Below are 57,671 nucleotides of genomic sequence, written 5' to 3'. Positions count from 1 at the left end.
AGGTCTTCGCTTCATCGAAAGCACCTCGTTTTGATGTCGCCTGAACGTCGCTTCGATGTCGCCTGCTGCGACTTCGAAGTCCCTTCGAAGAGACCGCACGTCGATCCTGAACTGAACATCGAACTGACGATCGTGAAGATCGTCGAGGTGCTTCTAATCTGTGTTGCCTGGCTTCGCGTTACCGCGCCGCGTCGTCTGTCTGGCTACGCGCTGCGTACAAAGTTCAGGGTTTTCTCGCAGACGTCGATCAGCGTCGACGATGTTGCGATGCGCAGAGCGCAATGCGCGTGACGCGAAGTGCGCCTGCTGCTATCTGATTACTGCTGTCTGACTACTACGCTTCATCGAATCGTTCTGTGAGCGGCAGTGGCATCACCACCACCGCTCACCCTGCTTCACAACCGGCTCACGCCGACCGCTGCTGCCTGATTACTGGCAGGCTTCGCACTCTTCGAAGCCCGGATCGCCCGGACGCATCATGCACACGGGGCCATCGGCTTCCGGTGCTGCTTCGACTGCAATCGCCGGCGCTGCCGCCGCTGCCTGCAGACCACCCGATGAAGCGCCGCCGCTCACGCCGAAGCCACCTGCTGCGCCGCCACCGACACCGCCCGCGCCGCCCGAGCTCTCACCGCCGCCCGAGCTCACCGCGTTCAGCGCGCCGTGCGCCACCGTCGACTTCTCGACGTGCGTCGCCGCCATCGTGCGGAGGTAGTACGTGGTCTTCAGACCGCGCAGCCATGCGAGCTTGTAGACCTCGTCGAGCTTCTTGCCCGACGCGCCCCCCATATAGATGTTCAGCGACTGCGCCTGGTCGATCCACTTCTGGCGACGCGACGCTGCTTCGACCAGCCACTTCGGATCGACTTCGAAGGCCGTCGCGTAGATCGCGCGCAGGTCGGCCGGGATACGGTCGATGCGCGAGAGCGTGCCGTCGAAGTACTTCAGGTCGGCGACCATCACTTCGTCCCACAGGCCGCGCGCCTTCAGGTCGCGAACCAGGTAGTCGTTGACCACCGTGAATTCGCCCGACAGGTTCGACTTCACATACAGGTTCTGGAACGTCGGTTCGATACAGGCCGACACGCCGATGATGTTCGAGATCGTCGCCGTCGGCGCGATCGCGACGCAGTTCGAGTTGCGCATGCCGTACGTTGCAATGCGGGAACGCAGCTCCGTCCAGTCCATCGATTCGCTCGAATCGACTTCGACATACCCGCCGCGTGCTTCGGCGAGCAGCTTCAGCGTGTCCTGCGGGAGGATGCCGCGATCCCACAGCGAGCCGCGGTAGCTCGAGTAACGGCCACGCTCTTCCGCCAGTTCCGTCGACGCGTAGTAAGCGTAGTAGCAGACCGCTTCCATCGACGTGTCGGCGAACTTCACCGCTTCTTCCGACGCGTACGGCGTGCGCAGCAGGTGCAGGCAGTCCTGGAAGCCCATGATGCCCATGCCGACCGGGCGGTGCTTCAGGTTCGAGTTACGCGCCTTGGCAACCGCGTAGTAGTTGATGTCGATCACGTTGTCGAGCATGCGCATCGCGACGCTGACCGTGCGTTTCAGCTTGTCGTGGTCGAGCACGAGCGTGCCGTCCGCCTGTTCCTTCAGGTGAGCGACGAGGTTCACCGAGCCCAGGTTGCAGACGGCGATTTCGGTGTCGCTGGTGTTCAGCGTGATTTCCGTGCACAGGTTCGACGAGTGCACGACGCCGACGTGCTGCTGCGGCGAACGGATGTTGCACGGATCCTTGAACGTGATCCACGGATGGCCGGTTTCGAACAGCATGCCGAGCATCTTGCGCCACAGTTGCGCCGCCGGGATCTTCTTGAACAGCTTGATCTCGCCGCGCGCGACCTTGTCTTCGTAAGCTGTGTAAGCCGTTTCGAACTCGGCACCGAACTTGTCGTGCAGATCCGGGCAGGTGGACGGCGAGAACAGCGTCCAGTCGCCGCCTTCGTGCACGCGCTTCATGAACAGGTCGGGAATCCAGTTCGCCGTGTTCATGTCGTGCGTACGGCGACGGTCGTCACCGGTGTTCTTGCGCAGCTCCAGGAATTCTTCGATGTCCAGATGCCACGATTCGAGGTACGCGCACACCGCGCCCTTGCGCTTGCCGCCCTGGTTCACAGCGACGGCCGTGTCGTTCACCACCTTCAGGAACGGCACCACGCCCTGCGACTTGCCGTTGGTGCCCTTGATGTGCGAGCCGAGCGCACGCACGCGCGTCCAGTCGTTACCCAGACCGCCTGCGAACTTCGACAGCAGCGCGTTTTCCTTCAGCGCCTCGTAGATGCCGTCCAGGTCGTCGTCGACCGTCGTCAGATAGCACGACGACAGTTGCGAGCGACGCGTGCCCGAGTTGAACAGCGTAGGCGTCGACGACATGAAGTCGAAGCTCGACAGCACGTTGTAGAACTCGATCGCGCGTGCTTCGCGGTCTACTTCGTTCAGCGCGAGACCCATCGAGACACGCATAAAGAATGCCTGCGGCATTTCGATACGCACGCCGTCGTGATGCAGGAAGTAGCGGTCGTACAGCGTTTGCAGACCGAGGTAGCCGAACTGCAGGTCGCGGCTGTTGTCGAGCGCAGCGCCCAGACGCTTCAGGTCGTACTGCATCAGCTTGTCGTCGAGCAGTTCAGCCTGCACGCCGCGCTTGATGAACTGCGGGAAGTATTCGGCGTAGCGGTCGGCCATTTCCGACTGCGTGACTTCTTCGTTGAGAATTTCGCGGCGAATCGTGTGCAGCAGGATGCGTGCGGTGACCTGGCTGTATGCCGGGTCCTTTTCGATCATCGTGCGTGCGGCGAGAATGGCCGAGTCGTAGACCTGGCTCATCGGCACGCCGTCGTACAGGTTCTTCACCGTCTCCGCGACGATCGGCTCGGCGCTCACGGCGTCGCCCAGGTTCGCGCAGGCGGATTCGATGATGCCGCGCAGTGCAGCCATGTCGAGCGGACGCGTCACGCCGCCGTCGACGACATTCAGGCCCGGCGAACCGGCTTCTGCTTCCGGCTGGTGGCTGCGTTCCTGCGTGCGCTTCTCGCGATACAGCACGTAGGCACGCGCGACGTTGTGCTCGCCGCCGCGCATCAGCGCGAGTTCGACCTGATCCTGGATGTCTTCGATATGGAACGTGCCGCCGTTCGGACGGCTGCGCAGCAGCGCGCGCACGACGCTCTGCGTCAGCTGTTCGACCAGCTCGCGCACACGTGCCGACGCCGCGCCCTGACCACCGTTGACAGCGAGGAACGCCTTCGTGACCGCGATCGCGATCTTCGAAGGCTCGAACGACACGACGCTGCCGTTACGACGGATCACCTTGTAGTCGGCGAAGGTTGCCTGCGGCGCGAGCGCCTGGCCTGCCTGTGCCTGTCCACCGAACGGTTGGCCAGTGGGTGAGCCCTCATACCGGGTCGTCACGTTGTCGGTCGTTTGCATGTGCAAAGCTCCTGGTCTGGAATGGTGCGGAGATAACCGCGGATTAGTACGATCGCTGCGACGTGGATACAACCGGCGCGAGCGTAAGGATGCGGAGAGTGGGCCAGCGAGGTCTGCTGACCGGATGCGACACGGCGGACTGGACGATAGTCTTCATCATGCGAGTCGCGATCACTGGCTGCGCCCTTTCCCCGAAGTTGCCGGTGCAGCCGCTCTCGTCGGCACACACCAGTCGAATGTTTTTTTCAACGCCTGGAATGCATGCGGCGCCTTGCTCGTAAAGCGGGGCGCCGCCAGATCACCACAACATCTAGTTCGGAAATCGATTCCTTACACAAAGTATAGTGGAACTTCCCGGCATCTCAAATTATTTTATTTGCCGCCGAGCGCTTGACTTTTCATATGCCCAAGCCGGGCGGGACCGCGCGGAAAGCAAGGCGCTGCAACGATTTGCGATGCATCGAAGGAAGCAGTGCGCGATGCTTTACGACGCGGCGGCGAGGGGGAGATAGGGGAAATACCGAGCAGGCAACGCGCTGTCGTGTTGAAGGCGTTGCCACTCGAAGTGAGGACCGGGATCGGTCTTGCGGCCCGGTGCGATGTCGGCATGACCCGCGAGCGCTTCGACCGGATAGTGTGCGGCGAGCGTCTTCACGAGCGCGCCCAGCGTTTCGTATTGTGCTGGTTCGAACGCGGCGGCGTCGCTGCCTTCGAGTTCGATGCCAATCGAGAAGTCATTGCAGCGTTCACGGCCGAAGAAGTTCGACGCGCCCGCGTGCCATGCGCGGGCGTCGCACGATACATATTGTTCGAGCGCGCCGTCGCGGCGGATCACGAAATGCGCGGACACCTTCACGCCGCGCAGATGCGAGTCGTAATAGGGATGCGCGTCGCAGTCGAGGCGGTTCTGGAACAGCTCGGTGATTGCCGTGCCACCGAATTCGCCAGGTGGCAGGCTGATGTTGTGGACGACGACGAGCGTCGGCCGCGCGCCGTCAGGGCGCGCCTCGAAATTGGGCGAAGGAAGTTTGAGCGCAGCGGGAACCCAGCCGTCGGCGTCGACGGTGAAGTCGACGCTCATCGCGCGTCGCGCCCGCTCGGGCGCGCGGCGTGGCGATGCGCGTGATCGGCGCTGCAGAACGGCTGGCCGGCAACGACCACCGAGTCGCTCTTCGGCGCATGCACGCCGCACTCGGCGCAGCGGATCATCGGCTCGGCGAGTTGCGCCGCTTTGGACGCGCGCTGCGCGTCGCCTGCGGCAGGTCCCGACGACGCCGAACCCGTGCGCGCGGACGCCTTCGACTCAGCGCGACGCACCGCCTTGACGAGCCAGTTACCGACGATGAAGAGAAGAATCAGCAGAAAAATTTGTCGCATGATGACGCTCAGACCACAGGGCGGTGCAGCAGCACCTCGAATACGAAACGGCTGCCGACGTACGCGAGCAGTAACGCCGCGAACGAAGCCAGCACCCAGCGCAATGCCGCACGGCCGCGCCAGCCGGACACCCGGCGGGCGGTAAGCAGCGCGCCGAACATCACCCACGAAAGAATTGCGAACACTGTTTTGTGATCCAGCCTGAGCGGCCGATCCACCAGCTGCTCGCTAAACAGGATGCCGGAGATCAGCGTCAGCGTCAGCAGCACGAAGCCCGCGCCGATCAGACGGAACAGCAGCGTCTCCAGCGTGAGGAGCGGCGGCAGCGTGTCGAGCCAGCTCGACAGCCAGCCGTTGCCGGCAGCCGGATTCTGGCGCGCAAGCGCGCCGCCGCCGCGCATCGCATGCAGGCGGCGCTCCACCAGCAGCATCAGGACAGCGTGCAGCGCGGCGATCGCAAAGAGCCCATAGGCGACGTTCGCGATCAGAAAGTGCAGCTTGAAAAGCGGCGCCGCCGAGTACGGCAGCACGCGCACGCCGTTGAACGCGAGCGGCAGCAAGGAAGCGACGCACGCGAGCGGCAGCACCAGCAGACGCAGGCCGTCGAGCGGAAAGAAGAAGCTTTCGATCCAGTAAATGCCGGCGCCGAGCCAGAACATCGCCGAAAGCGCGAACGCGAAACCGAACACCATCGCGTTCTGCGGAAAGATGGTGGTGTGCAGCAGCACGCCGTGCGCGAGCAGCGCGACGAAAAGCAGCGCGCGGCCCGACGGGCTCATGCCCGACGCCGCCGACACATTCGACGCAACCGGGATCGACGGCACGCTCTCCAGCACCGGGCGCAGCGCGGTGTGCCGGTGCGAACGCCAGCCCGCGACGGCGAGACCGCCGTACAGGAGTGCAGTGAGGGCATACAGTACAATATCCATATTCGAAGTTTACACTAGGCCCTTGCCTCGCGACGTCTCTGGCTTCGCAATGCACCGGCCGCACTGCCCATCGCTCCCCATGCTCGACAATCTGACCCAACGGATGGCGCGCGTCGTCAAGACGCTGCGCGGCGAAGCCCGCCTTACCGAGGCGAACACCCAGGAAATGCTGCGCGAAGTCCGTCTCGCGCTGCTGGAGGCCGACGTGGCACTGCCCGTCGTGCGCGACTTCATCTCGAAGGTGAAGGAAAAGGCGCTCGGCGAAGAGGTGATCAGCAGCCTGTCGCCGGGCCAGGCGCTCGTGGGCGTGGTGCAGCGCGAGCTGACCGCGATCATCGGCGGCGACTACGAAGGCAAGGCGGTCGAACTGAATCTCGCCGTCACGCCGCCCGCCGTCATCCTGATGGCCGGCCTGCAGGGCGCCGGTAAAACGACGACCGTCGGCAAGCTCGCCAAACTGCTGCGTGAAAAGTACAAGAAGAAGGTCCTTACCGTTTCCTGCGACGTCTACCGCCCCGCCGCTATTGCGCAGCTGAAGACGGTGACAGAACAGGTCGGCGCGGATTTCTATCCGTCGGAACCTGACCAGAAGCCGGTCGACATCGCGCGCGGCGCCGTCGACTGGGCAAAGCGCCACTATCACGACGTGCTGATCGTCGATACGGCCGGCCGTCTCGGTATCGACGAAGCGATGATGCAGGAAATCGCCGCGCTTCACGCCACGCTGAAGCCGGCTGAAACGCTCTTCGTCGTCGATGCGATGCTCGGTCAGGATGCCGTGAACACCGCGAAGGCGTTCAACGACGCGCTGCCGCTCACCGGCGTCGTGCTCACGAAGCTCGACGGCGACTCGCGCGGCGGCGCGGCGCTGTCGGTGCGTCATGTGACGGGCAAGCCGATCAAGTTCGTCGGCGTCGCCGAAAAACTCGACGGCCTCGAAATCTTCTATCCGGATCGCATGGCGAACCGGATTCTCGGCATGGGCGACATTCTCGCGCTCGTCGAGGAAGCCCAACGCGGCGTCGACGTTCAGGCAGCGCAGAAGCTCGCCGACAAGGTCAAGAAAGGCGGCGACTTCGATCTGAACGATTTCCGCGCGCAACTTACGCAGATGAAGGGCATGGGCGGCCTGTCCTCCCTGATGGACAAGCTGCCGGCGCAGTTCCAGCAGGCCGCCGCCGGCGCCGACATGGGCCAGGCCGAAAAGCAGATGCGTCGCATGGAAGGGATCATCAATTCGATGACGCCGAAAGAGCGCGCGAAGCCCGAGCTGATCAAAGCGACGCGCAAACGCCGCATTGCAGCGGGCGCGGGTGTGCAGGTGCAGGAAGTCAACCGCATGCTGAACCAGTATGAACAGATGCGCACGATGATGAAGAAGCTGAAGGGCGGCAACCTGCAGAAAATGATGCGGGGCATGAAAGGCATGATGCCCGGCATGCGCTGATCACACCGGTTGCTGTACTGATTGCAGCCGCCGTCGTTCTCTCTCACACTATGTATACAGTCACCGCTCGCCAGACGTCATGAACCGCGAAGAAGCGCTCCACATTTTCAGCCACTCCGAAGAAATCGTTTCGGCCGCCGACGTCAACGCCTCGATCGGCGGCATGGCGGACGCCATCCGCGCCGAGATGGGCGAGGAATTCCCGCTTGTCCTTTCGGTGATGGGCGGCGCTGCGGTATTCACCGGCATGCTGCTGCCGCACCTCGACTTCCCGCTTGAGTTCGACTACATCCACCTCACGCGCTACCGCAACACCACCAAAGGTGGCAGCGAAATGCAGTGGCGCGTGGCGCCGGCGGAGTCGGTCAAGGACCGCGTCGTGCTCGTGCTCGACGACATCCTCGACGAAGGTGAGACGATGGCCGCGATCCGCGACCGCATTCTCGCGATGGGCGCAAAGCGCTTCATGAGCGCGGTGCTGTGCGAGAAGATCATTCCGAAGGCGAAGCCGCTGCACCCGGACTTCTGCGGCTTCGAAGTGCCGGACCGCTATGTGTTCGGCTGCGGAATGGACGCGAAGGGTTACTGGCGCAATCTGCCCACAATCCGGGCGTTGACCGAAGGCGCGTGACGTTCTGTTTGCATTTGCATTGACATTGGCAACAAAAAAGCGACCCTCGGGTCGCTTTTTTGTTGCCTGTCGTGCCTGCCTGCTAGCACGTTCCCACGTCAAAGCTGATGCACGAACGCGCGGATGCCACCGAGGATCATCTCCACCGAAATCGCGACCAGCACGAGACCCATCAGCCGTTCGAATGCCATCACGGTGCGCTCGCCGAGCCACGCCTGTATGCGCTCGGCCAGCACCAGCACGATCGCGCAGACGATCATCGTGACCGTGAGCGCGCCGATCCATTCGACCGTTTTGCCGGGCGCCTGCGACGTCAGCAGCATCACGGTCGCGAGCGCGGACGGACCGGCCAGCGCGGGAATCGCGAGCGGCACGATCAATGGTTCGCCGCCGCGCGCGTCGCCGCCGAACGGGCCGTCCGGATGCGGAAAAATCATCCGCAGCGCAATCAGGAACAGCACGATGCCGCCGCCGATCCGCAATGACAGATCGGTGAGACTCATCATGCGCAGAAATCGGTCGCCGACGACCATGAACACCAGCAGGATCACGAACGCGATCGCGACTTCGCGCAGGATGACCCTGATCCGCCGATGCGGCGCGACGCCCCGCAGGCAACCGATGAAAAGCGGAATGTTGCCGAGCGGGTCTGTGATCAGGATCAGCAGAACCGTGGCGGACAGGAAGTTGTACTCCACCGTCCGCTCCGGCTAGCCGGCCAGCGCTGCGCGAATCTTCTCCGTCACCGAGGCTGCAGCGCTTTCGGCCGGCAGCAGTGTCGCTTCCGTATCGCGACGGCCCTGATATTCGACCTTGCCTTCCTTCAGGCCGCGATCGCCAATCACGAGCCGGTGCGGCACGCCAATCAGTTCCCAGTCGGCGAACATCACGCCCGGGCGCTCGCCGCGATCGTCGAGAATCACATCGACGCCCGCTTCGACCAGTTCCGCATACAGGCGGTCGGCGTGCTCACGCACGGCGTCGCTGCGGTCGTAACCCATCGGGCACAGCACGACTTCGAACGGTGCAATCGATTCCGGCCAGATGATGCCCTTGTCGTCGAAATTCTGTTCGATGGCGGCGCCGAGAATACGCGTGATGCCGATGCCGTAGCAGCCCATTTCCATGTTCTGCGGCTTGCCGTTTTCGTCGAGGAACGTCGCGTTCATCGCTTCCGAATACTTCTTGCCCAGCTGGAACACGTGGCCGACTTCAATGCCACGGCAGATGTCGAGCACGCCCTTGCCGTCCGGCGAAGGATCGCCCTTCTGCACGTTGCGGATATCGGCGACGACCGGCTCCGGCAGATCACGGCCCCAGTTGACGCCCGTCGTGTGGAAATCGACTTCATTCGAACCGACGACGAAGTCGCTCATGTTCGCGACCGTCGAATCGGCGATCACCTTGACCGGCTTCTTCGTGCCGATCGGACCGAGGTAGCCCGGTGGCGTACCGAACCATTCGACGATTTCCGCTTCCGTCGCAAAACGGAAGTCGCCGAGACCCGGGATCTTGTTGACCTTGATCTCGTTCATTTCGTGGTCGCCCCGCAGCATCAGCAACCAGATGGTCGGCTCGGCGCCTTCGTTTTCGGTCGCGACGATGATCGACTTGATCGTGCGTTGCAGCGGAATGCTGAGGAACTCGGCGACCGACTCGCACTTCGCCTTGCCGGGCGTCGACGTCTTCGTCATTGCTTCGGTGGGCGCGGCGCGCTGCGCGATCAGCGGCAGCGCATCGGCCGCTTCGACGTTCGCGGCAAAATCCGACGTCGGGCAATAGGCGATTGCGTCTTCACCGGTATCGGCGATCACGTGGAATTCGTGCGAACCGCTGCCGCCGATCGAGCCGTTATCCGCCGCGACCGCGCGGAATTCGAGACCGAGGCGCGTAAAGATGCGCACGTATGCGTCGTACATCTTGCGATACGACTCGCGCAGGCCGTCCATGTCCTTATCGAACGAGTACGCGTCCTTCATGATGAATTCGCGGCCACGCATCACACCGAAGCGCGGACGGATTTCGTCGCGGAACTTCGTCTGCACCTGATAGAAGTTGACCGGCAACTGACGATAGCTCTTGATCTGGTTGCGCGCGATGTCGGTGACGACTTCCTCGTGCGTCGGACCCATCACGAAATCGTTCTGCTTGCGATCCTTGAAACGCAGCAGTTCCGGACCGTACTTTACCCAGCGCCCCGATTCCTGCCACAGCTCGGCCGGCTGCACGGCCGGCATCAGGAGCTCGATCGCGCCCGCGCGGTTCATTTCCTCGCGCACGATCGATTCCACCTTGCGGATCGAACGCAGGCCGATCGGCAGATAGTTGTAAATGCCGCCAGCAACGCGACGGATCATGCCGGCGCGCACCATCAGCTTGTGGCTGACGATTTCTGCGTCAGAAGGAGCTTCCTTCAGGGTGCCGATAAAGAAACGGGAGGCTTTCATTCAGAATTTTTCCAAAAACGGCGGCACAATCTGAGCCGTCCAAAAAGATAAAACGGGGATTCGCGGACCCTTTGCGACGTTCAGCCGGCGCGGCGGCGGCTTGCGCAGCGGTCCGGCCAATCATGGCCCGACTGACCCACAGGGCCTGATCCGGAAGACTACCTCGACGACGCCCTTTTGCGGCGAATCGTTCCATTCTGGTGCGATCCGGTGCGTCAGGTCCGTTATCTGTTTATAATCAAAGCAATTTTAAAGGATTCGAAGGTGGTTGTATGCTGGATCGTGAAGGCTTTCGCCCGAACGTCGGCATCATCCTCTTGAACGCGCACAACGAGGTGTTTTGGGGCAAACGGCTCCGTGAACATTCCTGGCAGTTTCCGCAAGGGGGCATCAAGTATGGTGAAACCCCCGTGCAAGCGATGTATCGGGAGTTACACGAAGAAACCGGCCTGCTTCCGGAACACGTCAAGATCATCGGTCGCACGCGCGACTGGTTGCGTTACGAGGTGCCGGACAAGTTCATCAAGCGTGAAGTCCGTGGTCATTACCGCGGCCAGAAACAGATCTGGTTTCTGCTTCGAATGGTGGGGCGCGATTGCGATATTTGCCTGCGCGCCTGCGACCATCCGGAGTTCGATGCCTGGCGCTGGAACGAGTACTGGGTGCCTCTTGACTGTGTGATCGAGTTCAAGCGGGATGTGTATCAGTTGGCGTTGACGGAGCTGTCGCGTTTTCTGCGTCGTACGGCGCCGCGCGGGGAGAAACCGGCCGGGCATCATGGGCCGCGTTATCCCCGGGTGGTCAGCACGATGGCGGCGGAAAGCGCGTCACTCGAATCGTCAGGGTCGCTGATGACGGTCGAGACGTCGATTCGCACGACGATCGAAACGGATTGCGGGGATGTCGAAACCTCCGAAATCCGTTCGTCGACGCTCGTGCGCGATTGAACCCTGTGCGGCTGTTCATGCTGCATCTGCCGGTGCGGCATGGGACATGCTGCGCCGGCGTTTCGAGGAAATCATATTGAAAGCTTCAATTTTCGCCGTGGCGTGTCTCGCCACGGGTGCCTTGCTGGCTGGCTGCTCCAGCACGCCTTCCAACAAGGACGACAGCGCGTTCCAGTATCTGCTCGACAAGCCTTCCAACTGGGTTGAAAACAAGGTCGACGCATTGCCGCCGCTGCCACAGCAAGCCAACCTGCTGCCGTTCGACGTGTCACAGAATACGCCGCTGCATTTTTCGCTGGATTCGAAGTCGGTGACCGTAGGTACCGACGGCGTCGTGCGATACACCGTCGTGATTACAAGCCCGAGCGGCGCGCGTAACGTGAACTACGAAGGTATCCGCTGCGACACGTACGAATGGCGTCTGTATGCGGGCCTCGACGCTGATCACAGTGACTGGGACCGCACCGTCGAAAACGCATTCTCCCGCATCGAAAACGGCGAACTGAATGCCTATCACGCGGCGCTTTACCAGGATTATTTCTGCGCGAACAAGATTCCGGTCGCCAACGCGCAACGGATCGTCGAAAACGTCAAGTTTCACCGGACGCAGAGCGTGTTGATCCGCTAGATATCGTTGGGCGCCGCTGCCGGGTTTTCGTGCCGGCGCAACGACCCGAGGCAGGACGTTACGAAAAAAGCCGCTCCCAGGAGCGGCTTTTTTTCGTACTGCCTGAGGTCACCCTGCGGACAGGCCGTTAAACCAGCACGAGGTTGTCCCGGTGGATCAACTCTGGTTCAAGCATGTACCCGAGTACCGACTCGATATCGCTGCTGGGGCGCCGCTGAATCAGCTTTGCTTCTGCGCTGCTGTAGTTGGTCAGGCCGCGCGCGACCTCGCGACCCGCAGCATTCAGACACGCGATGACCTCGCCGCGCGCAAATACACCCTGCACGCCAACAACACCGATGGGCAAAAGGCTTTTGCCACCTGCGGTCAGCTTCTCGACGGCGCCATCATCGATGACGACGTGACCGCGCACCTGCAAGTGGTCCGCCATCCATTGCTTGCGCGCGGCGATTCGCGCGGTACGCGCGATCAGTTGCGTGCCGATTGCCTCGCCTGAAGCGAGCCGCACCAGAACGTCCGGTTCGCGTCCGCTCGCGATGACCGTGTTCGCACCGCTGTGTGCCGCGCGTTTCGCGGCGAGAATCTTGGTCAGCATGCCGCCACGGCCGATACTCGACCCCGCGCCGCCCGCCATCGCCTCGAGTTCTGGCGCGCCGGCATCCGCCTGCTCGACGAGCTTTGCCGCCGGATCCTTACGCGGATCCGCGGTGTAAAGGCCCTGTTGGTCAGTCAGAATCACCAGCGCATCGCCTTCTATGAGATTCGCGACCAGCGCGCCGAGCGTGTCGTTGTCGCCGAACTTGATTTCGTCGGTGATGACCGTGTCGTTCTCATTGATGATCGGCACGACGCCAAGGCGCAGGAGTGTGAGCAGCGTCGAGCGTGCGTTCAGATAGCGTTCACGATCGGCCAGATCGGCATGCGTGAGCAGAATCTGCGCGGTACGGATCGCATGTTCGGCAAAGCGGCTTTCATACACCTGCGCGAGCCCCATTTGACCAACAGCCGCTGCCGCCTGCAATTCGTCGATCTCGCGCGGACGCTTCGTCCAGCCGAGCCGCTGCATACCCTCAGCGATCGCGCCCGAGCTGACAAGGACGACTTCCTTGCCCTGTTCACGCAACGCCGCGATCTGGGCCGCCCAGCGACCGATCGCCGCATGATCGAGCCCACGCCCGTCGTTTGTGACGAGGCTCGAACCGACTTTCACAACCAGACGCCTGGAATCGGCGATGACGGAACGCATTGTGCGCGGTCTCCCAAGAGAATGCGTGAGGCCTGCCCGCACGCCCGCTTTCACGGAGCGTGCAGACCTTCAAACGACGGGTGGCTATTCTTGCGGCTGGACTGCTTCGGCGCCAGCATCACCTGCCGGTTTTTCGCGGAAGCGGACGTCAGCGGCCAGATCTTCGGCCTCAGCAGCGCGCTGGGCGTCAGAATGGGCCGCGATGTGGTCGTAGATGGCGTAAATCAGACTCTCGCAACCCTGACCCGTCAACGCGGAAATTTCGTAGACCGGGCCATTCCATTCATAGCGCTTAAGGAAATCGGCGACCCGCTCCGCGCGCTCCTCGTCCGGCACCATGTCGAGCTTGTTCAGCACGAGCCAGCGCGGCTTGTCGTAGAGTGACTCATCGTATTTGCGCAGTTCGTTGACGATCGCGCGCGCCTCAGCGACGGGATCGACCGCATCGTCAAATGGTGCGAGGTCGACGATATGCAGCAACAACCCTGTGCGTTGCAGATGTCGCAGGAACTGATGGCCGAGGCCCGCGCCTTCGGCTGCGCCCTCAATCAGGCCGGGAATATCGGCAATGACAAAACTGCGGCTCGGCCCGACACGTACAACGCCCAGATTCGGTGCCAGCGTCGTGAACGGATAGTCTGCGATCTTCGGTTTTGCATTCGACACCGAGGAGATAAACGTCGACTTGCCGGCGTTCGGCATGCCAAGCAGACCAACATCCGCCAGCACCTTCAGTTCAAGGCGCACCATGCGACGCTCGCCCGGCTTGCCGTCAGTCTTCTGACGCGGCGCGCGGTTCGTGCTCGACTTGAAGTGAAGATTGCCGAGGCCGCCCGAACCGCCTGCGGCGATTTGAACCGACTGGTTATGTTCGGTCAGGTCGGCGATCAGCTCGCCGGTTTCCATATCGAGAATAGTCGTGCCGACCGGCATGCGCAGCGTGATATCGTCGCCGCCCTTGCCGTAGCAGTCCGAGCCGCGACCATTTTCGCCGTTGCGCGCCTGATGCTTCTTCGCGTATCGGTAGTCGATCAGCGTGTTGATGTTGCGGTCCGCTACTGCGTACACGCTACCGCCGCGGCCACCGTCGCCACCGTCGGGGCCACCGAATGGGACAAACTTCTCGCGGCGCATCGACGCGCTGCCATCCCCTCCGTCGCCGGCGATGACTTCAATCCTCGCTTCGTCAATGAACTTCATGAGTAACTCCGTCCCGTGTTTAATGCCATTTTGCCGCGACTGTCGCGCGTTGACCAATCATCCGGATGGCCAAATACCCGCGCACGCGGCAATAAAAAAAGCCCCGCTAACTTCGCGGGGCCTTTGTTCCGGTCCTGAAGCCCGTGCCTGAATAAACTCAGGCTGCTGCCGGGACTACGTTGACCAGATGCTTCCTGTCGGCGCCTTTCGTCGTGAACTTGACGTGGCCGTCCGTCAGCGCGAACAAGGTGTGATCCTTGCCGATACCGACGTTTTCACCCGGGTGCATACGCGTGCCGCGTTGACGCACGATGATGCCGCCAGCGTTGATGGCCTGACCGCCGTACACTTTCACGCCAAGTCGTTTCGACTCGGAGTCGCGGCCGTTCCGGGACGATCCGCCTGCCTTTTTGTGTGCCATTTGTTAGCTCCTTGACCGGTGCGCTTACGCGTTGATAGCGTCGATGCGCAGTTCGGTGTAGTTCTGGCGGTGGCCGCCATGCTTCTGGTAGTGCTTCCGGCGACGCATCTTGAAGATGGTCACTTTTGCGTGACGACCCTGGGACACGACGGTAGCCTTGACGGAAGCCCCACTGACCAGCGGCGTACCGAACTTAATCGATTCGCCTTCGCCCACTGCGAGAACCTGGTCGAGCGTGATTTCAGCGTCAATGTCTGCCGGTATCTGTTCTACTTTAAGTTTTTCGCCGACAGCAACCTTATACTGCTTGCCGCCGGTTTTTATGACCGCGTACATTGAGAACCTCACTCTGTATTCATTTTCCCCACGCACCACGCGCGGAAACCCGTGATTATACATAGAGTTAGCGGCACAGTCAAAAGCAGTTGACTTCCCCGGGAAGGCCGCTCGGGACTGGCCGGATGGCCATTCCTGCAGCGATCTCGCAGGCTGCGGCGCGGAATGGCCGCGATTCGCCTTATAATTCGCGGCACTACCCCTTTTCGCCATCATGTCGTCGACTGCCACCCCCTCCCCCAACGCCGCCAGCCTCCTCGCTCCGATCGCCGAAGACATGCAGCAGGTGAACCGCGTTATCCGGCACCGTCTGGCGTCGGAGGTGATGCTGATCAACCAGATCTCCGAGTACATCATCAGTGCCGGCGGGAAACGGCTGCGTCCAGCGCTGCTGCTGCTCGTCGCCGGCGCGCTGGGCGAAACGACGGGGCACCGGCACGAACTGGCGGCAGTCGTGGAATTCATCCATACGGCCACGCTGCTCCATGACGACGTGGTCGACGAATCGGATCTGCGCCGCGGCCGCCAGACGGCGAACGCCCTGTTTGGCAACGCGGCGAGCGTGCTGGTGGGCGACTTCCTGTATTCGCGCTCGTTCCAGATGATGGTTGGCGTCGGCAAGATGCGCGTAATGGAAATCCTGTCCGAGGCGACGAACATCATCTCGGAAGGCGAGGTGCTGCAACTTCTGAACATGCACGACGCCGACGTGGACGAAGCCCGCTACATGCAGGTGATCCGCTACAAGACAGCGAAACTGTTCGAGGCCGCGGCACAACTCGGCGCAGTGCTTGCTGGCGCGGATGCGACGATCGAAGCGGCATCGGCGGAATTCGGCCGGCGTATCGGCACAGCCTTCCAGATCATGGACGACTGGCTCGACTACACGGGCACCGCTGAATCGATGGGCAAGAACGCCGGCGACGATCTGCGCGAAGGCAAACCAACGCTGCCGCTCATCTATCTGATCGAGTGCGGTACGCCCGAACAGTCGGCGCTCGCACGCGAGGCCATCGAACAGGGGGGCACCGACCGCTTCGAAACCATTTTCGAGGCGATCACGCGCTCAGGAGCTCTGGATCACACGCTTGAGTGCGCCAAGCAGGAGGCACAGGCGGCCGCCGCAGCAATTTCTTCGTTTCCGGATTCCATTTACAAAGAAAGCCTGCTAGAATTATGTTCTTACTCGACGGCAAGACAGTCTTGAACAAGACTGAAATGCAGCAGTAGTCCAAGTAATACCAATTCGGGGTGTAGCTTAGCCTGGTAGAGCGCTACGTTCGGGACGTAGAGGCCGGAGGTTCGAATCCTCTCACCCCGACCAGAATCTGAAAAAACCGCGCAAACGCGCGGTTTTTTTTCGCCTTCAGGTTTCGAGCCGCGGTGCACGCGTCCTATGCCATCCGGCCAGACGGGCATCAGCTGCACCCTCTGCTATATTTCTCTCCATCCCCCTTTTCCTCTACTTCGCGACGCGTGGACCAAATTCCCTTATGGGCGCAAATCAGCGCCGTCTTTGTGCTGCTCATCTGCTCAAGTTTCTTTTCCATATCCGAAACGGCGATGATGGCGCTGAACCGTCACCGCCTGAAGCACCTCGCCACACAGGGCACGCTCGGCGCCAAAACCACGCAGATGCTGCTCACGCACACGGACCAGTTGCTGAGCGTGATCCTGATCGGCAATAACCTGCTGAACACGATCATCCCTGTACTGACGACGTCCATCGCGCTGCATACGTTCGGGCATGACAACGTCGTGCTGTCGATCGCGACCGGCATCGTCGCGTTTCTGATCATCGTGTTCGCGGAGATCACACCGAAGATCGTCGGCGCGACGTTCCCGGAAAAAATCGCGCTGCCCGCCAGCCTGCTGATCGCGCCCATGATGCGCATCGCGCGGCCGCTGGTGTGGTTTGTCAATCTCTTCGCGACCGGCATCCTGCGCCTGTTGCACATTAATACCAAGGGCGGCCGTGACCAGCGTCTGTCAACGGAAGAACTGCGCACCATCGTGCTCGAGTCCGGCAGTTTCATGCCGACCAAGCACCGTAGCATCCTGCTCAACCTGTTCGACCTCGAAAACATTTCCGTCGACGACGTAATGATTCCGCGCCGCCGGATCGAGGCGCTCGACTTCGATGCGCCGTTCGAACAGATCCTGCATCAGCTCGAAACCTGCTATCACAACAAGCTGATCGTGTACCAGGGCGATATCGACCGGGTGCTTGGCGTGCTGCACGTCAGAAAAACGCTCGCCGCCCTTCACAACCAGGAGCTGGAGCGCGAGACGTTGCGCGAGCTGCTCACAGAACCCTACTTCGTGCCGACGGGCACGCCCGTGTTCCAGCAGCTTCAGTATTTCCAGGAAAGCCGGCAGCGCACGGCGCTCGTCGTCAACGAATATGGCGAGCTCGAAGGCCTCGTCACGCCGGAAGACATCATCGAAGAGCTGATCGGCGAATTCACGACATCCATTCCGCGAAGCGCCAGTTCGCGCGGCGGCTGGGATGACAACGGCGAATGCATCGTGACGGGTGGCATGCCCCTGCGTGAGCTGAACCGCTGGCTACAACTCACACTCCCTACCGACGGCCCGAAAACGCTTAACGGCCTGATCCTCGAAATGCTCGAAGAAATTCCGGAAGGCGACGTATGCGTTCGCATCGGCGAGGTGAAACTCGAAGTGCTGCGAAGCGACGATCAGGCAATTCGCACGGTCAAGATCTTCCGCCCGGCTACGCGCACGGGCACGAAACTCAAGAAGGCTGCGCGAGACTAGCCATCCGGCCGGCTGGTGCGCAAAGCGAGCTGCGACGATGATGAGGTCATCGCATTTTGCAGGCGGCCTCAAGCCGGATTCCGATGCACTCTCTTACTTCTCGCACCGCCCCTTCCACGGCGTCACGCACTGCCGCTCACGATGGTGACGCTGCGCCTCTTCATGGTCAGTCAGCGGCTCGTACGGTTACGCACCCTGTGTCGCGCGCGTTCAACGGCGTCGGGACCGCACAGGCCCCCAGCAGATTGCGACACGATGCGGATGTACCCGTCGATCCGGATTCCGACACCACGCCTGCTGTGCGATTACTGACCGACACGCTGATAGAAGCAGCGAACAGGAATGCCTCCGATCTGCATATCGAACCCGGTGAACATGACTGGCGGATCCGTCTGCGTATCGATGGCGTGCTGCATGAGATCGCGCGCCCGCCCGCGCATCTGCGCGATGCGTTCATCACCCGCGTGAAGGTGCTTGCCAGAATGGACATTGCCGAGCGACGCATCCCGCAAGACGGGCGTTTGCGGCTCGCAGCCGTGGCGGGGCGCACCGGGGACTATCGCGTCAACTCGCTGCCCACGCTGCATGGCGAAAAACTCGTGCTGCGTCGCCTCGAAACGCTGCCCGCACAACTCTCGCTCGACGCGCTCGGGCTCGACTCCATCCAGCGCGATGCGGTCAAAGCTGCGATTCGTGCCCCGCACGGGCTGATGCTCGTCACCGGGCCGACGGGCAGCGGCAAGACGCTCTCGTTGTACTGCTTCCTGCAAATGCTGAACGCCGAATCTCGCAATCTGTGCTCGGTCGAAGACCCGTCAGAAATCCAGATGGCGGGCATCAACCAGGTCAGCGTCCGCGAAAAAGCCGGGCTCACGTTCGCCGTCGCGCTGCGTGCGTTCCTGCGTCAGGATCCGGACGTCATCATGGTGGGCGAAATCCGCGACGAAGAAACGGCGGACGTCGCCGTCAAGGCCGCGCAGACCGGCCACCTTGTGCTCTCGACGCTGCACACGAACGACGCACCGGCCGCTGTCGCCCGGCTGATGGACATCGGCGTCGCGCCTTATAACCTGGCAGCGGCGCTACGCGTGGTGACCGCACAGCGTCTCGTGCGGCGACTATGCGTGGCATGCCGTGTACCGGCGAACGAATCAGGCGCCGCGCTTCGCGCAGCAGGCGTTCCGGAAGCGCATCTCGACGGCTGGCATCCGTACACACCAAAAGGCTGCATCGCATGTCACGGCGTGGGTTATCGCGGACGGATCGGTGTGCATCAGGTGATGCCGGTTTCGGACGCCATGCGCGAGTTGATCGTTGCGCGCGCGGGCACGCTTGCAATTGCGAAACAGGCGCAGGCCGAACATGTCGGCACGCTTCGCGAAGCAGCACTTGCCCGTGTAAGAGACGGCACAACAAGCCTCGCCGAAGCCATGGCAGCAACGGAGGTTGCATGAACATGCCCCCACCTCCGTTACACGTTTCGTCGCCCGACGTGCGCTTTGCGTGGCACGCCGTGGACTCGAACGGCGTCAGACGTCGCGGCACACTGATCGCGCCGGATCCAGCCGTCGCCCGCGCACAACTCAAACGCGACAACCTCTTCGTCTACGAACTCGACGCGCGTGGGCAGGCACCGCGACCGAAGGCACGCGCCGCCGAAGTCACGTTGTTTACCCGACAACTTTCAAGCCTTCTACGCGCGGGGCTGCCGCTCGCACCCGCACTCGACGTGCTGGCGCAGTCGCCGGCGCGCCGTGGCCGGGAGGGCATGCCGCGCATCGTCGGCGCGCTGGCGCGCGACATCACCGCAGGCCTGCGCTTCTCCGCCGCGCTTGAAAGGCATCCCGCGCAATTCGGCGCGCTGTACTGTCAGCTGGTCGGAGTCGGCGAAGCAACCGGCGCGCTCGCTTCGGTTCTCGCGCGCATCGCAGATGACCGTGAGCGTGCCGCCGCACAACGGGCAAAGGTCAGGGCCGCGCTCACCTACCCAGTCGCGATCCTGCTGCTCGCGCTTGCCATCACCGCGGCACTCCTCGTATGGGTCGTGCCGACGTTTCAGCAGATCTTCGACGGCTTCGGCGCAAAACTGCCCGTACCCACGCAGTTCGTAATTGCGCTTTCGTCGGCCGCCGCACGCTGGAGCGTGCCCGCACTCGTATGCGTCGTCGGGGCGAGCTTCGCCATCGCGCACGTGTTACGCCGCTCGGACAAGGCGCGCATTTCATTCGCACGCCTGACGCTGAAACTGCCAATCGCCGGACCGCTACTGACAACGCTGTGCTCGGCGCGCTGGAGTCGCGCGCTCGGCACACTGCTCTCCGCCGGTACGCCGTTATCGGACGCCTTCGATTCCCTGACGCACGCTACTGGCAACGCTTACGTCGATCGCGAGACCGGCAATATAGCGCTCCGGCTGCGTCGCGGGGAGCGTCTCGCCGCCGCCATGCAGACCGCAGGCTGCTTTCCGCCGGAAATCGTTCAACCCGTCGCCGTCGCCGAGGAATCGGGCGCGCTGGATGCGATGCTGATCGACGTCGCGTCACTCTGCGACCGGCAGGTCGATGAAAAGATCGGCACACTCGCGAGTCTCTGTGAGCCACTTGTCATCATGGTGCTGGGCATACTCGTCGGTGGTCTCGTCATCGCGATGTATCTTCCCATCATTCAACTCGGCAACGTGGTGTAGCATCGCAGCCGAATCCAGTCATTCAACCATGCGCGCGATAACAAACCTGACCGACTCCCCTTTTGGCGGCCCGCTGGGCTATTACACAGCCAGCGTCACCGCAGCGTTCAGCGCTCTGCCCGTCAGCGCGCAGATTGCATTCGCCATCGTATTTGGCCTCGTCATCGGCAGCTTCGTGAACGTGGTGGCATACCGGTTGCCGATCATGCTCGAGCGCGCCTGGCGCAATGAAGTCAGCGAGACGACCGGCCAGACGTTCGAAGGCGACACCCTTCCCGCGCGCTTTGACCTGTGGCTCCCTCGCAGCGCGTGCCCGCATTGCGGACATACGCTGAAGGCATGGGAAAACATTCCCGTCCTGAGCTATCTGCTGCTGCGCGGCCGTTGCTCGCATTGCCACACGCGTGTGAGCCTGCGCTATCCCGTGATCGAAATTGCGAGTGCTGCGCTTGCGGCCGGATCGCTCGTGACGTTCGGCGCGACAGGTACCGCGCTCGTTGCGTTCGGACTCTGTGCCACGCTTCTCGCGATGAGCGCCATCGACATCGATACGCACCTCTTGCCCGACTCAATGACGTTGCCACTTCTGTGGGCCGGCCTCATCATCAACTTCGAAAGCACGTTTTCCACGCTGCACGACGCGGTGCTCGGCGCGATCGCGGGCTACCTCACGCTGTGGTGCGTCCACTGGCTTTTCAAGCTGATACGTGGCATCGAGGGCATGGGCTATGGCGATTTCAAGCTGCTCGCAGCGCTCGGCGCGTGGCTCGGCTGGGCGTCGCTGCCGCAGATTGTCGTGATCGCCGCGGTAGCAGGCGCGGTCGTCGGATTGCTTGCAACGTGGCGTGGCCGGATGCGCTTCGAGGAGCCGTTGCCGTTCGGTCCGTTCCTCGCGGCCGGCGGCGCAATCACCTTGTTTCTCGGTACGCCGCTGTACCAGGTGTTGGGGAGCTGAAACATGTTTGCTGTCGGGATAACGGGCGGAATCGGTAGTGGCAAGTCCACCGTCGCGGATCTCTTCGCCATGCGCGGCGTACCGCTTGTCGACACCGACGTGATTGCCCATCGCATTACCGCGCCCGGTGGCCTCGCGATGCCATCGATTGCAACGGAGTTCGGTCCATCGTTCGTTGCGCACGACGGCTCACTCGATCGTGCGCAGATGCGCGCGCTGGTCTTCAGCGACGATACAGCGCGCTCGCGACTCGAAGCGATCACGCATCCGCTGATCCGCGCCGAAACGGAGCGCGAACGAAGCGAGGCGCGCGGGCCGTATGTCATGGTGGTCGTACCGTTGCTCGTCGAATCGGGTAGCTGGAAGAACCGCGTCGACCGCGTGCTCGCCGTCGACTGCACCGTCGAAACGCAGATCGAACGGGTCATGCGCCGCAACGCATTCACGCGCGAACAGGTACTCGCGATCATCGAGCGTCAGGCAACCCGCGAAGCGCGACTGGCTGCGGCGGATGATGTCATCGTCAACGATGCCGTTTCCATCGAGACGCTTTCCAGAGAAGTCGACGCGTTGCACCGGCAGTACGTCTCGCTAGCCGGGACGTAATACGCCGCTCGCGCGATAGCCATGGCAAGCAGTACGCGTTGCGCTACACGAGCGCCGCAGGCCGCTCGCAGCACCGCAAACCCGGTGCTTTGCCAACGCCACATCCCGCCACGAAACCGGCCGCCGGCGCGGTCACAGGGCGATCGCGATTCCGACGCAGAAAATGCGCCTGAACGGGCGAAAAAAGTGCGTGATTGCTAGGGTAGTCACACGGCATTAGAATGTCCTGCAATCCCGTCACCGACCACGCCAGAGGCGAGCGCGCTTGATCCTTTACGAGTATCCCTTCAACGAGCGAATCCGTACGCTGTTGCGCCTCGAAGATCTGTTCGAGCGCTTCACGTTCTTTCTGACCCAGGAAGACGCCAGGGAGCACCATGTTGCGCTGACGACCCTCTTCGAAATCGCCGAAGTCGCGGGCCGCGCGGATCTGAAGTCGGATCTGATGAAAGAGCTTGAACGGCAACGCCAGACACTGGCGCCGTTTCGCGGAAATCCTGGCATCGAGCAGAACGCACTCGAAGCCGTCCTGGGAGAAATCGAACAGACACTCGCTGGCCTCACACAGATGCAGGGCAAAACAGGCCAGCATCTTGCAGACAACGAGTGGCTCGCAAGCATCCGCAGCCGCGCAATCATTCCTGGTGGAACCTGCAAGTTCGATCTGCCGTCGTACTTCGCGTGGCAACAGACGCATCCGGATCAGCGTCGCCAGGACATCGCCAAGTGGGTGACGCCGCTGCTGCCGCTGCGTGATGCCGCTACGATCGTGCTGCGCCTCGCGCGCGAATCGGGCCAGGCGTCAAAAGTGATGGCGATGCAGGGGAGCTACCAGCAGATGCTCTCGGGCCGTTCGTATCAGTTGATGCAGGTGAGAGTGGCACCGGAATTGCGGGTGATTCCGGAGGCGAGCGCCAACAAGTACATGCTGTGGGTGCGTTTCACGGTGCAGGACGGCGACCTGAGGCCGCGCGCAGTCGATGTCGACGTACCGTTCCAGCTTACGTTGTGCAGCCTGTAACGGCGGGCCTCGTGCAGTCAGGGCAATCGCGATGGCCGTGCGATGCCGCCTTTTATAATGTCCCGGTTGGCCCCATGTTTGAAGCTTCCCGTTCCTGAATGCGATGATCGCCTGACCGTATGCCCACTGTCGTCAAATGCCCAACTTGCGGAAAGGACGTCCGCTGGACACCTGAAAACCGCTTCCGCCCGTTCTGTTCGGATCGCTGCAAGCAGACCGACCTCGGAGCGTGGGCCGCCGAAAAGTACAAGATCGGCGGCACCGACGAAGAACCGCCTTCGGACGAAACGCCCTCCGGCGACTACAACCCGCACTGAAACCGCAGCCGCGCGCTACTGCTCCGCAGCCAGCCATTCCAGCACGGGAATGGTGGCCGGCAGCAGCGGCGAGACTTCGGCAGGCAACGCCTGCCAGACGAAGGCCTGACCTTCGCGTCCGTGCGGCTCGCCGTCCCACTCGGTCACCTTGCAGAAATAGAGCCGTACGTACGCGTGCGGATAGTCGTGTTCGAGCGTATGCCAGCGATGGCTCGCCTTCACGTCGATCCCGAGCTCCTCGTGCAGTTCGCGGGCGAGCGCGGCTTCCACCGATTCGCCCGGCTCCAGCTTTCCGCCTGGAAACTCCCAGTAGCCTTCGTACGGCTTGCCAGCGGGCCGCTGCGCAAGGAGGTAGCGGCCGTCCGGCTGCACCAGCACGCCGACCGCGACTTCAGTGACTGGCCGCGTAGTGCCTGCAGCGCCCCCGTCGGCAGCGAGGTCAGCGGCGGCCGTCATGCGCCCTCTGCAGACGCCTGCGGCGCCTGGGATTTGCGCCCCGACCGGTCGCGCGCGAACTGCCATGCCACCCGGCCCGAACGTGAGCCGCGCTCCAGCGCCCAGACGAGCGCATCGCCGCGTGCCGCTTCGACCTCGGCGTCGGTGCAACCGAAATGGCGCAGCCAGTGGCCGACAATCGCCAGGTAATCGTCCTGCTTGAACGGGTAGAAACTCACCCACAGGCCAAAGCGCTCGGACAGCGAAATCTTTTCCTCGACCACTTCGCCCGGATGGATCTCGCCATCGGACGTGTGCTTGTACGTCTCGTTGTCGCTCATGTACTCGGGCAGCAGATGGCGCCGGTTCGAGGTCGCGTAGATCAGCACGTTGTCCGACTGCGCGGCCACCGAGCCGTCGAGCGCCACCTTCAGCGCCTTGTAGCCGGATTCGCCTTCTTCGAACGAGAGATCGTCGCAGAACACGATGAACCGCTCCGGACGCGTAGCAATCAGATCGACGATGTCGCCGAGATCGTGCAGGTCGTCCTTGTCCACTTCGATCAGGCGCAGACCGTCTTTGGCGTGCGCGTTCAGGCACGCCTTGATCAGCGACGATTTACCCGTGCCGCGCGCGCCCGTCAGCAGCACGTTGTTGGCCGGCTGGCAGTGCACGAACTGACGCGTGTTCTGCTCGATGAGCGACTTCTGGCGGTCGATGTTCTGCAGATCGTCGAGCGAGATCGTCGAAATCGATGGTACCGGCTGCAGGTAACCGCGCCCCTGACGCTTGCGCCAGCGGAATGCAACGGCCGCCGACCAGTCGACATTGGCTGCAGCGGGCGGAAGCATCGCTTCCAGGCGGCCGAGTACCGCTTCGGCGCGCGTCAAAAACTGTTCGAGTTTGTCCATCGTGTATGCAGCCCGGTATCAGGAACGGTAATCGGCGTTGATGCTGACGTAGTCGTGCGAGAGGTCGCAGGTCCAGATCGTGCCCTGCGCGTCGCCGCGACCGAGCACCACGCGAATCGCGATCTCGCTTTTCTTCATGACGCGCTGGCCGTCTTCCTCGCGATAGTCCGGATTGCGTCCGCCGGCTTTCGCGACGAGCACGTCGTCGAGGTACAGGTCGATCCGGCCGACATCGAGGTCGTTCACGCCTGCATAGCCGATCGCGGCGAGAATGCGACCAAGGTTCGGATCAGACGCGTAGAAGGCGGTCTTCACGAGCGGCGAATGGCCGATCGCGTAGGCGATCTGGCGGCATTCGGCGATGTCCCTGCCGCCTTCGACGTTCACGGTCATGAACTTCGTTGCGCCCTCGCCATCGCGGACGATCAGTTGCGCGAGCGTCTGCGCGACTTCGGTCACGGCGTCACGTAGCGCGCTGTAGGCGGCGGATTCGGTAGAGGCGATCGCCGGCAGGCTCGACTTGCCCGATGCAATCAGGATGAACGAGTCGTTCGTCGACGTATCGCCGTCGATCGTGATGCAGTTGAACGAGCGGTCCGCAACGTGCTTCACCAGCGCGTCGAGCACCGGCTGGGCGACGTTGGCGTCGAACGCGAGGAAGCCGAGCATCGTTGCCATGTTCGGCTTGATCATGCCGGCGCCCTTGCTGATGCCGGTCAGCGTGACCGTGTGGCCGTCGATCGTCACCTGGCGCGATGTGGCTTTGGCGAGCGTGTCGGTCGTCATGATCGCCTGAGCGGCGTCGTACCAGTGCGCGGCCTTGCGGTTCGCCAGGGCGGCGGGCAAACCGGCCTTCAGACGGTCGACCGGCAGCGGCTCAAGAATCACGCCGGTCGAGAACGGCAACACCTGCTCCGGCGCGATGTCCGCGAGACGTGCGAGTTCGACGCAGGTTTCGCGCGCATGCGCGAGACCGGGTTCGCCGGTGCCGGCGTTCGCGTTGCCGGTGTTCACGACGAGCGCACGAATGGCCTTACCGCCAGCGCGAACCCGCTCCAGATGCTCACGGCACACCGTCACCGGCGCAGCGCAAAAACGGTTCTGCGTGAACACGCCCGCGACTGTCGCGCCTTCGTCGACGGAGATGACGAGCACGTCCTTCCGATTCGGCTTGCGGATGTTCGCTTCGGCCCAGCCCAGCGTGACGCCGGCGACAGGATGCAGTTGAGCGGGATCGATCGAGGGGAAATTGACAGCCATGTTGGCAACCTGTCGGAGATGAGCGTGCCGGCACGGAACCGACATCGGGAATCAACATGAGCGGACCGGGCGAACGCCGGACCACCAGAGAACCAGCTTGCGCCAACTGACTAAATGGCGCAGATGGAACGACGCGGCGCGTGCACCAGTTGCGATGCATGCGCCGTTTTTCAACTCAGGCAATCTTGCCGTGGCACTGCTTGTACTTCTTGCCGCTGCCGCACGGGCAGGGGTCGTTGCGGCCGACCTTCGGCACGTTATCTCCCGCCAGTTGCTGCGAGCCCGGCGCGTGGTGGCCGTGGCTCATTGCATCGCCGATCATGGCTGCGGCTGCATCGGCCGCAACCGGCACCGCCGCTGCTTCACCCGCTTCCGCGAACTCGGCATGACGGAACTCGACGTTCTCGAGATGGCTGCCCTGCTCTTCGTACTGCTCGGCCGCCTGCTCCAGCTGCTCCGGCGACTGGATCTGCACGTTCATCACAACGCGCGTCACTTCGAGCTTCACGGCGTCGAGCATCGCGGCGAACAGTTCGAATGCTTCGCGCTTGTACTCCTGCTTCGGGTTCTTCTGCGCATAGCCGCGCAGATGGATGCCCTGACGCAGGTGATCGAGTGCCGCGAGGTGTTCGCGCCAGCTGCGATCGAGCGTCTGCAGCATGATCGAGCGTTCGAACGCGCTGAACGATTCGCGACCCACGAGTTCGACCTTGCCTTCGTATGCTTCGTCGGCGGCTGCCGTAACGGCTTCGAGAATTTCGCCGGCATCGATCGACTTCGACTCGTTGATCATCTCCTGAATTGCGAGATCAAGCTGCCATTCGTTACGCAGCACTTCTTCCAGCTCAGGCACGTCCCACTGCTCTTCGATGCTGCCCGCCGGCACGAACTGATGGACGATATCGGCGATCACGCCGTGACGCATCGCGCCGATCGTTTCGGTAATGTCGTGCGCTTCGAGCAACTCGTTACGCTGCTGATAGATCACCTTGCGCTGGTCGTTCGACACGTCGTCGTATTCGAGCAGCTGCTTGCGGATATCGAAGTTGCGTGCTTCGACCTTGCGCTGCGCCGATTCGATCGAACGCGTGACGATGCCCGCTTCGATCGCCTCGCCTTCCGGCATCTTCAGGCGATCCATGATCGAGCGCACCCGGTCGCCCGCGAAAATGCGCAGAAGCGGATCGTCCAGCGACAGATAGAAGCGCGACGAACCCGGATCGCCCTGACGGCCGGCACGGCCGCGCAGCTGGTTATCGATCCGGCGCGATTCGTGACGCTCGGTGCCGATGATGTGCAGACCGCCCGCGGCCTTCACTTCATCGTGCAGCGCCTGCCATTCGTCGTGCAGTTGCTGGATGCGGCGCGCCTTTTCGTCGGCGGGAATCGACTCGTCGAGCTCGAGGAACGTGGCCTGCTTTTCCGCATTACCGCCCAGCACGATGTCCGTGCCGCGACCGGCCATATTGGTCGCAATCGTCACGCGCTTCGGACGTCCCGCTTCCGCAACGATTGCCGCTTCACGTGCGTGCTGCTTCGCGTTCAGCACTTCGTGCGGCAGGCCCGCCTTGGTCAGGAGGTTCGACAGCAGCTCGGAGTTCTCGATCGATGTCGTACCGACCAGCACCGGCTGGCTGCGCTCATAGCACTCGCGAATGTCGCGGATGACGGCGTCGTAACGCTCCTTCGCCGTCTTGTAGATCTGATCCTGCTTGTCGATCCGCTTCGGCGGGCGGTTTGTCGGAATGACGACCGTCTCCAGTCCGTAGATCTCGTTGAATTCGTACGCTTCGGTATCGGCCGTGCCCGTCATGCCCGACAGCTTCGCGTACATACGGAAGTAGTTCTGGAACGTGATCGAAGCGAGCGTCTGGTTTTCGCTCTGGATCTTGACGTGTTCCTTCGCCTCGACGGCCTGGTGCAGCCCGTCCGACCAGCGGCGGCCCGACATCAGACGGCCAGTGAACTCGTCGACGATCACGACTTCGTTGTTCTGCACGACGTAGTGCTGGTCCTTGAAGAACAGCGTGTGTGCGCGCAGCGCCGCGTACACGTGGTGCATCAGCGTGATGTTCTGCGGTGCGTACAGGCTTTCGCCTTCGCCGATCAGACCCCAGTCGGCGAGCAGGCGCTCCGCCTTTTCGTGGCCCGATTCGGTGAGGAACACCTGACGTGCTTTCTCGTCGAGCGTGTAGTCGCCCGGTTTTTCGACGCCCGTACCATCGGCCTTTTCTTCACCGATCTGACGCTCGAGCAGCGGCGGCAGCGCGTTCATGCGCACGTAGAGTTCGGTGTGATCTTCCGCCTGGCCGGAGATGATCAGCGGCGTACGCGCTTCGTCGATCAGGATCGAGTCCACTTCGTCGACGACCGCAAAATTGAGCGCCCGCTGTACGCGCGCGTCGGTCTCGTAGACCATGTTGTCGCGCAGGTAGTCGAAGCCGAATTCGTTGTTTGTGCCGTACGTGATATCCGACGCGTAAGCCTGCTGCTTCGCGTCGTGATCCATCTGCGACAGGTTGATACCCACCGACAGGCCGAGGAAGTTGTACAGGCGCGCCATCCATTCGGCATCGCGCTGTGCAAGATAATCGTTCACCGTCACGACGTGCACGCCGCGGCCAGACAACGCGTTCAGGTAGACCGGCAGCGTAGCGACGAGCGTTTTGCCTTCGCCGGTGCGCATTTCCGCGATCTTGCCGTAGTGCAGGACCATGCCGCCGACGAGCTGCACGTCGAAGTGGCGCATATGCAGAACGCGCCTGCTCGCTTCGCGGCAGACGGCGAAGGCCTCCGGCAGCAGCTTGTCGAGCGATTCGCCGCTCGCGACACGCTGTCGGAACTCACCGGTTTTTGCGCGCAGTTGATCATCCGTCAACTGCTCGATCTGCGGTTCGAGCGCATTGATCGACGCGACGGTCTTTTGATATTGCTTGACGAGCCGCTGGTTGCGGCTGCCAAAAATCTTTTGTAGAAAACCGGTGGTCATCGGATCGGTGTCTGCGTCGCGGCTGCGGCCCGGTCACACGGTGTGTGAGCCCGGAAACGACGGCCCCGGCGGCTTAGGTCCAAGAGTGAATTCGAATCGGGGATTTTAGCACGCAGGTTCGGCTACGCCTGTGTCCATGGCGGATTGGCCAGGGTCAGTGCGGGCCGCGCTCCCGTAGCCCCCGACGACGGCCCGGCGCGCAAGCGACGGGGTACAATCCGGGCATCACGGCGTAGGGTCGGCAACATCAGTTCTGCCGCCGGTTTCCGCCTGTCCTCACCTCGAAAGCTTCCGCGAAAATATGAGCCGTTTCTCGTCGTTTTCAAGGCCGTTTTCAAGCACGAACGCGGCACGCCGCCCGCAGGCCATCTCAGAAGTGCTCAATCGCACTGATGCGTTCGCCGCCCTGCGCGCCGGGGTCGAGCAGATTGCCGCGCTGGAGCGCGATCTGAAGCAGCTTCTGCCCGATTATCTGGCGACGAGTGTCGAACCCGGTTTCATCAAGGAAGGGGGACTGACGCTTTTTGCCGCACACAACGCGCTTGCCGCGCGCCTGCGACATCTTGAACCCCGTCTGCTGTCGGATTTGCAGCAACGCGGCTGGGCAGTCAATTCGCTGCGCATCCGCGTGCGTCCGCAGGCAGTGAAAGAGCCGCCGCAGCCCAAACAGGCACGTATGACGGCGCGCGGCGCCGAAGCACTGCATGCGCTCAGCGAAACGCTCGCGCCCTCGCCGCTGCGAGAGGCGCTCGCCAGAATGGCGGCCCGGCATCGCATTAGTCGCGAGCCCAAAAAATAGGCGGCCCCGAAGGCCGCCTGTTTCCTGCTATTCGTTCCGTCAACCACGCCAGCGGTGCTGAACCGCCCGTCGGCTATCAGGCAAATGCCGTCTGCGTATCGTAGGCAAAGCCACGCGGGGCCTGCTTCGGATCGTTGAAAGTGACGATTTCGTACGAATCCTCGTGCGCCAGCAGCTCGCGCAGCAGCTGGTTGTTCAGGCCGTGACCCGACTTGTAAGCGTTGTACGAAGCCAGCAGCGGATGCCCCACCACGTACAGGTCGCCGATCGCATCGAGCATCTTGTGCTTCACGAACTCGTCGTCGTAACGCAGACCGTCGTTGTTCAAGATGCGGTATTCGTCGAGCACGATCGCGTTGTCCATGCTGCCACCGCGCGCCAGACCCAGTTCACGCATCATTTCAACTTCGTGCGCAAAGCCGAACGTACGGGCACGCGCGATTTCACGCACATACGACGTATTCGCGAAATCGACTTCGAGCGCCTGGCCAGTCTTGTCGACGGCCGGATGACGAAAATCGATCGTAAACTTCAGTTTGAAGCCAAAAAACGGCTCCAGACGGGCAAATTTGTCACCGTCGCGGATTTCGACCGGTTTCGTGACCTTGATGAATTTCTTGGCGGCGTTCTGCTCTTCCACGCCCGCCGACTGGATCAGGAACACGAAAGAAGCCGCGCTACCGTCCATGATGGGAATTTCTTCAGCGGTGACATCGACATACAGGTTGTCGATGCCAAGACCGGCGCAGGCGGACATCAGATGCTCGATCGTCGACACGCGCGCGCCGTCTTTCTGCAACACCGAAGCGAGACGCGTATCGCCGATCGCCATCGCCTGTGCAGGAATCTCCACCGGCGTGGCCAGATCCACGCGCGTGAACACGATGCCCGTGTCCGGACCCGCCGGACGGAGCGTCAGGTCGACCTTGCGGCCCGAATGCAAGCCGATGCCGACCGTTTTGACGATCGATTTGATTGTGCGCTGCTTCAACATAATGGTCTTCTATTCGATTGAAAATCCCAATCGGGATTTTTTATTCCATAGCGCGAATTATACTCCATCAACCTCACATCGGGTTTTCACCGAACGTATCAATCTGTTTCTCATTTTTACTTCAAAGCTGTCGCGCGGAAAGCGTGACGGGCCGACACCCGGAACGGAGGCGTTTCCGGACATCGACCCGCGTAACGGCCAGTCACATTAGCGTCATCGTGTCGTTGCCTGCCTGCAACATTTCACAGGACAGAACGGCAAAACGGACGCCCGCAGCTAGCTCAACGTGGCGAGAATGCTCGCTGCATCGCTGACTTCGAATTTGCCGGGTGCCTCGATTTTCAGCGTCTTGACCACGCCGTCGTCGACCACCATGGCGTAGCGCTGGGAACGGATTCCCATGCCACGCGCCGACAGATCCTGCTCCAGACCGAGCGCCCGCGTGAAAGCCGCGCTTCCGTCCGCCATCATGCGCACCTTGCCCGAGGTGTGCTGATCGCGTGCCCACGCGCCCATGACGAACGCGTCGTTGACGGACACGCACCAGATCTCGTCGATACCGGCCGCCTGCAATGCGGCGGCGTGTTCGACATAACCCGGCACGTGCTTCGCTGAACAGGTCGGCGTGAACGCACCCGGCAATCCGAAGATCACCACGCGCTTTCCCGCGGTCTGTTCGCGCACGTCGAAGCTGTTGGGCCCGATCGTGCAGCCTTCGCGCTCGTCTTCGATCAATTCGTAGACGATTGCTTCCGGCAGCTTTTCACCTACCTGAATCATGCTCAGTCCTTTACATCGATGCGGCTTGCATTCGCACGTTTTCGTGTCGCAGTGAACTGACGTTTGCCGACAGTTGCCCGATCCGCTTCGCGAATACGAAGAGGGCATCTGTCCCCGCCGCGCCTCTGAGGAAACGCGGCCTTGTTCGCCCTTCACCCGCCACGCCCGTGCATACCGCTGGTGGCACGCATCAAACGTGCCGCAGCGCAGCCCAGCCTGCGGTTAGTCCGCCTGCTTGCGCAGGAACGCCGGGATATCGTACGTGTCGACGCCCTTTTCCTGCAGCGCCTGCACGTGCGAAGCAGCCGTATCGCGCGACGTGCGCCAGACGGCCGGCGTATCCAGCGAACCGTAATCGGCCGCGCTCGTATGATGCTGCTGGGGCGTATACGCGTGCGCATGGCCGCTGACCGGCTGGTTGTCGGTGCCGGTACGCAGCAGCGTCATCGGTGCCGATTGCTGCTTCTTCGCCGCACGGCCGAGACCCGTTGCCACAACCGTCACGCGCAGCGCGTCGCCCATTGCATCATCGTAGACTGCGCCAAAAATCACGGTTGCGTCTTCAGCAGCATAGCTCTTGATCGTGTTCATCACTTCGCGCGTTTCCGACAGACGCAGCGAACGGCTCGACGTGATGTTCACGAGCACGCCACGCGCACCCGACAGGTCCACACCTTCCAGCAGCGGGCTGGCAACAGCCTGCTCAGCCGCAAGACGCGCGCGATCGACGCCGGCAACCGTCGCCGTGCCCATCATCGCCTTGCCCTGCTCGCCCATCACCGTCTTCACGTCTTCAAAGTCGACGTTCACGAGGCCGTCCACATTGATGATTTCCGCGATACCGGCGACTGCGTTGTTCAGAACGTCATCTGCGCACTGGAAGCATTTATCCATCTCGGCGTCATCGCCCATCACCTCGAACAGCTTGTCGTTCAGAACGACGATCAGCGAGTCGACGTGATCCTCCAGTTGCTGCGAACCTGCTTCTGCCACACGCATCCGCTTGCCGCCTTCGAATTCGAACGGCTTGCTGACGACGCCGACGGTCAGAATGCCCATCTCCTTGGCGATCTGTGCCACGACCGGTGCTGCGCCCGTGCCGGTGCCGCCGCCCATGCCCGCGGTGATGAACACCATGTGCGCGCCGCGCAGTGCATCGGCGATGCGCTCACGTGCTTCTTCTGCTGCCGAACGGCCCATTTCCGGCTTGGCGCCCGCGCCGAGACCGGTGTTGCCGAGCTGGATCACAGCCGTGGCGCGCGAGCGCGACAGTGCCTGTGCATCCGTGTTCATCACGATGAAGTCGACGCCTTGCACGCCGCGGTTGATCATGTGCTGAACGGCATTGCCGCCAGCGCCACCTACCCCAACCACCTTGATGATGGTGCCGTTGGTTTCGGTTTCCAGCATCTGGAATTCCATGTTGCCTCCGTCAAGAAAAAATGTACTGCCGCTAAGCAGCTACTCGGCCGTTATCCGGCAGGAGATCGGGCAACCTCCTGTCGCGCGCCAGCCGCCGGCACCAGCGCGTATTTTTGAAACTGTGCTCTTGAAACCTGCTACTCAAGCCGTACTGCGGGTGCTGCGGTAAAACCTTAAAAATTACCGAGGAACCAGTCTTTCATACGGCCGAGCACCTGGCCCATCGATCCCGACTGCACGGCGACCTTGCGACCGCGCATACGTTGCGCGCGGCCCTCGACGAGCAGACCCATCGCCGTCGAATAACGCGGATTGCGCACCACGTCAGCAAGGCCGCCCGCGTATTCCGGCGCACCGATGCGCACCGGCTTCAGGAAAATGTCTTCACCGAGTTCGACCATGCCCGGCATCATCGCCGCGCCGCCCGTCAGCACCACGCCGGAGCTCAGCAGTTCCTCATAACCCGACTCGCGCACGACCTGCTGCACGAGCGAAAACAGTTCTTCGACGCGCGGCTCGACGACCGCCGCCAGCGCCTGGCGCGACAGCGTGCGCGGACCGCGCTCGCCAAGACCCGGCACTTCGATCATTTCGTCCGGGTCGGCGAGCGCCTGCTTCGCGATGCCGTAGCCGACCTTGATGTCTTCCGCGTCTGGCGTCGGCGTGCGCAGCGCCATCGCGATGTCACTCGTGATCTGGTCGCCGGCAATCGGAATCACTGCCGTATGACGGATCGCGCCTTCGCTGAAGATCGCAATATCGGTCGTGCCCCCGCCGATATCGACGAGCACCACGCCAAGTTCCTTTTCGTCTTCCGTCAGCACAGCCAGCGACGACGCCAGCGGCTGCAGGATCAGATCGTTCACTTCGAGACCGCAACGACGCACGCACTTGACGATGTTCTGCGCCGCGCTCACCGCGCCGGTCACGATATGCACCTTCACTTCGAGACGGATGCCGCTCATGCCGATCGGTTCGCGCACATCCTCCTGGCCGTCGATGATGAATTCCTGCGTCAGGATGTGCAGCACCTGCTGATCGGTCGGGATGTTGATCGCTTTCGCCGTCTCGATCACGCGCGCGACGTCCGTCTGCGTGACTTCCTTTTCCTTGATCGCCACCATGCCGCTCGAATTGAAGCTGCGGATATGGCTGCCGGCGATCCCCGTGAATACGTTTGTGATCTTGCAATCGGCCATCAGTTCAGCTTCTTCCAGCGCGCGCTGAATCGATTGCACCGTGGCCTCGATGTTCACCACGACGCCTTTCTTGAGCCCCTTCGATTCGCTCTGGCCGAGGCCGATCACCTCGTAGTGACCTTCGCCCTTCAACTCGGCGACGATGGCCACCACCTTCGACGTCCCGATGTCGAGGGCGACCAGCAGATCTTTATAGTCTTTACTCATAGCGTGCTCATTGCGTGTGATGTCCGTTTACTTCTTGCCCTTGTCGGGTTCGCTGATAAAACGCATGCCTGCTGCGCGAATCGCGAAGCCGTTCGGATAGCGCAAGTCCGCATACTCGATATCCTTCCCCCAACGTTGCGTCACCGCCGGCCAGGCCGCTGTCAGACGGCGCGAGCGATCGAGCAGCGTGTCCTGATTGCGCTCGCGGCCCAGCTCCACCTGCATCCCGTTCGACAGCTTCACCGTCCATGCATATCGCGGCGACAGCGTCACTTCTTCCGGCGTGGCGCCCAGCGGCGCAAGCCACGTCTTGAAGTCCCGATAACGCGCAACCACTTCCTTCGCCGTGCCTTCCGGTCCATCGAAGGCTGGCAGTTCCTCCTCCAGCTCGCCCTGGTTCGCGGTGAAGAGATCGCCGTCGACACTGACGAGCTGATCGCTGCCCCACGTCCCGAGCGGTTTGTACTCCTCCAGCGTGACAGCCAGCGCATTCGGCCAGACGCGCCGCACACTTGCGTGACGCACCCATGGCATCTGCTCGAACGCCTGACGCGCGCTGTCCAGATCGACGGTGAAGTAATTGCCCTTCAACCGCCCGACCACACCTGCGCGCACCGTCGGCGAATTGATGTGCTCGGTATCGCCGTCGATCCGGATTTCGCGCAATGCGAAGCCCGGGCGCTGGATCATCCAGTAACCGCCTGCCGCCAGCAGCACGAGCACCAGCAACGCATGCAGTGCGTTGGAGGCGAGATTGAGCTGGCGAACGTTGTTCCACATGTGTAACCGTCAGTCCTTCAGTGTCAGTGACAGCACTTTCACCACCAGCTCCTGGTAGCTGATGCCGACCGCGCGCGCCGCCTTCGGCGGCAGCGAGTGATCGGTCATGCCAGGCGCCGTGTTCACTTCCAGGAAATACGGGTTACCGTCCGCGTCGAGCATGAAATCGGCGCGGCCCCAGTCGGTGCAGCCCAGCACGTCGAACGCGCGACGCGCGACCACTTTCAGGCGCGTTTCTTCATCAGGCGTCAGACCGCACGGAATCAGATACTGCGTATCGTTCGCGACGTACTTCGCGTGATAGTCGTAAAACTCGCCAGCCGGGATGATGCGGATCACCGGCAGATCGAGGTCGCCTGCGATGCACGCGGTGTACTCGCCGCCGCCTTCGATGCTCTTTTCGACCACGACGATTTTGTCGAACTTCGCGGCTTCGGCGAGCGCGGCCGGCAGTGCATCCGCGCTCTTGACCTTGATGACCGCGACACTCGACCCTTCGCTTGCCGGCTTCACAAAGAGCGGCAGGCCGAGCTTCGCGACGATGTCAACCGAGCGCGCGTCGTAGTCGTCGCCGCGCAGCACGGCTTCGAACGGCGGCGTCGGTACGCCGAGTTGCTGCCACACGAGCTTCGTGCGGAACTTGTCGAGACCGAGCGCCGAGCCCAGCACGCCGCTGCCCGTGTAGCGGATGCCGTAGAAATCGAGCGCGCCCTGGATCTGGCCGTTCTCGCCATAGCCGCCATGCAGCGCGTTGAACGCGCGCACAAACCCTTCTTCCTTCAACGCCGCGAGGGGACGCTCAGCCGGATCGAACGGATGCGCATCGACACCGACGTCGCGCAGGCCTTGCAGCACGAGGCGACCGGAATTGAGCGACACCTCGCGCTCAGCGGAATTCCCGCCGAGAAGGACGGCCACCTTGCCGAATGATTTCGGATCGATATTGCTGCTCATCTCAAACCTTCTGTTCCTGGGCGATCCGACCCGGCACACCGCCGATCGAACCTGCACCCATCGTGATCACTACATCGCCGCCGCGCACCACTGCTGCGAGCGCATCCGGCACTTCATCCACCGTGTCGACAAATACCGGCTCGACCTTGCCCGCCACCCGCAGCGCGCGCGCGAGCGCGCGGCCGTCGGCGGCGATGATCGGCGCTTCGCCGGCTGCGTAGACTTCCGTCAGCACGAGCGCGTCGACCGTCGACAGCACCTTCACGAAATCTTCGAAGCAGTCGCGCGTGCGGGTATAGCGGTGCGGCTGGAACGCCAGCACGAGCCTGCGATCAGGAAACGCACCGCGCGCCGCCGCGACCGTCGCGGCCATTTCGACCGGGTGATGCCCGTAATCGTCAACCAGCGTGTACGTGCCGCCGTCCGCTGCCGGCACTTCGCCGTAACGCTGGAAGCGTCGGCCGACGCCGTTGAAATCCGCGAGTGCTCGCTGGATATCGGCATCTTTCACTTCAAGTTCAGTCGCAATTGCGATTGCGGCCAATGCGTTCTGCACATTGTGTGTGCCAGGCAGGTTCAAAACGATGTCGATGGGCGCCGCATCTTCACGCATCGCGGTGAAATGCATGCGGCCATCTTTCGCTTCGACGTTCACGGCGCGCACCTGCGCATCGGCCGCAAACCCGTAGCGGATGATCGGTTTCGACACGAACGGCAGGATTTCCTTCACGTTCGGATCGTCGACGCACAGCACCGCGATGCCGTAGAACGGCAAGCGATGCGTGAACTCGATGAACGCCTGCTTGAGCCGCGCGAAATCGTGGCCGTAGGTGTCCATGTGATCGGCGTCGATGTTCGTGATGACTTCGATCACCGGGAACAGGTTCAGGAACGACGCATCGGATTCGTCCGCTTCCGCGACGATGAAGTCGCCCGTGCCGAGCCGCGCGTTCGCGCCCGCGCTGATCAGACGGCCGCCGATCACGAACGTCGGATCGAGTCCGCCGGCCGCGAGCACGCTCGCCACGAGCGACGTCGTGGTCGTCTTGCCGTGCGTGCCGGCAATCGCGATGCCCTGCTTCAGGCGCATCAGTTCCGCGAGCATCACCGCGCGCGGCACGATCGGAATACGACGGTGGCGCGCAGCGAGCACTTCCGGGTTGTCGCTGCGCACGGCCGTCGAAACGACAACGGCGTTCGCGCCTTCGATGTTCGCCTCGTCGTGACCGATTGCGATGCGCGCGCCGAGCGCGGCGAGGCGATCGGTCACTGCGTTGCGCGACAGATCGGAGCCGCTCACCTGGTAGCCGAGATTGACGAGCACTTCGGCGATGCCGCTCATGCCGGCACCGCCGATGCCGACAAAGTGAATATGTTTGACGATGTGTTTCATTGTTGCCTTCCTTCCGGGCTCAAGCTCGGGATTACACCCGCCACGGCGGCGCAGATCTGCGCGACCTGTTCGGTGGCATCGGGTTTCGCGAGCGAGCGCGAACGCTCTGCCATCTCCGCGAGGGTTTCCCGCGTCTGGCTGCGCAACCAGTCAGCGAGGTTATCCGCCGAGAGATCGCGTTGCTGCACGACCAGCGCCGCGCCGTGATCGGCGAGAAACGCTGCATTGGTTGTCTGGTGATCATCTACTGCGTACGGGAACGGCACGAAAAACGCCGCCACGCCCACTGCTGCAATTTCAGCGACCGTCATCGCGCCCGAGCGGCAGATCACGAGATCCGCTTTTGCGTAGGCCGACGCCATGTCGTCGATAAACGGCACGAGCTGCAAATCGTCGCCCGGCGTCAAACCCGCTTGCGCGTAGTTCGCTTTCAGCGCGTCGATATGCTTCGCGCCCGCCTGATGCACGATGCGCGGACGTTGCGCCGGTGCGAGCAGCGCAAGCGCGCGCGGCACGACTTCGTTCAACGCCGCCGCGCCCAGGCTACCGCCGACGACCAGCACATTCAGCGGGCCACTGCGTTGTGCGTAGCGAGCTTTGGGTGCCAATGTCAGCGCAAGTTCCTCGCGAATCGGATTACCTGTCCATTCGGCATGGGGTAACGCATCCGGAAACGCAACCAGCACGCGCTTTGCGACCTTCGCGAGCACCTTGTTCGTCAGGCCCGCGATCGAATTCTGTTCGTGCAGCACGAGCGGACGGCCGCTCAACGCAGCCATCAATCCGGCCGGGAACGTGATGTATCCGCCCATGCCGAGTACGACGTCCGGCTTCACGCGGCGCAGCACGCTCAAACTTTGCGTACACGCACGCAGCAGATTCAGCGGCAACATCAGCTTCGTCTTCAGACCCTTGCCGCGCAAACCGCCGAAGCGCACGAACTCCATCGGAATGCCGTGCTTCGGCACGAGCGTCGCTTCCATGCCGGTCGGGTTGCCGAGCCATACGACGCGCCAGCCCCACGCTTCCATCCGGTGAGCGACCGCGAGCCCCGGGAACACGTGTCCCCCGGTGCCGCCGGCCATCACCATCAGGGTGCGCTGTTGCGTCGCGGTCATACTTTTCCTCCGCGCATCAACACCCGGTTCTCATAGTCGACCCGCATCAGCACCGCCAGCGCGACGCAGTTCAGCAAGATCCCCGAGCCGCCGTAGCTGACGAGCGGCAGCGTCAGACCTTTGGTCGGCAAGAGGCCGAGGTTCACGCCCATGTTGATGAACGTCTGCGCGCCAAACCAGATGCCGACGCCTTTCGCAACCAGCCCGGCGAACGTGCGATCGAGCGCGAGCGCCTGGCGGCCGATTTCGAACGAGCGGCGCACGATCCAGTAAAACATCAGGATCACAACCAGCACGCCGACGAAACCGAGCTCCTCACCGATCACCGCGAGGATGAAGTCGGTATGTGCTTCCGGCAGGTAATTGAGCTTCTCGACGCTGCCGCCAAGACCGACGCCAAACCATTCGCCACGTCCGAACGCGATCAGCGAGTGCGTCAGCTGATACGCCTTGCCCTGCGCGTAACGGTCGTCCCATGGATCGAGATACGCGAAAATCCGCTCGCGACGCCACGGCGATGCCCACACCAGCAGACTGAACGTACCCACCGCGGTCGCGACCAGCCCGCCGAACAGCTTGCCGTTCACGCCGCCGAGGAACAGCACGCCCATCGCGATCGCCGCGATCACCATGAACGCGCCCATGTCCGGCTCGAGCAGCAGCAGCGCGCCGACCACACCGACGGCGAACGCCATCGGCAGAAAGCCTTTCGCGAAACTGTGCATGTATTCCTGTTTGCGCACCGTGTAGTTCGCCGCGTAGATCGTCACGGCGAGCTTCATGATTTCCGACGGCTGCATGTTCGTGATGCCGAGCGGAATCCAGCGACGCGCGCCGTTCACGCCCTTACCGATGTGCGGAATCAGTACGACCACAAGCGTGAGCAGCGCGATCAGGAAGAATTTCGGCGCATATTTGTCCCACACCGAAATCGGAATCCGGAACGTGATCACGGCCGCGACAACCGCGACTGCGAGCGATACCAGATGTCGCACGAGGAAAGCGTAGTCGCGATACGCGGCGTATTTCGGCGAATCAGGCATCGCGATCGATGCCGAATACACCATCACCACGCCGAGACCGAGCAGCGCGATCACGACCCACAACAGCGAGTGGTCATAGTCGAGCATGCGCGAGCGCAGCGGCCGCACGCCATTGACGGCGCTTGCAAGACCGCTACCCGTCGAGCGCGTGGACATGCTTTCGCCGCCAGCGGAGCCGCGTTGTTTCGCGAGGCGAGAGCCGAAGCGTTCGGACCAGCTCATATCATCGTCCCCCGTTCCGCAGCGATTTCCTCGACCGTGCTGCGGAACACCGCGGCACGGTGCGCGTAACCCTTGAACATGTCGAAGCTCGCGCACGCCGGCGACAGCAGCACGGCGTCGCCCGGCTGCGCGAGTGCGCTTGCGGCACGCGTCGCATCTTCCAGCGTGGCGTGATCGGTGAGTGCGATGCCGGTCTCTTCGAGCGCCGCGCGGATCAGCGGCGCGTCGCGGCCGATCAGCATCACGGCACGACACCAGCGCATCACAGGCGCGGCAAGCGGCTCGAATTGCTGGCCCTTGCCGTCGCCGCCGGCGATCAGCACCGCGCGTTGCGCGAGGCCATCGAGCGCGGCAACCGTCGCACCGACGTTCGTGCCCTTGCTGTCGTCGACGAAATCGACGCCTTCAATCGATGCAATCAGTTCCACCCGATGCGGCTCGCCACGGTATTCGCGCAGGCCATGCAGCAGCGGCGCACCCGGCAGACCGACGGCGCGCGCGAGTGCGAATGCGGCCAGCGCGTTCGCTGCATTGTGCAGGCCGCGAATGCGCAATGCGTCGGCGGGCATCAGGCGCTTCAGGCCGATGTTCGGCGGCGTCGTGGTTTCGCTCTTGCGACGGCGCGTGGGTTGCGGCTCGTCGCTGGCGTCGCGGTCGTTTGCCTCGACGAGCCAGTTCATCGCGTTGTCGCGCAAGAGACCGTAGTCACCCGCGCGCGTCGGCTCGTTCAGGCCGAAGGTGACGACCGGCGCGGCTGCGCCTTCGGTGGGCGCGAGCGCCATCACGCGCGCGTCGTCGCGGTTCAGCACGCGCACGGTTTCCGGCCCGAAGATGCGTCCCTTCGCGGCAGCATAGGCGTCGAGGCCACCGTGCCAGTCGAGGTGATCCTGCGTGATGTTCAGCACCACGGCCGCGTCCGGCGCGAATGTGTGCGCGGTTTCCAGCTGGAAGCTCGAGAGTTCGAGCACCCAGATGTCGGGCAGCGCGGTGTTGTCGATTGCTTCGGTGAGTTTGTCGAGCGCGGCCGGGCTGATGTTGCCGGCGACCGCGACCTTCTTGCCGGCGCGCTCACACAGCAAACCGGTGAGGCTCGTCGTCGTGGTCTTGCCGTTGGTGCCGGTGATGGCGATGACCTTCGGCGCGTAGCCGCTTTCGCCGAGCGTCTTCAGCGCCTGCGCGAAGAATTCGAGTTCGCCCCACACGGGGATGTCTTTTTCGCGTGCTTCGGCGATGAGCGGCAACAGATCGGCGGCAAGCGGCGAGAGGCCCGGACTGATCGCGACCAGTTCCACGCCTTCGAGTAGCACGGGCGAGAACGGGCCGCCGACAAACTCGGCATCGACGCCGTGCGCTTCGAGCCCGGACAGGTTCGGCGGCACTTCGCGTGTATCGGCAACGCGCAGCCGGCACCCATGGCGCGCGCACCAGCGCGCCATCGCGAGACCCGATTCCCCGAGTCCCAGCACGAGCACCATCGGCTTTTGCCGATCCCGAAACTTCTCGCCAAACATCGCTTGCTTTCCCTTTAATTCACTTCAATGGCCACACCGCTTCGACCGATCAACGCAGCTTGAGCGTGGACAGACCGAACAGGCACAACATGAGCGTGATGATCCAGAACCGCACCACCACTTGCGTCTCTTTCCAGCCCGACAGTTCGAAGTGGTGATGCAGCGGCGCCATCTTGAAGAACCGCCGCCCTTCTCCGTAGCGACGCTTCGTGTATTTGAACCACGTGACCTGCAACATCACCGACAGCGTTTCCGCGACGAAGATGCCGCCCATGATGAAGAGCACGATTTCCTGACGCACGATGACCGCGATCGTGCCGAGCGCGCCACCGAGCGCGAGTGCGCCGACGTCGCCCATGAACATCTGCGCGGGGTGCGTGTTGTACCAGAGAAACGCGAGGCCGGCGCCCCCCATCGCGGAACAGAAGATCAGCAGTTCGCCCGCACCGGGAATATGCGGGAACAGCAGATACTTCGAATAGACCGAACTGCCCATCACGTACGCGAACACGCCGAGCGATGCGCCCACCAGCACGACCGGCATGATCACGAGACCGTCGAGACCATCGGTGAGATTCACTGCGTTGCTCGCGCCGACGATCACGAGATACGTCAGCACGATGAAACCCCACACGCCGAGCGGATAGCTGATCGACTTCACGAACGGCAGTAGCAGGTCGGCGCGCGCCGGCAGGCCCATCGACAGACCGCTGCGCACCCACGCCATGAAGAGATCGAACACGCGCACGTTGTTCGCTTCCGACACGCTGAACGCGAGATAGACGGCCGCGAAAAGTCCGATCACCGACTGCCAGAAGTACTTTTCGCGCGACGACATGCCGCGCGGATCCTTGTGGACCACCTTGCGGTAATCGTCGACCCAGCCGATCACGCCGAAGCCGAACGTCACGAGAATCACGATCCAGATGAAACGGTTCGTCAGATCGGCCCACAGCAGCGTGGCGACTGCGATGCCAAGCAGGATCAGCACGCCGCCCATCGTCGGCGTGCCCGATTTCACGAGGTGGGTTTGCGGGCCGTCTTTGCGGACGGCCTGACCGACCTTCATCTCGGTCAACTTGCGGATCACGGCCGGGCCACAAACGAGCCCGATCACGAGCGCGGTAATGGTGGCCGCGACCGCCCGGAAAGTCAGATAACTGAACACGCGCAAAAAGCTTGCGTCATTCTGCAGCCATTGCGCCAGCGCCAGAAGCATGCCTCGGTCCTTCTATTTCAGTGTGCGCCGGGCGTCGTGCCCGGTGCGGAGGGTTGTGGACTCGTCACGGCGTCCACCACGCGTTCCATCTTCATGAAGCGCGAGCCTTTTACGAGAATCGTTGTTTCCGGCCCGAAGCCAGCCTGTTGCAGATGGGCGACCAGTGCGGCCGCGTCATCGAAATGAAGCGCTTGCGCGCCAAATGCGCTGCATGCATCGCGTGTTGCGTCGCCCGTGGCGAGCAACGTCTCGATGCCGCGTTCCTTCGCGTACGCACCGACTTCGCGGTGAAACGCCGGACCGCTGTCACCGACCTCACCCATGTCGCCCATCACGAGCACGCGCGGCGAAGCGCTTGCCGCGAGCACGTCGATCGCGGCGCGCATCGAGTCGGGGTTGGCGTTGTACGTGTCGTCGATAATGGTCGCGCCCGCGAACGAGCCCGACGCCGCGCGCTTCACCTGCAGACGCCCCTTCACCGCGCCGAACGCTTCGAGGCCGCGTTTGATCGCGTCAGGCGACACGTTCGACGCCAACGCCGCCGCCGTGGCGGCGAGCGCGTTGCGGGCGTTGTGATCGCCAAGCACCTGAAGCGCAACCTCGATACGGCCATGCGACGAGTCGATCGTCAGAACGCTGCCGTCGAACGTGCCGGTGACGGCTGCGTCGGTGACGCGCTCCGCGGTATTCAGTGCGAAGTCGATGATCTGGCTGCCGGTCGCGGCGACACGCCAGATGCTCGCGTACGCGTCGTCGGCCGGAAAGACGGCCACGCCTTCCGGCTTCAGCGCATGAATCACGCTCGCGTGTTCGAGCGCGACCGCCTCGACGGTCGCCATGAATTCCTGATGCTCGCGCTGCGCGTTGTTCACCACGGCGACGGTCGGCTCGGCGATCTTCGCGAGCTGATCGGTTTCGCCGGGATGGTTCATGCCGAGTTCGACAACCGCGAGCCGGTGCGCTTCTGTCAGACGAAACAGCGTGAGCGGCAAGCCGATGTCGTTGTTGAAGTTACCGGCGGTTGCGAGTCGCGCCGGCTCACCCACCGCCGCCGCGAAAATCGACGCGATCATTTCCTTGACCGTCGTCTTGCCATTGCTACCCGTAACCGCGACGAGCGGCATCGAAAACTGGCGACGCCAGCCGCGCGCGAGCGCGCCGAGCGCGACGCGCGTATCGGCGACACGCAACGCCGGCACGCGCCAGTCGCCCGGACTGCGCGTCACAAGCGCGGCGCTCACATGACGCTCAGCGACTTCCGAAAGGAAGTCGTGCGCATCGAAGCGGTCGCCCTTCAGCGCGACAAAAAGATCGCCGGGGCCCGCCGTGCGGCTGTCGGTCGACACGCGATCGAACGTCACCGAATCGTCGCCGAGTACGATCGCGCCTGGAATCAGCAGAGCGGCTTCGCGGAGCGAATACATCTTCATTCGCCACCTCCGCGAGCCTGCGTCGCGCGTGCGGCGAGCGCGAGGCGTGCGTGATCCTGATCGGAGAAAGCGCGTTTCTTGCCCATGATTTCCTGTGTTGCTTCGTGCCCTTTACCGGCCAGCACGATCACGTCTTCGCGCGCGGCGTGGCGGATCGCATGCAGGATCGCGCTTGCGCGGTCGTCGATACGGCGCGCCTTCGTGGCGTCCTTCATGCCCGCGACGATCTGGTCGATGATCGACGCCGGATCTTCGCTACGTGGGTTGTCACTCGTCACGACAAGCGCATCCGCGAACGATTCGGCGATGGCGCCCATCAGCGGGCGCTTCGTCGCGTCGCGATCGCCGCCGCAGCCGAACATGCAGACGAGCTCGCCGCCACGCGCAACCGCGATCGGGCGGAGCGCGGCGAGCGTCTTTTCCAGCGCGTCGGGCGTGTGTGCGTAGTCGATGACGACGAGCGGTTCGTCGTTCTGCAACCGGCCACCGAGACGCTGCATGCGCCCGTTCACCGGTTCGAGCTTTTCGAGTTCCGCGATCGCGGCTTCGAACGGCACGTCGGCAGCGAGCAGCGCACCGAGCACGCCAAGCAGATTGCTCACATTGAATGCGCCGAGCGTCGCGACTTCGACTTCGGCCTCGCCCCATCCGGAAGTCGCCAGACGAAAGGCCGTGCCCGTCGTCGTCGCGCGAACGTTCGACGCAACGAGCCACGCGTCGGATGGCGTTGCCTGCTCTGCTTTACCCTGCGCGCCTTCGATGCCGTACGCGATCGTGCGGACCTTGCCGTGCGCGCTCGCGAGCAGACGCTGACCGGCTTCGTCGTCGCGATTGATCACGGCCGCGCGCAGACCGGGCCATGCGAAAAGACGCGCCTTCGCCGCTTCGTACGCGGCAAACGTGCCGTGATAGTCGAGATGATCCTGCGTGAGGTTCGTGAACACGGCGATATCGAACGACGTGCCGTTCACGCGCCCCTGATGCAGCGCGTGCGACGACACTTCCATCGCGACGGCCTGCGCACCGGCATCCTGCAACTGCGCGAGACTGCGCTGAAGCTGCGGCGCGTCGGGCGTCGTGAAACCGGTGTGAACAAGTTGACCCGGCATGCCACTGCCGAGCGTGCCGATGATCGCGCAGCGCGTGCCGAGCGCCGTCAGCGCCGATGAAATCCACTGACTGCACGACGTCTTGCCGTTCGTGCCCGTCACGCCGATGACGAGCATTGCATCGCTCGGATCGTTGTACCAGGCGCTTGCAATCGAGCCGGCCAGATCGTTGAGCGCGGTCACGGCGAGCGTGTTGACCGGATCGATTGCACCGGCGAAATTTTCGGGTTGAACGAGTACCGCCGCTGCACCGCGTTCGATGGCGTTATCGATGAACGGACGGTTATCGGCGCCGTCGACAGCGTAGGCGAGAAACACGTCGCCGGCCGCGACCGAGCGCGTATCGGCGTGCAGATGCGCCGCTGGCTGCACGCGGGCGTGCAGCCAGGCGAGCGCTTCGGCGATGTGCCGGTGCGCCGGATGCGCGGAACGCAACGCGCTCATCTGACCACTCCGGGACGGGTCTTCGCGTTATCCGCGATGGTGAGTTTCTTCGCGCCACCTGCGCCGGTGGCGAGCTTCTTCGCCGTGGCGGCCGCCGCGGCGGGCGGCGCAGCCGGCGTTACGGGCGGCGCCGTATCGTCGGATACCACCATCTGCTTGACCGGCATGTCCGGCGGCACGTTTAGCGTGCGCAGCGTATCGCCCACGATCGACGAAAACACGGGGCCCGATACCTGACCGCCAAAGTGGCTGCCGGCCGTCGGTTCATCGACTGAGACCGCGACGACGATGCGAGGATTCGGCATCGGCGCCATACCGACGAAAGAAGCGCGGTACTTCGATTTGTCGTAGCCGTGAGGGCCATGCTTGTACGCCGTGCCGCTCTTGCCGCCCACGCGGTAGCCCGGTACCGCCGCATCCGGCGACGTGCCGCCTGGCGCCGTCACGGTTTCGAGCATGGCGCGCACTTCACGCGCGGTGGTCGGCGAGAAAATCTGCGCACCGGGCGCCGGCTGGTCGCCGGGCGTACGGAAAATCGACACCGGCACGATCTGGCCGTCGTGGGCGATCGCGGTGTACGCGCGCGCCAGCTGGAAGAGCGATGCCGACAGGCCGTAGCCGTACGACATCGTCGCCTGCTCGATGCGCCGCCAGCTATGCCACGGGCGCAGACGTCCCGCCGCCGCGCCGGGGAACCCGACCTTCGGCGCCTGACCGAGACCGATGCTCGTGTACATGTTCCACATCTCTTCCGGCTTGAGCGTCATGGCGATTTTCGTGGCGCCGATGTTGCTCGACTTCTGGATCACGCCGCCGACCGTCAGCACGCCGAACGCGCTGTCATCGGTAATCTGTGCGCCGTCCAGCACGAATCGGCCCGGACCGGTATCTACCAGTGTAGTCGGCGTGACGCGATGCAGATCGAGCGCCAGCGAAACCGTGAACGGCTTCATGATCGAGCCGGGCTCGAATACGTCGGTCAGCATCCGGTTGCGCAGCTGTTCGCCCGTAAGGTGGGAGCGGTCGTTCGGGTTGTACGTCGGGTAATTGACGAGCGCGAGCACTTCGCCCGTGCGCACGTCGATCACCATGGCCGTGCCGGCCTTCGCCTTGAATTTCTCGACCGCTGCTTTCAGGTTCGTGTACGCGATGTACTGGATCTTGCTGTCGATCGACAGGTCGACATCGGTGCCGTTGTGCGGCACGACCTGCTCGTCGACGTCCTCGATCACGCGCCCCATCCGGTCCTTGATCACGCGACGACTGCCCGACGTGCCCGCGAGCAGCTTCTGGTCGCCGAGTTCGACGCCTTCCTGGCCTTCGTCTTCGACGTTCGTGAAACCGATCAGGTGAGCCGTAATCTCGCCTTCCGGGTAGAAGCGCTTGTACTCACCGCGCTGATAGATACCTGGAATGTCGAGATCGGCGACTTTCTGCGCGACGTCGACCGGTACCTGGCGCTTCACATAGACGAAGGTTTTATCTTCCGAGAGCTTCGCGCGCAGTTCTTTCTGCGTCATGTCGAGCAGCTTGCTGAGCGCCGCGAGTTTGTCGGCGCCGAGATCGTCCGGCACGGATTCGGGAATCGCCCAGATCGCGCGCACGGGCAGGCTCGTGGCCAGCACGAGTCCATTGCGATCAAGAATCTTGCCGCGCGTGGCCGGCAGTTCGAGCGTGCGCTGATAGCGGCTTTCGCCCTGCTTCTGATAGAACGCGTTGCCCGGGCCCTGAATCCAGAACGCGCGCGCCGTGAGCGCGACGAACGCCATGAACAGCAGAAACACGACGAGTTTCGAGCGCCACATCGGCAAGCGAACCGAAAGAATCGGATTCGCCGAGAACGCGACGCTTTTGGCGCTCTTGCGGTTCGTCGATTTTTTCATCGCACACCTCGCGGGCGAGCTGCGGATGCCGACGACGCCGGACCGGCGTCGGAGGTCGGCACCGGCGCGTCCTCTGCTTTCGCAGCACCTGCGGCAAGCGTCAGGTATTGCGTGCGGCCGGTCGTGGCCGACTGCATCTTCAATGCGGTCGTGGCGATCTGCTCGATGCGCGAGGTCTTCGACATCGCACTCTGCTGATATTGAAGCTGCGAGTAATCCTGCTGCAGCTGTCGCTCCTGCGACTGCGCCCGCTGCAACTGGATAAAGATCTGGCGCTGCTGATTGGTCGCGTTGACAACGGAAAGCGCGCAGCCCATTACGACGATCAGCAGGAAGATATTGAGGCGGTTCATGGCGCGATACGCTCCGCAACGCGCATCACGGCCGAACGGGCGCGCGGGTTCGCGGCGACTTCTTCGTCACCCGCAAACACACGGCCAATGATTCTGAGCGGCGGGCTGGGCAGATCGACGGCACGAATCGGCAGGCGGCGGTCGACCGCAGGCGCACTTGCGTGCGCCTGCATGAATCGTTTGACGATCCGGTCCTCGAGCGAATGAAAGCTGATGACCACCAGCCGCCCCCCTTGCTCCAGCAACGACAGCGCTGCTTCTAAAACGACTTGCAGCTCCGCAAGCTCTTGATTGACGTGAATCCGTATAGCCTGAAAGGTGCGGGTTGCCGGATCCTTGCCCTTCTCACGGGTTTTGACGACGTTAGCCACGATTTGGGCAAGCTCGCCCGTGCTGACGAGAGGCCCAAGACGGTCGGACTCTGCCCGGCGAGCAACAAGCGCCTTTGCAATCTGAAAAGCAAACCGTTCTTCCCCATAATCTCGAATCACCTCCGTCAGTTCCTGCACCGTGGCCCGCGCGAGCCAGTCAGCGGCAGACTCGCCGCGCGTCGGGTCCATCCGCATATCGAGCGGGCCGTCGGCGCGGAAACTGAAACCCCGCTCCGGATCGTCGATTTGCGGCGACGACACACCCAGATCCAGCAACACACCCGATATCCGCCCTACCCCGCGCTCCGCAATCGCGTCACGCAGCGAAGCAAAACTCTCATGCACGATCTCGAAACGCGAATCGACGATCTGCTGCGCCGTGGCGATTGCGAGCGGGTCTTTGTCGAACGCAATCAGACGTCCGCCTTCCCCCAGCCTGCTCAACACCAGACGGCTATGGCCGCCACGCCCGAACGTGCCATCCGCATAGATGCCATCCGTGCGCGTGACGAGCGCATCGACCGCCTCTTCCAGCAGCACCGTGCGATGCTGCAGTTCGTTTCCCATCGCAGGTGCCATATATGTAAACCGCGATCAGAACGTGAAATTCTTCAACGCATCGGGCATGCCCTGCGCCATAGCCGCCTGTTCCTTCGCGGCATAGGTCTGCGCATCCCATAACTCAAAGTGGCTGCCCATACCGAGCAACATCACTTCCTTTTCCAGCATCGCTGCCATTCGCAATTCGGGCGAGACCAGCACGCGACCCGCGCCATCGAGATCGACGTCCGACGCGTTGCCGAGGAAAATCCGGCGCCACCAGTGAGCGTCCATCGGCAGCGCGGCGATCTTCGCGCGGAAGACCTCCCATTCCGGGCGCGGAAAGAGCAACAGGCAGCCGTCCGGGTGCTTGGTAATCGTCACCCGGCCTTCTGCCTGTCCTTGCAGCGCTTCACGATAGCGGGACGGAACCGACATCCGTCCTTTCGCATCGAGAGTCAGCGCCGACGCCCCTTGGAACACTTCTGCTCTCCCCTTTTCGACGTCGCCCGACGCCCGCGTGATCTCGAAAATTTACCCGAAAAGAACCGGTAAATCACACAAATGTACACTTTCTCACACTGTCTCCCACTTTAGAGGAACGCTAAACAGGGGTCAAGGGAGAAACACGCTTTTTCGAGGAATTTTGTTTGCTAGAACAAGGACTTAGCGCGACATGCTCACGTCGCATCTAAAACAGAAAATCGTTATAAATGAATGAGCTACTGCGATGTGTGAAGGTGATACGTGAAAAGTGAAGGGGAAAGGCGCGGCGCGTAAGCGAACTGAGAGGAAGAAAGGCGCGGATCATCGAGGTTGACGTTGGACGGTGCATTGCGCGCCGTCCCACCGTCGGGATCAAACGTAATACGCGGTACGTGTCATGACTGTCGAAGCAGCGCGCATCAGCGCGCGCACGGGAAATGGCAGATCGATACCGCCCGCGTCTTTGGCGGCCTTACCGTGAGCCGCTTCATCAATGCGCATCTGCTCGACGATGGCGCGCGATTCCAGATCGGCTTCCGGCAGGCTCTTCAGATGGCCGTCGAGGTGATGTTCCACCTGCTGCTCGGTTTCGGCCATGAAGCCGAGGCTCACGCGATCGCCGAAACGGCCCGCCGCGAGACCGAGCGCGAGTGCGCCGGCATACCAGAGCGGATTGAGCAGGCTCGGACGCGAATCGAGCGCTTCGAGGCGACGCGACGTCCACGCGAGGTGATCCTCCTCTTCGCGGGCGGCATGCTCGAACGCTTCTTTCAGCGCCGGCGAACGGGTGGCCAGCTTCTGCGCCTGATACAACGCCTGGGCACATACCTCGCCCACGTGATTGACACGCATCAGACCCGCGGCATGCGCGCGCTCCGCAGGCGACATTTCGACGGCCGTCGATACGTCCGCCGCAACTGCCGGAAGCGGAACCGGACGAGACATCCGTGAGACGCCAGTCATGGAACGTAATCCCCGATCAAGCTCGGCAATCAACTCATCAAGCGTCATCCAGGCCTCCCTCCAATGCAGCGCTGCCTGAAGTGCATCAGGCATCGTAAAGCTTTGTCTTTGCACGACAAAACACGTTTTAGCAGAACCCCAAAAGCGGGGATAACCTGGGATTTTAGCCCATGTTGCGTAAACGAAACAGGAGGTGACCGGGCGGTCGGCTTTTCCTTTGTGCAGGTAGGTCGTTTTGTTACATTACGGGCAACTTCTCGCGAAGTTACATCAAGGCAGCAACGCACGATAAACATTCGCCTTGCTATAAAAAATTCGTAATTCCCTGGAGATTCTTCGATGAAAAAGTCGCTTCTCGCTCTGGCAGCGCTGGGCACGTTTGCGGGCGTCGCTCACGCACAGAGCAGCGTGACCCTTTACGGCATTATTGATGAAGGTTTCAACTATACGTCGAACAAGGGCGGCCACCAGTTGTACAACCTGTCCAGCGGCGTGCTGCAAGGCAGCCGTTTCGGTCTGCGTGGTACGGAAGATCTGGGTGGTGGTCTGAAGGCCATCTTCGTGCTGGAGAACGGTTTCGATGTGAACAGCGGTGCCCTGGGTCAAGGCGGTCTGATGTTCGGTCGCCAGGCGTATGTGGGTCTGTCGAGCCAGTTGGGCACGGTCACGCTGGGTCGTCAGTACGACTCCGTCGTTGATTACGTCGGCCCGCTCGAAGTGGGCGACCAATGGGGCGGCTACATCGCGGCTCACCCGGGCGACCTGGACAACTTCAACAATGCATACCGCACGAACAACACGGTCAAGTTCGCCAGCAAGAACTACGGCGGCCTGACGTTCGGCGGCACGTACAGCTTCGGCGGCGTCGCCGGCAGCATGTCGACGAACCAGATCTGGTCGTTGGGTGCGGGCTACGCGAACGGTCCCCTCGTCCTCGGCGTTGGCTACCTGAATGCACGCACACCGTCGAACGCAGGCGGCCTGTTCGGCAACAACACCGCGACGGCGACGCCGTCGGCTGTTGGTTCGCCGGTGTATAGCGGTTACGTCTCCGCAAACACGTACCAGGTGATCGGTGCAGGCGGTGCGTACACGTTCGGCGCGGCAACGATCGGCGCAACGTACTCGAACACGAAGTTCATGAACCTCGGCGCGAACGGCACGACCGCGTTCCGTCACGGCGATACGGCCACGTTCAACAACGCCGAAATCAACTTCAAGTACCAGTTGACGCCGGCACTGCTGGTCGGCGCAGCATTTGACTACACCGACGGCAGCGACGTCGAACAGGCAAATGGCACGACCAACGGCGGCGCCAAGTACTACCAGGGCGCACTGGGCGTGGACTACTTCCTGTCGAAGCGTACCGACGTGTACCTGACAGGTGTCTTCCAGAAGGCTTCGGGCACGGACTCGAAGAACGAAACGGCAGTTGCGGCGATCAACAACCTGAACTCTTCGACGAGCGATCGTCAGACAACGGTTCGTATCGGTATCCGTCACAAGTTCTAATAAGTCGTAAAAAAGCGGTATGTCTCAAAGGCGCCTTCGGGCGCCTTTTTTTGTGCCGTTTTCTCTGTTATTACACCCTCTTGCACGAGCGACGGCATGATCACCGGGGAAGACCACAGCTATTCGCGCTGCAACGAAAACGGCTCAACAGGCATGTACCCATTGAGCCGTTGTGTCCGTGCTTCGATGCATGTGTGCCTCGGGCGCGACCTGCTACATCACCATCACCGCATCAAACGCGCCCTTCGCGCAATTCACGTCGCAGGATCTTGCCGACGTTGCTCTTTGGCAGCTCCGAGCGAAATTCGATGGTCTTCGGGCACTTGTAGCCTGTAAGTTGCGTCTTGCAGAAGGCGAACAGATCGTCATCGGTGAGCGCGGGGTCTTTCTTCACGATGAAGAGCTTGACGGATTCGCCCGAACGCTCGTCGGGGATGCCGACCGCTGCGACCTCGAAGACGCCAGGGTGCTTCGCGACGACATCCTCGATCTCGTTCGGATAGACATTGAAACCCGACACCAGGATCATGTCCTTCTTGCGATCGACGATCTTCACGAAGCCCTTATCGTTCATCACACCGACATCGCCCGATTTGAAGAAGCCGTCCCCGGTCATCACTTTGGCCGTTTCGTCCGGGCGGTTCCAGTAGCCGGCCATCACCTGCGGACCGCGAATGCAGATTTCGCCGGGCTGGCCGAGGGGCACTTCGTTTCCGTCGTCGTCGCGGATCGAGACTTCCGTCGACGGCAGCGGCAAACCGATCGTGCCGCTGTATTCGGTCACCGTCACCGGATTGCAAGTGACGCACGGCGACGTTTCCGACAATCCGTAACCCTCGACGATCGGCGTATTCGTCTTCTCGAACCAGCGTTTCGCGACCGCCTCCTGAACGGCCATGCCGCCACCGTTCGCGGTGATCAGCTTCGAAAAATCGAGTTGCGAAAAGTCCGGGTGGTTCAGGAGCGCGTTGTACAGCGTGTTCACAGCGGGAATCGTCGTGATTGCATAGCCGCGCAACGACTTGATCATGCCGCCGATGTCGCGCGGATTCGGAATGAGTACGCCGAGCCCCCCGGTGCGGATCGTCAGCAGCCCGCATACCGTCAGCGCGAAGACGTGATAAAGCGGCAGCGCGACGACGGTGACGAACTGGTCGACCTCACCGCGCCCGTGGCGCCCCGGATCCATCCACTCGTGCGACTGCAGAACATTCGCGACGATATTGCGGTGCGTGAGCGTGGCCCCTTTCGCGACGCCCGTCGTGCCGCCCGTGTATTGGAGAAACGCGATGTCTTCGGGGCCCTGCGTGACCGCCTTGAACTTCTGACGACCGCCTTCGGCGACGGCATGGTTGAAGCGGACGTGGCCGGGGAGGCTCCACGCCGGCACCATTTTCTTCACGCGACGCACGACGAAATTGACGAGCATCCCTTTCGCGCCCATCAGATCGCCCATCGCTGCGACAACCACGTGTTTCACCGACGTATTGGCGGGAACCGCCTGCAGCGTGTGCGCAAAATTTTCGAGGATGATGATGGCTTCAGCACCGCTGTCGCGGAGTTGATGCTCCAGCTCGCGCGGCGTGTAAAGGGGGTTGACGTTCACGACGACATAGCCCGCGCGCAGGATCGCCGCGAGGGCGACCGGATATTGCAGCACATTCGGCATCATGATGGCGATGCGCGCGCCGCGCACGAGACCCTTCGCCTGGAACCACGCGCCAAGCCTGCACGACAGATCGTCGAGTTCGCCGTAGGTGATCGCGTGGCCCATACAAACGAAAGCAGGCTTCGCACGGTGCTTGCGGAAACTTTCTTCGAGCAGGTCCGCAATGGACGCATACTGCGTCGGATCGATCTCAACTGGAACGCCGGGCGGATATGATTTCAGCCAGATTTTGTCCATGCGGCGTCTCCTCCTTATATTTTCGAATGGTCGTGCTAAAACACGCATCGTAGCATGCGTACCTTGTCGTTTTTCTCGAAAGAAACCCGGGTTAGACGCGACCCTCGAACCGTCGTCCGACGGTTCGAGGGTCGCGTTGCCGGCGGCGTTCAAGGCGCGTCAGCGCCCCGGAATCACACGCGTTCGACTTCGACGAGGCAGTCGTAGAACGTGGCGGAACCGCCAAGATCGGTCAGTGCCTGGCTCGTGACCTGATTGGCGTTGCGTCCATCTGGCGCCAGCTTTTTCCACCAGATCGACAGCCCGACCACGAGACCTTCGCGTGCGCGCTCCGTCACACGGGCACGCGCCTGCATCGAGCCGCGGTCGTTGAAGATACGCACCAGGTCGCCATCGTGGACATCACGGCGGAGGGCGTCGGAGGGATGAATGTCGAGATGCGGCTCGCCTTCAGTGGAGCGCAGGCTTTCGACGTTCACAAACGTGCTGTTGAGGAAATTGCGCGACGGCGGCGAAATCATCGCGAGCGGATAGCGTGCCGCGAGCTCCGGGGCGCCATCAGCAGACTCGTACGGCGGCAGATAGTCGGGGAGCGGATCGAGCCCTTGCTGCGCAAGCCGCGCACTGAAGAATTCGCACTTGCCGGACGGCGTGCGGAACGCGCCGTCAGCGAGCGGCGCATCGGGCAGATTCAGTTTGATCCACCCAGCGGTTTTGAGCGATTCCCAGTCTGAACCCTTGAGCGTAGCGTCGTCCCAGCGAAACGCACCCGCCGCGACGGTTTCATCGCTTTCGTACAGCGCTGGCTCTTCGAGCCCCATGGCGCGCGCGATTCCGCGGAAAATTTCCGTGTTCGGACGCGCATCGCCGACAGGCGCGATTGCCGGCAGGTTCACCATGACATGCGTGTGCCCGTACGACTTGTGGACATCCAGGTGCTCGAGTTGCGTTGTGGCCGGCAACAGCAGGTCGGCGTAGTCGGCCGTGTCGGTCTGGAAATGCTCGAGCACGATCGTGAACAGGTCATCGCGCGCGAAGCCTGCGGCAACCTTTTCCGAATCAGGGGCCACCGCGACGGGGTTCGAGTTATAGACGACGATCGCCTCGACCTTCGGACCGAACTGCGCGTCGCCGGGATGAGTCAGCGCGTCGCCGATTGCATTCATGTTGATGAGGCGCGGCTGCTTATGCGGCCAGCCCGGAATCAGATCCGGACGCTCGAGCGCGTGTGAATTGGCCGGCGTCCAACCCGACGACGACAGCAGCAAGCCGCCCGCGCGGTCACGCCAGGCACCCGTCAGCGACGGCAGACTGGCGACCGCACGCACCGCGTTGCCGCCGCCGCGCACCCGCTGCATGCCGTAGTTGAGGCGAATCGCCGCTTTTCTGGTCCGCCCGTAAAGCAGCGCCAGATCGACGATGACCTGCTCCTCGATGCCGCAGATCTGGGCCGCACGCGCAGGTGGATAGGTCGCGGCGCGCCCGGCCAGTTCGTCGAAACCCAGCGTATGCGCATCGATGTATTCGCGGTCGAGCAGGTTTTCCCGGATGAGCACGTTCATCATGCCGAGCGCGAGCGCGGCGTCGGTGCCGGGCTTCAGCGCGATGTGCTGATGACACTTTTCGGCCGTCAGCGAACGATACGGATCAATCGCGACAAGACGTGCGCCGCGGCGCTTCGCTTCCTGCGCGCGCGTCCAGAAATGAAGATTCGACGCGATCGGATTCGAACCCCAGATCAGGATCAGTTCGCTCTCTTCATAAAACTCCGTGAGCATGCCAAGGCTCGCGCCATACGTATATTTGAGGCCCGCTGCGCCAGCGGCGGCACAGATCGTCCGCTCGAGCTGCGACGCACCCAGCTTGTGAAAGAAGCGCTGAGCGATGCTGTCACCTTGCACGAGACCCATCGTGCCGGCATAGCTGTACGGCACGATTGCTTCGGGAGCACGTTCCGCGATTTCCGACAAGCGCTCGCCTGCCAGCCTGAACGCTTCATCCCAACTGATCGGCTCGAACCGCCCCTCGCCTTTCCGGCCGACGCGCTTCATTGGGGTCGTCAACCGTTGCGGGTGGTGCACGCGTTCCGCATAGCGGCTGACCTTCGTACAAAGGACGCCCTGCGTGGGCGGGTGATCGGGATCGCCCGTCACCCTGACCGCCTTGCCGTTTTCGACGGTAACGCGCATTGCGCAGGTATCCGGGCAGTCGTGCGGGCACACTGCACGGGCGAATTCGGCGGGAGCGTTCATCGGGAATCCGGGAAGAAGAGAGGCATATGCCAGTCAATGTGCAATTTTATTACGTTCGCGGCGAGTCGGGCGGCGCCGTCCCGCCAAAAACGCCGTTCGGCGTAGAATGATCCGACCCGGGCTCGAGCCTCCAGCCTCGAGCGACAAGCAGCCAATGACGCACTCACGACCATGAAACTCATCCCGGAAATCCAGGCCGCCCGCGGCGAAATTCAGAGCCTCCGACGAACCATTCACGCACATCCCGAACTGCGTTACGAGGAAACCCAGACAGCGGACCTCGTGGCAAAGAATCTCACCGCCTGGGGCATCGAGGTACATCGCGGTCTCGGCAAAACGGGTGTGGTGGGCGTACTGAAACGCGGCACGAGCGAACGATCCGTCGGTTTGCGCGCCGACATGGATGCGCTGCCGGTACACGAACTGAATACTTTCGAGCATCGCTCACACAATGACGGGAAGATGCATGCGTGCGGCCACGACGGCCATACGGCGATGTTGCTGGGTGCCGCCCATTACCTCGCGAAACACGGCGATTTCGATGGGACCGTCGTGTTTATCTTCCAGCCAGCAGAAGAAGGCGGCGCCGGTGCTCAAGCGATGATCGACGACGGACTGTTTACCCGTTTTCCCGTCGACGCGGTTTTTGGCATCCATAACTGGCCGGGCATGCCGGCCGGTCACTTCGGTGTAACCGAAGGACCGATCATGGCCTCGAGCAACGAATTTCGCATCGAAATCACGGGCGTCGGTTCGCACGCGGCCTTGCCGCACAACGGGCGCGATCCAGTTTTTACCGCGGTTCAGATTGCCAACGGACTGCAGGGCATCATTACGCGAAACAAGAAGCCGTTAGATACTGCCGTCCTTTCGATTACGCAGATCCACGCTGGCGATGCGGTGAACGTCGTACCCGACGTTGCGTGGATTGGCGGTACGGTACGTACTTTCACGACACAAACCCTGGACCTCATTGAGGCGCGACTTCGAAAAATCGCCGAAAGCACGGCGGAGGCGTACGACTGCTCAGTCAAGATTACCTTCCACCGAAACTACCCGCCAACGATCAACAGCGCCAAAGAGGCCCGATTTGCCGCTGAGGTAATGAAGGAGATCGTAGGCGCAGAAAACGTCGACGACTCCGTGGAGCCGACAATGGGCGCTGAAGACTTCTCGTTCATGCTTCTCGCGAAGCCGGGGTGCTACGCATTTTTGGGAAATGGTGACGGCGGCCATCGCGATGCCGGCCATGGTGCGGGTCCGTGCATGCTTCACAACGCGAGCTACGATTTCAACGACGATCTGTTGCCGGTTGGGTCAACGTACTGGGTGCGTCTTGCGCAGCGCTATTTAGCGCAACAGGAAGCCTGAAAAAGCGCGAGAGGAGACTGCCGGGTCGGGGACGCGGCTTGGCAGGGCTCCGACTCGCTCGCGTTTTGCGCTGGTTTGGCGCGCTCTGAACAAATTGGCGTTCACTGAGCCGGGTTGGAATTCGCATTGCACTCCCGGCAGCCGGTTTGCACGCTGAAAGGAAATGGATTGCGCCGCGAAGGCATGCGCACTGGGGGGCGTGGTGGCGGGGGCCGGCTTCACCTCCGGGATTGCCGGATCGCATGCCCGACGGAGGGACACCGAAGGGCGTCTCTGAGCGGTAGCTTTTCGCGCCGTAAACGCCGAAACCCCACTTTTGGGGTGGGGTTTCGGATGCTGCTGGGGAGCCTGACGATTACCTACTTTCACACGGGCAATCCGCACTATCATCGGCGTGGAGTC

At 62.5% G+C, this 57,671-nt stretch carries 50 protein-coding genes and 1 tRNA gene; 17 read left to right on the top strand and 34 right to left on the bottom strand.

Features of this window, described 5'->3' with window-relative positions; all coding sequences use genetic code 11:
- The first annotated feature begins 33 nt into the window (after positions 1 to 33).
- Positions 34 to 291: a hypothetical protein gene (locus tag LPA36_RS00255; protein ID WP_228874128.1), complete on the top strand. Its 258-nt coding sequence runs from the start codon at positions 34 to 36 to the stop codon at positions 289 to 291.
- Between the two features lie 138 nt (positions 292 to 429).
- Here LPA36_RS00255 and LPA36_RS00250 read toward each other — a convergent pair whose 3' ends face one another.
- The 4 genes from LPA36_RS00250 to LPA36_RS00235 form a co-directional block, all read right to left on the bottom strand.
- Positions 430 to 3,438: a ribonucleoside-diphosphate reductase subunit alpha gene (locus LPA36_RS00250; RefSeq protein WP_228874127.1), complete on the bottom strand. Its 3,009-nt coding sequence runs from the start codon at positions 3,436 to 3,438 to the stop codon at positions 430 to 432.
- 484 nt (positions 3,439 to 3,922) lie between these two features.
- Positions 3,923 to 4,519: a 1,6-anhydro-N-acetylmuramyl-L-alanine amidase AmpD gene (gene ampD / locus LPA36_RS00245; protein WP_228874126.1), complete on the bottom strand. Its 597-nt coding sequence runs from the start codon at positions 4,517 to 4,519 to the stop codon at positions 3,923 to 3,925.
- Positions 4,516 to 4,815, bottom strand: a complete 300-nt coding sequence (locus tag LPA36_RS00240; RefSeq protein ID WP_228874125.1) for a PP0621 family protein — start codon at positions 4,813 to 4,815, stop codon at positions 4,516 to 4,518. The genes ampD and LPA36_RS00240 overlap by 4 nt, the downstream gene beginning before the upstream one ends.
- Positions 4,816 to 4,823: 8 nt before the next feature.
- Positions 4,824 to 5,744 carry a cytochrome C assembly family protein gene (locus LPA36_RS00235; protein WP_228874124.1) on the bottom strand — a complete coding sequence of 307 codons (921 nt, stop codon included), beginning with the start codon at positions 5,742 to 5,744 and terminating at the stop codon, positions 4,824 to 4,826.
- A gap of 79 nt (positions 5,745 to 5,823) precedes the next feature.
- Between LPA36_RS00235 and ffh the strand changes: the two genes are divergently transcribed.
- Together ffh and LPA36_RS00225 are read left to right on the top strand one after the other, a co-directional pair.
- On the top strand, positions 5,824 to 7,191 hold the full coding sequence (ffh, locus tag LPA36_RS00230; protein ID WP_228874123.1) for a signal recognition particle protein: 1,368 nt from the start codon (positions 5,824 to 5,826) through the stop codon (positions 7,189 to 7,191).
- 79 nt (positions 7,192 to 7,270) lie between these two features.
- Positions 7,271 to 7,822, top strand: coding sequence for a hypoxanthine-guanine phosphoribosyltransferase (locus tag LPA36_RS00225; protein WP_228874122.1), 552 nt, complete (start codon positions 7,271 to 7,273; stop codon positions 7,820 to 7,822).
- A gap of 98 nt (positions 7,823 to 7,920) precedes the next feature.
- On the opposite strand, the gene LPA36_RS00220 is transcribed toward LPA36_RS00225, so the two are convergent.
- Positions 7,921 to 8,520 carry a MarC family protein gene (locus LPA36_RS00220; protein ID WP_228874121.1) on the bottom strand — a complete coding sequence of 200 codons (600 nt, stop codon included), beginning with the start codon at positions 8,518 to 8,520 and terminating at the stop codon, positions 7,921 to 7,923.
- Between the two features lie 12 nt (positions 8,521 to 8,532).
- Entirely contained in the window at positions 8,533 to 10,269 is a 1,737-nt protein-coding gene (locus tag LPA36_RS00215) for a proline--tRNA ligase (RefSeq protein ID WP_228874120.1), read from the bottom strand.
- 272 nt (positions 10,270 to 10,541) lie between these two features.
- Here LPA36_RS00215 and LPA36_RS00210 point away from each other — a divergent pair, with 272 nt between their 5' ends.
- On the top strand, positions 10,542 to 11,216 hold the full coding sequence (locus tag LPA36_RS00210) for an RNA pyrophosphohydrolase (RefSeq protein WP_228874857.1): 675 nt from the start codon (positions 10,542 to 10,544) through the stop codon (positions 11,214 to 11,216).
- A gap of 76 nt (positions 11,217 to 11,292) precedes the next feature.
- Positions 11,293 to 11,844 (top strand): CNP1-like family protein, encoded by a 552-nt coding sequence (locus tag LPA36_RS00205; RefSeq protein WP_228874119.1) that lies wholly within the window; start codon positions 11,293 to 11,295, stop codon positions 11,842 to 11,844.
- 127 nt (positions 11,845 to 11,971) lie between these two features.
- Here the strand turns inward: LPA36_RS00205 and proB are convergent, their stop codons facing one another.
- The 4 genes from proB to rplU all read right to left on the bottom strand — a co-directional run bounded on the left by proB (position 11,972) and on the right by rplU (position 15,047).
- The gene (gene proB / locus LPA36_RS00200; RefSeq protein WP_228874118.1) at positions 11,972 to 13,090 is read right to left on the bottom strand and encodes a glutamate 5-kinase; all 1,119 of its coding nucleotides are present in this window, start codon (positions 13,088 to 13,090) and stop codon (positions 11,972 to 11,974) included.
- 84 nt (positions 13,091 to 13,174) lie between these two features.
- Positions 13,175 to 14,290, bottom strand: a complete 1,116-nt coding sequence (gene cgtA / locus LPA36_RS00195) for an Obg family GTPase CgtA (RefSeq protein WP_228874117.1) — start codon at positions 14,288 to 14,290, stop codon at positions 13,175 to 13,177.
- 157 nt (positions 14,291 to 14,447) lie between these two features.
- Positions 14,448 to 14,711, bottom strand: a complete 264-nt coding sequence (gene rpmA / locus LPA36_RS00190) for a 50S ribosomal protein L27 (RefSeq protein WP_228874116.1) — start codon at positions 14,709 to 14,711, stop codon at positions 14,448 to 14,450.
- Between the two features lie 24 nt (positions 14,712 to 14,735).
- On the bottom strand, positions 14,736 to 15,047 hold the full coding sequence (gene rplU, locus LPA36_RS00185) for a 50S ribosomal protein L21 (RefSeq protein ID WP_007180329.1): 312 nt from the start codon (positions 15,045 to 15,047) through the stop codon (positions 14,736 to 14,738).
- Between the two features lie 214 nt (positions 15,048 to 15,261).
- Between rplU and LPA36_RS00180 the strand changes: the two genes are divergently transcribed.
- From LPA36_RS00180 to LPA36_RS00140, 9 genes are all read left to right on the top strand, one after another.
- Positions 15,262 to 16,254 carry a polyprenyl synthetase family protein gene (locus tag LPA36_RS00180; RefSeq protein ID WP_228874115.1) on the top strand — a complete coding sequence of 331 codons (993 nt, stop codon included), beginning with the start codon at positions 15,262 to 15,264 and terminating at the stop codon, positions 16,252 to 16,254.
- 40 nt (positions 16,255 to 16,294) lie between these two features.
- A tRNA-Pro gene (locus tag LPA36_RS00175) sits at positions 16,295 to 16,371 on the top strand.
- 152 nt (positions 16,372 to 16,523) lie between these two features.
- Positions 16,524 to 17,828, top strand: coding sequence for an HlyC/CorC family transporter (locus LPA36_RS00170; protein WP_228874114.1), 1,305 nt, complete (start codon positions 16,524 to 16,526; stop codon positions 17,826 to 17,828).
- A gap of 245 nt (positions 17,829 to 18,073) precedes the next feature.
- Positions 18,074 to 19,282: a GspE/PulE family protein gene (locus tag LPA36_RS00165; RefSeq protein ID WP_228874113.1), complete on the top strand. Its 1,209-nt coding sequence runs from the start codon at positions 18,074 to 18,076 to the stop codon at positions 19,280 to 19,282.
- Entirely contained in the window at positions 19,279 to 20,514 is a 1,236-nt protein-coding gene (locus LPA36_RS00160) for a type II secretion system F family protein (RefSeq protein WP_228874112.1), read from the top strand. The genes LPA36_RS00165 and LPA36_RS00160 overlap by 4 nt, the downstream gene beginning before the upstream one ends.
- Before the next feature lie 28 nt (positions 20,515 to 20,542).
- A complete protein-coding gene (locus LPA36_RS00155) occupies positions 20,543 to 21,469 on the top strand; it encodes a prepilin peptidase (protein WP_228874111.1) in 927 nt (308 codons plus the stop codon).
- 3 nt (positions 21,470 to 21,472) lie between these two features.
- Positions 21,473 to 22,075 carry a dephospho-CoA kinase gene (gene coaE / locus LPA36_RS00150; protein WP_228874110.1) on the top strand — a complete coding sequence of 201 codons (603 nt, stop codon included), beginning with the start codon at positions 21,473 to 21,475 and terminating at the stop codon, positions 22,073 to 22,075.
- A 265-nt stretch (positions 22,076 to 22,340) separates the two neighbouring features.
- Positions 22,341 to 23,096, top strand: coding sequence for a cell division protein ZapD (gene zapD / locus LPA36_RS00145; protein WP_228874109.1), 756 nt, complete (start codon positions 22,341 to 22,343; stop codon positions 23,094 to 23,096).
- Between the two features lie 119 nt (positions 23,097 to 23,215).
- Complete coding sequence (locus LPA36_RS00140; RefSeq protein ID WP_228874108.1) at positions 23,216 to 23,413, top strand: DNA gyrase inhibitor YacG; 198 nt, start codon at positions 23,216 to 23,218, stop codon at positions 23,411 to 23,413.
- Positions 23,414 to 23,428: 15 nt separating this feature from the next.
- Here LPA36_RS00140 and LPA36_RS00135 read toward each other — a convergent pair whose 3' ends face one another.
- The 4 genes from LPA36_RS00135 to secA form a co-directional block, all read right to left on the bottom strand.
- Positions 23,429 to 23,869 (bottom strand): NUDIX domain-containing protein, encoded by a 441-nt coding sequence (locus tag LPA36_RS00135; protein ID WP_228874107.1) that lies wholly within the window; start codon positions 23,867 to 23,869, stop codon positions 23,429 to 23,431.
- Positions 23,866 to 24,759: an ATP-binding protein gene (locus LPA36_RS00130; RefSeq protein ID WP_228874106.1), complete on the bottom strand. Its 894-nt coding sequence runs from the start codon at positions 24,757 to 24,759 to the stop codon at positions 23,866 to 23,868. Before LPA36_RS00130 ends, LPA36_RS00135 begins: the two co-directional genes overlap by 4 nt.
- Positions 24,760 to 24,777: 18 nt before the next feature.
- Positions 24,778 to 26,019 (bottom strand): bifunctional glutamate N-acetyltransferase/amino-acid acetyltransferase ArgJ, encoded by a 1,242-nt coding sequence (gene argJ / locus LPA36_RS00125; RefSeq protein ID WP_228874105.1) that lies wholly within the window; start codon positions 26,017 to 26,019, stop codon positions 24,778 to 24,780.
- A gap of 175 nt (positions 26,020 to 26,194) precedes the next feature.
- A complete protein-coding gene (gene secA, locus LPA36_RS00120) occupies positions 26,195 to 29,008 on the bottom strand; it encodes a preprotein translocase subunit SecA (protein WP_228874104.1) in 2,814 nt (937 codons plus the stop codon).
- Positions 29,009 to 29,309: 301 nt separating this feature from the next.
- Between secA and LPA36_RS00115 the strand changes: the two genes are divergently transcribed.
- Complete coding sequence (locus tag LPA36_RS00115) at positions 29,310 to 29,807, top strand: DciA family protein (protein WP_228874103.1); 498 nt, start codon at positions 29,310 to 29,312, stop codon at positions 29,805 to 29,807.
- Positions 29,808 to 29,883: 76 nt separating this feature from the next.
- On the opposite strand, the gene lpxC is transcribed toward LPA36_RS00115, so the two are convergent.
- The 18 genes from lpxC to coq7 form a co-directional block, all read right to left on the bottom strand.
- Entirely contained in the window at positions 29,884 to 30,801 is a 918-nt protein-coding gene (lpxC, locus tag LPA36_RS00110) for a UDP-3-O-acyl-N-acetylglucosamine deacetylase (protein ID WP_090538061.1), read from the bottom strand.
- A 276-nt stretch (positions 30,802 to 31,077) separates the two neighbouring features.
- Entirely contained in the window at positions 31,078 to 31,581 is a 504-nt protein-coding gene (locus LPA36_RS00105) for a peroxiredoxin (protein WP_228874102.1), read from the bottom strand.
- A gap of 222 nt (positions 31,582 to 31,803) precedes the next feature.
- The gene (ftsZ, locus tag LPA36_RS00100) at positions 31,804 to 33,003 is read right to left on the bottom strand and encodes a cell division protein FtsZ (RefSeq protein WP_228874101.1); all 1,200 of its coding nucleotides are present in this window, start codon (positions 33,001 to 33,003) and stop codon (positions 31,804 to 31,806) included.
- A gap of 173 nt (positions 33,004 to 33,176) precedes the next feature.
- On the bottom strand, positions 33,177 to 34,409 hold the full coding sequence (gene ftsA / locus LPA36_RS00095) for a cell division protein FtsA (RefSeq protein WP_228874100.1): 1,233 nt from the start codon (positions 34,407 to 34,409) through the stop codon (positions 33,177 to 33,179).
- Between the two features lie 27 nt (positions 34,410 to 34,436).
- Positions 34,437 to 35,189 carry a cell division protein FtsQ/DivIB gene (locus LPA36_RS00090; protein ID WP_228874099.1) on the bottom strand — a complete coding sequence of 251 codons (753 nt, stop codon included), beginning with the start codon at positions 35,187 to 35,189 and terminating at the stop codon, positions 34,437 to 34,439.
- Between the two features lie 9 nt (positions 35,190 to 35,198).
- Positions 35,199 to 36,143, bottom strand: a complete 945-nt coding sequence (locus LPA36_RS00085) for a D-alanine--D-alanine ligase (RefSeq protein ID WP_228874098.1) — start codon at positions 36,141 to 36,143, stop codon at positions 35,199 to 35,201.
- A 1-nt stretch (position 36,144) separates the two neighbouring features.
- Positions 36,145 to 37,536, bottom strand: coding sequence for a UDP-N-acetylmuramate--L-alanine ligase (murC, locus tag LPA36_RS00080; protein ID WP_228874097.1), 1,392 nt, complete (start codon positions 37,534 to 37,536; stop codon positions 36,145 to 36,147).
- Positions 37,533 to 38,654: an undecaprenyldiphospho-muramoylpentapeptide beta-N-acetylglucosaminyltransferase gene (murG, locus tag LPA36_RS00075; protein WP_228874096.1), complete on the bottom strand. Its 1,122-nt coding sequence runs from the start codon at positions 38,652 to 38,654 to the stop codon at positions 37,533 to 37,535. Before murG ends, murC begins: the two co-directional genes overlap by 4 nt.
- Positions 38,651 to 39,919 carry a putative lipid II flippase FtsW gene (gene ftsW / locus LPA36_RS00070; protein WP_228874095.1) on the bottom strand — a complete coding sequence of 423 codons (1,269 nt, stop codon included), beginning with the start codon at positions 39,917 to 39,919 and terminating at the stop codon, positions 38,651 to 38,653. Before ftsW ends, murG begins: the two co-directional genes overlap by 4 nt.
- A complete protein-coding gene (gene murD, locus LPA36_RS00065; protein ID WP_228874094.1) occupies positions 39,916 to 41,430 on the bottom strand; it encodes a UDP-N-acetylmuramoyl-L-alanine--D-glutamate ligase in 1,515 nt (504 codons plus the stop codon). The genes ftsW and murD overlap by 4 nt, the downstream gene beginning before the upstream one ends.
- A gap of 49 nt (positions 41,431 to 41,479) precedes the next feature.
- The gene (gene mraY / locus LPA36_RS00060; protein ID WP_228874093.1) at positions 41,480 to 42,649 is read right to left on the bottom strand and encodes a phospho-N-acetylmuramoyl-pentapeptide-transferase; all 1,170 of its coding nucleotides are present in this window, start codon (positions 42,647 to 42,649) and stop codon (positions 41,480 to 41,482) included.
- A 17-nt stretch (positions 42,650 to 42,666) separates the two neighbouring features.
- Positions 42,667 to 44,079: a UDP-N-acetylmuramoyl-tripeptide--D-alanyl-D-alanine ligase gene (locus LPA36_RS00055; RefSeq protein ID WP_228874092.1), complete on the bottom strand. Its 1,413-nt coding sequence runs from the start codon at positions 44,077 to 44,079 to the stop codon at positions 42,667 to 42,669.
- Positions 44,076 to 45,632: a UDP-N-acetylmuramoyl-L-alanyl-D-glutamate--2,6-diaminopimelate ligase gene (locus LPA36_RS00050; protein WP_228874091.1), complete on the bottom strand. Its 1,557-nt coding sequence runs from the start codon at positions 45,630 to 45,632 to the stop codon at positions 44,076 to 44,078. The genes LPA36_RS00055 and LPA36_RS00050 overlap by 4 nt, the downstream gene beginning before the upstream one ends.
- On the bottom strand, positions 45,629 to 47,515 hold the full coding sequence (locus LPA36_RS00045; RefSeq protein WP_228874090.1) for a peptidoglycan D,D-transpeptidase FtsI family protein: 1,887 nt from the start codon (positions 47,513 to 47,515) through the stop codon (positions 45,629 to 45,631). The genes LPA36_RS00050 and LPA36_RS00045 overlap by 4 nt, the downstream gene beginning before the upstream one ends.
- Entirely contained in the window at positions 47,512 to 47,868 is a 357-nt protein-coding gene (gene ftsL / locus LPA36_RS00040; RefSeq protein WP_228874089.1) for a cell division protein FtsL, read from the bottom strand. The genes LPA36_RS00045 and ftsL overlap by 4 nt, the downstream gene beginning before the upstream one ends.
- Entirely contained in the window at positions 47,865 to 48,818 is a 954-nt protein-coding gene (gene rsmH / locus LPA36_RS00035) for a 16S rRNA (cytosine(1402)-N(4))-methyltransferase RsmH (protein WP_228874088.1), read from the bottom strand. The genes ftsL and rsmH overlap by 4 nt, the downstream gene beginning before the upstream one ends.
- A gap of 15 nt (positions 48,819 to 48,833) precedes the next feature.
- Positions 48,834 to 49,262 (bottom strand): division/cell wall cluster transcriptional repressor MraZ, encoded by a 429-nt coding sequence (gene mraZ / locus LPA36_RS00030; protein ID WP_090538031.1) that lies wholly within the window; start codon positions 49,260 to 49,262, stop codon positions 48,834 to 48,836.
- A 375-nt stretch (positions 49,263 to 49,637) separates the two neighbouring features.
- Positions 49,638 to 50,276, bottom strand: coding sequence for a 2-polyprenyl-3-methyl-6-methoxy-1,4-benzoquinone monooxygenase (gene coq7, locus LPA36_RS00025; protein WP_228874087.1), 639 nt, complete (start codon positions 50,274 to 50,276; stop codon positions 49,638 to 49,640).
- 291 nt (positions 50,277 to 50,567) lie between these two features.
- On the opposite strand from coq7, the gene LPA36_RS00020 reads away from it, so the two are divergent.
- A complete protein-coding gene (locus LPA36_RS00020) occupies positions 50,568 to 51,740 on the top strand; it encodes a porin (protein WP_228874086.1) in 1,173 nt (390 codons plus the stop codon).
- Positions 51,741 to 51,972: 232 nt separating this feature from the next.
- Here LPA36_RS00020 and LPA36_RS00015 read toward each other — a convergent pair whose 3' ends face one another.
- Positions 51,973 to 53,646 carry a long-chain fatty acid--CoA ligase gene (locus tag LPA36_RS00015; protein WP_228874085.1) on the bottom strand — a complete coding sequence of 558 codons (1,674 nt, stop codon included), beginning with the start codon at positions 53,644 to 53,646 and terminating at the stop codon, positions 51,973 to 51,975.
- Positions 53,647 to 53,819: 173 nt separating this feature from the next.
- On the bottom strand, positions 53,820 to 55,898 hold the full coding sequence (locus LPA36_RS00010; RefSeq protein WP_228874084.1) for a molybdopterin-containing oxidoreductase family protein: 2,079 nt from the start codon (positions 55,896 to 55,898) through the stop codon (positions 53,820 to 53,822).
- A 171-nt stretch (positions 55,899 to 56,069) separates the two neighbouring features.
- Between LPA36_RS00010 and LPA36_RS00005 the strand changes: the two genes are divergently transcribed.
- On the top strand, positions 56,070 to 57,269 hold the full coding sequence (locus tag LPA36_RS00005; protein ID WP_228874083.1) for a M20 aminoacylase family protein: 1,200 nt from the start codon (positions 56,070 to 56,072) through the stop codon (positions 57,267 to 57,269).
- Positions 57,270 to 57,671 lie beyond the last annotated feature (402 nt).

This window comes from Paraburkholderia saeva, assembly GCF_907164555.1.
In the GTDB taxonomy this organism is placed as follows: Bacteria; Pseudomonadota; Gammaproteobacteria; order Burkholderiales; family Burkholderiaceae; genus Paraburkholderia; species Paraburkholderia saeva.
This window is presented reverse-complemented; position numbering and strand designations above follow the sequence as displayed.

Coding starts and splice junctions, on each gene's coding strand:
- LPA36_RS00180 (WP_228874115.1), top strand. CDS start 15,262: ATGTCGTCGACTGCCACCCCCTCCCCCAACGCCGCCAGCCTCCTCGCT.
- ftsA (WP_228874100.1), bottom strand. CDS start 34,409: ATGAGTAAAGACTATAAAGATCTGCTGGTCGCCCTCGACATCGGGACG.
- LPA36_RS00090 (WP_228874099.1), bottom strand. CDS start 35,189: ATGTGGAACAACGTTCGCCAGCTCAATCTCGCCTCCAACGCACTGCAT.
- coq7 (WP_228874087.1), bottom strand. CDS start 50,276: ATGACGCTTGATGAGTTGATTGCCGAGCTTGATCGGGGATTACGTTCC.
- murG (WP_228874096.1), bottom strand. CDS start 38,654: ATGACCGCGACGCAACAGCGCACCCTGATGGTGATGGCCGGCGGCACC.
- ffh (WP_228874123.1), top strand. CDS start 5,824: ATGCTCGACAATCTGACCCAACGGATGGCGCGCGTCGTCAAGACGCTG.
- secA (WP_228874104.1), bottom strand. CDS start 29,008: ATGACCACCGGTTTTCTACAAAAGATTTTTGGCAGCCGCAACCAGCGG.
- rplU (WP_007180329.1), bottom strand. CDS start 15,047: ATGTACGCGGTCATAAAAACCGGCGGCAAGCAGTATAAGGTTGCTGTC.
- LPA36_RS00255 (WP_228874128.1), top strand. CDS start 34: ATGTCGCCTGAACGTCGCTTCGATGTCGCCTGCTGCGACTTCGAAGTC.
- coaE (WP_228874110.1), top strand. CDS start 21,473: ATGTTTGCTGTCGGGATAACGGGCGGAATCGGTAGTGGCAAGTCCACC.
- ftsL (WP_228874089.1), bottom strand. CDS start 47,868: ATGAACCGCCTCAATATCTTCCTGCTGATCGTCGTAATGGGCTGCGCG.
- LPA36_RS00115 (WP_228874103.1), top strand. CDS start 29,310: ATGAGCCGTTTCTCGTCGTTTTCAAGGCCGTTTTCAAGCACGAACGCG.
- ftsZ (WP_228874101.1), bottom strand. CDS start 33,003: ATGGAATTCCAGATGCTGGAAACCGAAACCAACGGCACCATCATCAAG.
- LPA36_RS00085 (WP_228874098.1), bottom strand. CDS start 36,143: ATGAGCAGCAATATCGATCCGAAATCATTCGGCAAGGTGGCCGTCCTT.
- murC (WP_228874097.1), bottom strand. CDS start 37,536: ATGAAACACATCGTCAAACATATTCACTTTGTCGGCATCGGCGGTGCC.
- LPA36_RS00005 (WP_228874083.1), top strand. CDS start 56,070: ATGAAACTCATCCCGGAAATCCAGGCCGCCCGCGGCGAAATTCAGAGC.
- rsmH (WP_228874088.1), bottom strand. CDS start 48,818: ATGGCACCTGCGATGGGAAACGAACTGCAGCATCGCACGGTGCTGCTG.
- ampD (WP_228874126.1), bottom strand. CDS start 4,519: ATGAGCGTCGACTTCACCGTCGACGCCGACGGCTGGGTTCCCGCTGCG.
- LPA36_RS00235 (WP_228874124.1), bottom strand. CDS start 5,744: ATGGATATTGTACTGTATGCCCTCACTGCACTCCTGTACGGCGGTCTC.
- LPA36_RS00210 (WP_228874857.1), top strand. CDS start 10,542: ATGCTGGATCGTGAAGGCTTTCGCCCGAACGTCGGCATCATCCTCTTG.
- LPA36_RS00130 (WP_228874106.1), bottom strand. CDS start 24,759: ATGGACAAACTCGAACAGTTTTTGACGCGCGCCGAAGCGGTACTCGGC.
- cgtA (WP_228874117.1), bottom strand. CDS start 14,290: ATGAAGTTCATTGACGAAGCGAGGATTGAAGTCATCGCCGGCGACGGA.
- LPA36_RS00020 (WP_228874086.1), top strand. CDS start 50,568: ATGAAAAAGTCGCTTCTCGCTCTGGCAGCGCTGGGCACGTTTGCGGGC.
- LPA36_RS00250 (WP_228874127.1), bottom strand. CDS start 3,438: ATGCAAACGACCGACAACGTGACGACCCGGTATGAGGGCTCACCCACT.
- LPA36_RS00015 (WP_228874085.1), bottom strand. CDS start 53,646: ATGGACAAAATCTGGCTGAAATCATATCCGCCCGGCGTTCCAGTTGAG.
- LPA36_RS00225 (WP_228874122.1), top strand. CDS start 7,271: ATGAACCGCGAAGAAGCGCTCCACATTTTCAGCCACTCCGAAGAAATC.
- murD (WP_228874094.1), bottom strand. CDS start 41,430: ATGTTTGGCGAGAAGTTTCGGGATCGGCAAAAGCCGATGGTGCTCGTG.
- LPA36_RS00045 (WP_228874090.1), bottom strand. CDS start 47,515: ATGAAAAAATCGACGAACCGCAAGAGCGCCAAAAGCGTCGCGTTCTCG.
- LPA36_RS00010 (WP_228874084.1), bottom strand. CDS start 55,898: ATGAACGCTCCCGCCGAATTCGCCCGTGCAGTGTGCCCGCACGACTGC.
- LPA36_RS00140 (WP_228874108.1), top strand. CDS start 23,216: ATGCCCACTGTCGTCAAATGCCCAACTTGCGGAAAGGACGTCCGCTGG.
- rpmA (WP_228874116.1), bottom strand. CDS start 14,711: ATGGCACACAAAAAGGCAGGCGGATCGTCCCGGAACGGCCGCGACTCC.
- LPA36_RS00155 (WP_228874111.1), top strand. CDS start 20,543: ATGCGCGCGATAACAAACCTGACCGACTCCCCTTTTGGCGGCCCGCTG.
- LPA36_RS00055 (WP_228874092.1), bottom strand. CDS start 44,079: ATGAAGATGTATTCGCTCCGCGAAGCCGCTCTGCTGATTCCAGGCGCG.
- proB (WP_228874118.1), bottom strand. CDS start 13,090: ATGCGTTCCGTCATCGCCGATTCCAGGCGTCTGGTTGTGAAAGTCGGT.
- ftsW (WP_228874095.1), bottom strand. CDS start 39,919: ATGAGCTGGTCCGAACGCTTCGGCTCTCGCCTCGCGAAACAACGCGGC.
- LPA36_RS00135 (WP_228874107.1), bottom strand. CDS start 23,869: ATGACGGCCGCCGCTGACCTCGCTGCCGACGGGGGCGCTGCAGGCACT.
- LPA36_RS00240 (WP_228874125.1), bottom strand. CDS start 4,815: ATGCGACAAATTTTTCTGCTGATTCTTCTCTTCATCGTCGGTAACTGG.
- LPA36_RS00215 (WP_228874120.1), bottom strand. CDS start 10,269: ATGAAAGCCTCCCGTTTCTTTATCGGCACCCTGAAGGAAGCTCCTTCT.
- argJ (WP_228874105.1), bottom strand. CDS start 26,019: ATGGCTGTCAATTTCCCCTCGATCGATCCCGCTCAACTGCATCCTGTC.
- LPA36_RS00050 (WP_228874091.1), bottom strand. CDS start 45,632: ATGAGCGCGTTGCGTTCCGCGCATCCGGCGCACCGGCACATCGCCGAA.
- LPA36_RS00105 (WP_228874102.1), bottom strand. CDS start 31,581: ATGATTCAGGTAGGTGAAAAGCTGCCGGAAGCAATCGTCTACGAATTG.
- LPA36_RS00160 (WP_228874112.1), top strand. CDS start 19,279: ATGAACATGCCCCCACCTCCGTTACACGTTTCGTCGCCCGACGTGCGC.
- mraY (WP_228874093.1), bottom strand. CDS start 42,649: ATGCTTCTGGCGCTGGCGCAATGGCTGCAGAATGACGCAAGCTTTTTG.
- lpxC (WP_090538061.1), bottom strand. CDS start 30,801: ATGTTGAAGCAGCGCACAATCAAATCGATCGTCAAAACGGTCGGCATC.